The sequence below is a fragment of the Antribacter soli genome (assembly GCF_021568775.1).
Classification (GTDB): domain Bacteria; phylum Actinomycetota; class Actinomycetes; order Actinomycetales; family Cellulomonadaceae; genus Antribacter; species Antribacter soli.
Genome location: NZ_JAKGSG010000064.1, coordinates 1 through 54,361 on the forward strand (window position 1 = coordinate 1; position 54,361 = coordinate 54,361).

Sequence of the window (54,361 nt, forward strand, 5' to 3'; positions counted from 1 at the left end):
TTCCGGTCCGGGCGCGGGCGTCGTTCCTCGGCCCTCCCCCTGCGCGGCACCTCCGGCTCCGGCGGCGTTGTCGGCCGCCTGAGCCTGCGGTTCCGCTACGGGCGAGTGCCTCGTTCCTCGGCCCTCACCCTGCGCTGCACCTCCGGCTCAGGCGGGCACCGGGATCTGCCGCACGCCCACGGCCCGCAGCACGAACGACTCCGCGGCGCGGATCGTGCGCTCGCGCGCGCCCGGCTCGTCGGGGATGAGCCGCCCGGACAGGCAGGCGTTGACGAGGTGCACCGTCGGGTCGATGTCCTGCGGGGGGAACTCGCCGGCCGCGATCCCGGCGACCAGGATGCGGCGCAGGATCGACTCGACGATCTCGGCGTGCTCGCGCAGCCGCTGCTGGGTCGCGCGGGACAGGACCGTGCGCAGGTCCGGCCCGGGCGCGAGGTGGAACACGCGCGTGAGCTGGGCCTGCTGCCAGATGTACGTGCGCAGCTGTTCCACCGGGTCCTCCACGCCGTCCAGAGCCCGCTCGAGCGTGTGCGCGTACTGCTCGGTCTCGTGCGTGATGAAGCCGAGCAGCAGGGCTTCCTTGTCGTGGAAGTGGTTGTAGACGGCCGTGCGGCCCACACCGGCGGCGGCGGCGATGTCGGCGAGCGTGATGGTGTCGAAGCCGCGCTCGGTCATCAGCGTGGACAGGGCGGTGAACAGCTTGTGCCGCGTCATCTGGCGGTGTTCGTGAAGGCTTTTGCCGATGATCTTGGGCATGCTGACATCATAGGGGCCGGTTGTCATGAAGCATGACGCGCCCGGACGGTGGGACGGCCCCGTCCGAATGGCGACGTATTCTCTGGCCATGACCAGCGCGGACGCCGAACCGATCGTTCCCGACACCAAGGACTGGACGTGGGTGCTCGATCGCCCGTGCCCCGAGTGCGGGTTCGACGTGCATGCGGTGGGCCGGGCCGGGATCGGCGACGCGGTGCGCGGCACCCTCCCGCGCTGGGAGTCGGCACTCGCCCGCCCGGACACCGGCGTGCGCCCCGACCCCGCGACGTGGTCGGTGCTCGAGTACGGCGCGCACGTGCGTGACGTGTTCCGCATCTTCGACGGACGCCTCGCGTCGATGCTCGACGAGGACGACCCGCTGTTCGCCAACTGGGACCAGGACGCGACGGCGATCGAGGACGACTACGCGCACCAGGACCCCGCTGTCGTGGCCCGGCAGCTCGCCGAGGCGGGCGCTGCGATCGCTGCTCGCTTCGACGGTGTGGGGGCAGGCCAGTGGGAGCGGACGGGGCGCCGCTCGAACGGCTCGGTGTTCACGGTCGGCACGCTCGGGCAGTACTTTCTGCACGACGTGGTTCATCACCTTCGTGATGTGAACGCCTAGATTGACCCAGACGGAAACGTTGTCCCAAATATCCGACTAGCGGGCATGTGGGCGCATAGTGAACGGCTTCACGGGACCTTTCGCAAGCCGAAGCGCCGTCGGACACGCATTTGTTTCCTCTCTGTAACACGGCGGCGATACGCGCGTTCCAGGCCAGGCGTAATCTGCGTGGCCATGACCTACCTGACAGGGGCGATTCCCGCGGAGCACGCTTCCGGGCACATCCTCGTGCTGCCCCTGACGCGATCCGGTGAACCGGTATCGGTCGTCGAGCTGGCGTCCGCCTGGTTCTCCGACGTCGCGTGGCTGCGCGAGGCGTCCCGGGTGACGGGCGCGCGGCCCATGACCGGAGCGCGCTTCCGGGGCATGACGCAGACCGAGACGGTGGTGCCCGGTCTCATGCGCCTGGGGGAGTCGCACCTCGCGCACGGGCCGTTCCCCATCGGGGCGGCGCACCTGCAGGAGCTGGGGGTCGCCGCGGAGAAGGCAGATGCGTACTCCCTGGCGCGCACCGACGGCCTGCGTGACGTCCGCGGCCCGGCGCCCGCCTCGTACGACGACCGCGACGGCATCGCCCGCACGTTCCCGCAGGCCCTGCCGCAGGGCGAGGAGCTGCGCATGATCCAGTGGGCCGTGGCGGCGGCCCGCAAGACCGCCGGCGCCGTCGTCGCCGACGGCCGCTCGCCGCTCGTCCCGGACCAGGCGGCCTCGGTCAACCTGAGCCTCTACAGCGCCCACGCGCTGACCATCGTCGACGTGCTGCCGATGCTGCGCGCGCTGATCGCAACCGCCGACGTCACCGTGGACCAGCCCACCGCCGACGGCTCGCCGCACTACCAGCTCGTCGGCAGCACCGCCTACGACGGCTCGATCGTCGTCGAGGTGGAACGCGTGGACCGCGTGCCGCGCGCCCTCGGCTCGCTGGACTGGCGCGCGTACGGGCCGTTCGCGTACCGGATGAACTGGGTCCCGGCCGACCCGTACGAGCTCGAGATGGAGCAGCCGTCCGGCCTGCACGCGATCGCACGGGCCCGCATGCGGGCCTCGATCGCGCGGCTCGCGGTGGCTCTGCAGAGCCGTATCGCGGGCGTTCTCGTCGACGACGGAGGCTTCCTCGCCGCGCCCGACGAGATGGAGGCACGCACCGACCCGTCCGGTGCCGGCGGCTCGCGCGCCTGGGTCTGAGGTCGACACGGGTCGCGCGACGCGCCGGAGAAGCGTTTTCCGCGTGTCGTCCACAGATTTCTTCCACAGGGCTGTGGGTGACGTGGCGGTTCCGCGGGTGCCCCTGTGGACAGATCTGTGGCTTTCGCGGGGGCCCAAATTACAACCGTGGAGCGTTTGCCGGGTGAAGGACACGCGGATAGAAACATGGCTAACGGTCTGACGGTGCAAGGCCAACCAGGGCGCCCTGGCTGGCCCGGCACCGGCAAGACAGTCAGGTCGACCGGAGAACGACAGGACGTCCCGTTCGCGGGCTGCGGGTGACGACGCAGGTGCCTGAACGGGGCCGGAAGACCACCCGCGTCCGACGTGTCCGTGGAGAACAGGCCTGGCAATCCGGGCCTGACGGGCTCGCACCGGGGCCGTGACGTCGACACGCCGCCCTTGATCCCCGGGAATCGTCGATCATGGGTACGCGGTTTTGCCAGAGCCCCCCGGCCTGCCCCGGGGGGCCCTGGCGCGTCCGGGCCTAGGCTCGGGCACATGAGCAACCTGGAGACGCGACCCGCCGAGCAGGTGTGCACCGCCGGCGAGCGACGCGAGGGTGTGGAGCTCCTGGAGCCGCGGGACGTCCCGCTGGGCGGCCCGCGTGCGATGGGCGTGCGGCGCACCATCCCGCAGCGGGCCCGGTCCCTCGTGGGCGCCTGGTGCTTCGCCGACCACTACGGGCCCGAGGACGTGTCCGCGTCCGACGGCATGCAGGTGCCGCCGCACCCCCACACGGGCCTGCAGACGGTGAGCTGGCTGTTCGAGGGCGAGATCCTGCACAGGGACTCCGTGGGCTCGCTCCAGACGGTGCGACCGGCCGAGCTCAACCTGATGACGGCGGGCTTGGGGATCTCGCACTCCGAGGAGTCGCCGGCGACCGGCCGCCCGCCGCTGCTGCACGGCGTGCAGCTGTGGACGGCGCTGCCCTCGTCGGCCCTGGGGATCGCCCCGCACTTCGAGCACCATGCGGACCTGCCGGCCGGGGTCGTCGACGGCGCCCGGGTCCAGGTCTTCCTCGGCTCGCTGCGCGTGGCAGGCCAGGAGCTCGCGTCGTCGGCCACGACCTACACGCCCCTCGTCGGTGCGCAGCTCGACCTCGAGGCGGGCGCGGAGGTGTGGCTCGACGTCGATCCGTCGCACGAGCACGCCCTCCTCGTCGACGCGGGCGAGGTGACGTTCGAGGGCGCGGCCGTGCCCGTCGCGACGCTCGGCTACGTCTCGCCCGGGCGGCCGCGTCTGGTGGTGCGCGCCGGGACGGGAGCGCCCGCGCGGGCCGTGCTGATCGGCGGCGCGCCGTTCGAGGAGGACGTCATCATGTGGTGGAACTTCATGGGTCGCACCCACGACGACGTCGTGCGCGCCCGCGCAGACTGGATGGCGCAGATCGCCGACGGCGGCGGCGACGCCACCGCGTACGCACCTGGCGCCGCCGGCCGGCGGTTCGGCGAGGTGGCGGGGTACGCGAGCGGGCCGCTGCGCGCGCCCGCGCTGCCGGACGTCCGACTCAAGCCACGGACGCGCCCCGAGTCACGCTGACCTCTCCGCAGGGCGAAGGATCGGCGGGTGGAGCACCGCCGCCGTCGGGCTCACGCCCGGGACCAGGCGGTACAGCTCCGCGGGGCGGCCGGGGCCGTCGGTGGTGACGTGGCCCGTCGGCTCCAGGAAGCCCGGCGTGCCCGTCGCCTTGCGGTGGAAGTTGCGCGCGTCCAGGTGTGTGCCCCACACCGCCTCGTAGACGTGGCGCAGCTCCGCGACGGTGAACTCTTCGTGGCAGAACGCCGTGGCGAGGGGCGAGTACTCGAGCTTCGCGCGTGCCCGCTCGACGCCGTCGGCCAGGATCCGGTCGTGGTCGAACGCGAGGTCTCTCGCCGGCACCGGGAACCACCCCGCCGCCGCGGCATCCCCACCCGCCTCGGGCAGGCCGAAGGCCGGTGCGAGCAGCAGGTACGCGACCGAGAGGACAGGCCCCCTGGGGTCCCGGTCCTGCGGACCGTAGGTGCGCAGCTGCTCCAGGTGCCACTCCGGCTGCCCGACGGCGGTCGCGCGCCCCGAGCGCGTCGCCTCGCCTGTCGCGGCGCTCGCCGGGGCGGTGACCCCTGTCTCCTCCGCGAGCTCCCGCGTGGCGGCCTGCTCCAGCGACTCGCCGGGCAGCACGAAGCCGCCGGGGAGCGCCCGGGCGCCGCGGAACGGGTCGAGGAGCCGCTCGACGAGCAGGACGTGCAGGGCCCCGTCGCGGACGGTGAGCGCGACGACGTCCACGGTGACGGGGAACGCTCCGGCCGTGCGGGGGATCATGGCCCGACACTATGTTCTCGTCACCTTGACGACAACCTGGAGGAGTGGATATCGTCATTCTGACGACAACGAACGAAGGAGAGCGGCGATGGCGACCGTCAAGCGGTACCCCCTGATCCACCGGTTCCTCGGCTCGGCGAGCGAGTACGTGGTGCACCTGAACCGTGGCGAGGTGCGCCACCAGGGTGTGGGCCAGGCGTTCTGGTTCCGGCCTGACACGTCCGTGCTCAGCGAGGTGCCCGCCACCGACCAGGAGCTGCCCGTCCTGTTCCACGCGGTCACCCGCGACCAGCAGGACGTCACCGTCCAGGCCAACGTCACCTACCGCTTCGCCGACCCGGTGCTCGCCTCCCAGCGCCTCGACTTCGGGATCTTCCCGCTGCGCGGCGGTCGGGGCGAGGCGGCGAGCGGGCGCCAGCAGGTGGGGGCGATCGTCGGGCAGCTCGCACAGAGCGTGACCGTCGACCTCGTCGCGACGCTCGACCTCGCAGAGGCCCTCGAGGCCGGCGTGGGGCGCGTGCGTGCAGCGCTCGGTGCCACGCTCGCCGAGGATGCTCGTCTCGCCGCGACCGGCATCGAGGTGCTCGGCGTCCGCGTGCTCGCCGTGCGGCCGGAGGCCGACGTCGAGAAGGCGCTGCGCACCCCCGTGCGCGAGCGGCTCCAGGCCGAGGCGGACCGCGCGACGTACGAGCGCCGTGCGCTCGCCGTCGAGCGGGAGCGCACCATCTCGGAGAACGAGCTCGCCAGCCAGATCGAGCTCGCCACCCGGCGCGAGCAGCTCGTCGCGCAGGAGGGCGCCAACAAGCGGCGCGAGGCCGAGGAGGCTGCCGCGGCGGCGCTCGTCGCGACGCGGTCGAACGCCGAGCGGCGGGAGATCGACTCGGCGGCCCGGGCTGCCGAGCTGGAGCGGATCGGCGCGGCCGAGGCCACGAAGGAGGCCGCGCTCATGGCGGTGTACGCGAACGTCGGGCGGGACGTGCTGCTCGCGCTCGCGATGCGCGACGCCGCGACCAACCTCCCTTCGGTCGGGTCGGTCACGCTCACGCCAGACCTGGTGACCGGGCTGCTCGGGTCGCTGACGGGGCGGGCCGCGGGCACCACCACGGGAGCCGCCGGCGGTGGGGCGGCGGGCGCGTGAGCCTGCGCAGGCGGGCGGTGCTGGTGCACCGCCGCACCGAGCTCGACGAGCTGCTGGACCGGCACGCGACCCGCGGGCAGGCCGAGTTCTTCCTGCGCACCCGCGGACGCACCCTCGAGGAGGTGCAGGGGCGGCACGACGCCGTCGTCGAGGCGCGGCGGGCCGTCGCCGGCGCCGTGCCGTCCGAGTGGGCTCTGGCCGAGGTGGAGCGCGGCGACCTCGACCGGTTCCTGTTCGCGCCCGAGGATGTCGTGCTCGTCGTGGGGCAGGACGGGCTCGTCGCGAACGTCGCCAAGTACCTCGACGGACAGCTCGTCGTGGGTGTCGACCCCGAGCCCGGGGCCAACGCGGGGGTGCTCGTGCGGCACGCGGTCCCCGGCGCCGTCCGGGTGCTGGGGTCGCTCGCCCAGGGCGGGGCGGCGGCGACCGTGCCCAGCGACGACCTCACCATGGTGCACGCCCGGCTCGACGACGGGCAGGAGCTGTACGCGCTCAACGAGCTGTTCGTCGGGCACCCGAGCCACCAGTCGGCGCGCTACGTGCTCGGGATCGGCGGGCGGACCGAGCGGCAGTCGTCGTCGGGCCTGATCGTCGGCACCGGGACCGGTGCTACAGGGTGGTGCGCATCGATCGCGCACGACCGTGGCGGGCGCTCGCTGCCGGGGCCTGCCGACCGGGCGCTGGCCTGGTTCGTGCGTGAGGCCTGGCCCTCGCCCGTCTCGGGCGTCTCCCTCATCGAGGGCGTGCTCGGTGCGCGGGACGAGGCGCTCGTCACCGTGCAGTCGGACCGGCTCGTCGTCTTCGGCGACGGGATCGAGGCGGACCGGCTCGACGTCGGCTGGGGCCAGGACGTGCGGGTCGGCGTGGCCGACCGGACTCTTCGCCTGGCCTCGTGAGCGGGACGACGCCGGAGCTCAGGCCTCGAAGTCGTAGCGGACGACGAACTCGCCCGCGTCGAGCGTGATCTCACTGACCTCGACGGCGGTGCCCGCGGCGTCGAAGGCGGTGCGGGTGACTGCCAGGACGGGCGTGCCGGGCTCGATGTACATCGCCCGGACCTCCTCGATCGTCGGCATCCGGCCGACGACCTCCTCGCGGAACCGCACGGGCGCGTGCCCGATCTCGGCGAGCCGCGCGTGCGTTCCTCCGATCCCGGCGTCCTCCTCGGCGATCGGCGTGCCGGCGGCGATCGACGTCGGCACATAGGACGTCGCGAGGAGCAGCGGTTTGCGACCCCGCAGGTGGCGGCGCTCGCGCACGGTCACCGTCTCGCCGTCGGCCAGCCGGAGCGCCGCGCGCACTGCGTCGTCGGGGGCCACGTCGGACGCCACCGTCATGGTCTGGACGGTGAGCCCGGCGCCCGGCGTCTCCGCGGCGGGGACGCCGTCGGGCGCGGTGTGGGCGCCGCTGTCGCGCACCATGGGCTCGAACGCACGGACGAAGACGCCGGACCCGTGGCGGGTCACGGTCAGCCCTTCGTCCTTGAGCATCGCGAGCCCGTGGCGGGCGGTCATGCGCGCGACCCCGTAGGTCGACATCAGGGCCGCCTCGCTGGGAAGGCGGTCGCCCGGGTGGTACGTCCCGGAGCGGATTGCGGCTCGAAGGTCGGCGGCGATGCTGGCGGCGGTCACTCTGCCCTCTCTAGACACGAATCCCACCTAACTAGGGACTGTGGCATATACGCAACTTTTGGCGTTGTCGGTTGCGAACTCTAGATGTCGCCCGCACGATGTCTATGCGGCTAGAGGAAGGTCCTCGGCGACAAGGGGGAGACATGGGATGGCAGGCGGGGACGCCGTGACCAGCACGCTCGCGGACTCGGCGGGGGCGGCGTCGGCACTCCTGGAGGAGCTCGGCGACGAGCGCGTGAAGTGCGTGGAGGTGTACCGGGATCGCCTGCTCGTGCACCCGCTCCGGCTGCCGGACGGCGCGGCGCTCGCCGAGTCGCTGGGCCTGCCGCACTACCTCGACGTGCCGGGCACCACGCCTGGCTACTCGATGTGGCGTGGCGTCTGGAACGGCTGGGACGTCCACGTGTTCGGCGCCCTCCGCGGCGCTCCGGGCGCGGGGGTGGTGCGGCTCTGGCCGGTCTAGTCGTGGCGGGTGAGAAGCCGGGTGATTCCGCCTGACACGGACATCGGCGACACGCCTTGGAGGCACGCTGGTAGCAAGGAGTCCTTGGAGCCGGGCTCCGACGGCGAACGCCCCGGGTTCAGAGACCTGGCCTGGGCCTGGGGCGTTCGTGCTGGAGCGGGTCGTGGGAAGTCGAACCCGCACTGTCACGCTGCGGAAGGTCGGATCATGAGCAAAGAACCCGGCCCGACATGGGCCGACGCGTGCGCATTCGTCGCATTCGCTGACGTGTTCGTCCTCATTGCCCTTGCGGAGGGGCTGCAGTACGCCCTGTGGACAACCTTGCTCGCCCCTCTACCCATCGCGCTCGTCGTGCACGACTACGTTGCGATGCGTCAGGGCACGAATCAGCATTCACGCAAGTAGCCGGCACCCCGGGTTCCGCCTGACCCCGCTGACTCAGGTCAGCCCGTGCCGGACCGCGTACATCGCGGCCGAGGTGCGTGAGCGGACATCGAGCTTGATCAGGATGTTGCTGACGTGCCGGTGAACGGTCCGCTCGCTCAGGAAGAGCTGAGCGGCGATCTCGGCGTTCGTCTCGCCCGTGGTGATCAACCGCAGCACCTCGATCTCCCGAGGGCTCAGCACGGCAAGGTGCGCGTTCTGAGCCGACATCAGCCCGCGGACCCGGGACGCGTCGGGCCGGGCGCCGAGCCGCTCGAACGTCGCCAGGGCCGCGCGGAACTCCATCAGCGCGCCTTCCTCGTCACCGAGTACCCGGCACCCCTCCCCGATCCCCACGCCGATCTCGGCGGTCTCGTACGGGGCGGCGAGCTCACGCCATCGATCCGACGCCTCCCGCAGCAGGCGCAGCGCGTCGGCGGGTCGGTTCTCGCTCAGCCCGACAGCGCCACGAGCGGCATCCAGGACGGCCCGCATGGCGGTTGTCGGGTAGGTCTGAGCGATCTTTTCCAGCTCGGTGATGAAATCCTTGGCCTCGTCGATCCGACCAGCGGCGAGGCTGATCTCGACCGCCGCCGGGAGGAGCACGAGCCGGTCGCCCGCCAGCTGCCGCTCGGCCAGGACCCGCCGCAGGCCCGCGGCGGCGGCCTGGGCATTTCCCTGGCTGAGCCGGTAGAGCGCGAGTCCCGGCTGGGCCACGTGCCCGAAGGACGTCGCCCGCTCGAAGGCCTCCTCGACACCCGGCCGCCCTTGCAGCCGACGCAGCTCGCCGAGCTCGTACCAGGCATGGCCGGCAACGAGCTGTCCGTCCACGGCCAGGTCACGGCAGGTCTGCTCGAGCTCGGCCTCGGCCCGGGACCAGTCCCCGCGCAGGCGCATCAGGATCGCACGATAGATCCGACAGTTGCCGAAGTAGGCGCCACCCAGCTGCGGCAGCGTGCCGAGCCATTGGTCGAGGGCGACCGACCACTCCGTTGCGCGCGCGATCTCCTGTACCTCGTAGCACGAGCCGATGGCGGCGCAGTACATGACGCTCGTCGTACACGGCGAGGTAGCCCGGGTCAGGATGCGGACCATCGCCTGATCGAGGAGCGCCAGCCCGTTCTCGAGCGATCCAAGCTTCAGAGTGGCACGGCCACGCATCGTGGTGGCGATCGTGATCAGGTCGATGTCGCCGCGGCCGAGCCCCAGCTCCGTCGCCCGGTGCAGCAGACCCTCGGCGGTCGGGTAGTCACCCCTGCCGATGTACCCGTAGGCCCGCGGGATCAGGAGCCAGCCGTACTCGCCCGACCCCCGCTCTTCCGCCAGCGTCCGGGCCCGCTCGACCCAGCCGGCCGCGGTGGCGAACTCGCCTCGCGCAAAGATGTGAGCACTCCAGAGCCAGTACGTCGCACGGGTCGCCGCGTGGATCTCGCCGGCCTCAGCCCGGAGCTCGAAGCATCGGGTCAGTACGGCGATCGCTTCGTCGATCCGCCCGACGACCTGGGCGGACTCGGCCCAGGACTCAAGGTCCTCGACAGCCAAGGGCGTGGCCCGGTCCGCGGACGCGTACTCCTCGCAGGCCCGGACCCACCGCGACGCGTGGTGATGCTCGCGAGCGGCACCAAGGTGGCGGACGTCGTCGTTCATCGCACTCTCCCGCTGCCGATTCTCCCAGCCCGTGGCAGTGGGTAGGAATACCCAGCGCGGCCGCCCGAGGATGGCCCGCTGTGCGGAAGCGACGCCACCGGGACGGCGCGGATCGTCGACCTCAAGCCCCGAACCCAGCGGGGCACCGAACCCGGGAGGACGCCATGACCGCTCCGTTCATCTTCATCGGCACCCACAAGATCAAGCCTGGCAAGCGGGAGGAGTTCAAGAAGTACTTCGAGCGGTTCAGCTCGGACGTCGTAGAGCCCCAGGAGCCGCGACTGCACTCCTTCTATGGTTACGCGGCGCCGGACTCCGACTACGTCACGGTCGTGCAGGTGCACCCCGACGCCGACTCGATGGCGACACACATGAAGGTGGGGATGGAGCACTTCGCCTCCGCCTACGCCGAGTACCTCGAACCGGAAAGCGCCCTGCAGATCTACGGAAACCTCACCGAGGACCTGATCCGAACGATTTCTGCCGCCGCACAGACCGATGGTGGCGGCTCGAGCGTGACGATCCGGGAACCGTTCACGGGATTTGACCGGCTGCCCCGCTCGTGAGTACCGGGCACACGGTCGCCGCTCGGTCGGTGGGAGGCAGGTGCGGGGCACGAGATCCCGTGCCCTGCTTCCTACCGGTCGCGCCCCTGACCCGATCGGTGTGAAGGTCGAGGGGTCACGCCGAACTGGCCAAGGGGGATATCCGATGAGGGGACTGCGTGTGTGGTTGCTGAACCGGTGTGGGAATGCTGCGGTTCAGTGTGCTGGGCTGTTCGCTCTTTCGGGTGTGCTTGCGCTGACGGCCATTCCGACCAGCCCTGAACGGGCAGCTTTGCTCATGGTGGTCGCCGTGGCAGATCTGGTCACGGCGGGCCTGACTCTCGCGTGTCCGTGGGCATCATGGCCGGCCGGCCGGACGGCGGTCCTGGCGTGGCCGGCATTCACGTTGATCGGTCTGTCCACGTGGGCGTTCGGCGGGTTCGCGGCGGGCACAGGGCCGTTCTTCGTGCTGTTCTTCGCCTGGCTGGGCCTGCATCACGAGCCGAAGGTGATCCTGCGGTGCGCACCCCTGGCGGCCGTGGCCTACGCGGTCCCCCTGGCGGTCTCAGGCGCGGATGCGCGCCTTGTCGGCACCACGGTGATCCTGATGCCGATCGCGGTCGGTGTCGGGCTGATCATCTCGGCCCGGGTGCGCGCCCTGGCCCAGGCCCAGGAGCTGCTGGCCTTCCAAGCGACCCACGACCCGTTGACCGACCTGCCGAACCGGGCCCTGGCGATGCGAACACTTCACGCGGCCCTGAGCCGTGCACAGCGCACCGGCGACCTGATCGCCGTGATGTTCATCGACCTCGACGGGTTCAAGACCGTCAACGACACCCACGGCCACCAGGCCGGGGACGCGGTCCTGCGCACGGTGGCGGACCGGCTCCGAGCCAACAGCCGTGCCGGAGACGCCGCCGCCCGGCTCGGCGGCGACGAGTTCGTCGTCGTTCTCGAACCCGTGGACCGCGAGGCCTCGGCCGTAGCCGCTGCCCAACGGATCATCCGCGCGGTCTCCCGACCAATTCCTGTCGGGGACAGCAACGAGGTCCGCGTCGGCGCCAGCGTGGGGCTCACCTTCAACCTGGACGCGGCCACCGATGCCGACGCCGTCCTGAACGAGGCCGACCAGGCCGCCTACCGCGCCAAGAACAGCGGCCGCGGCCGCGTCGTCGTATTCAGCAGCACAGAAGGGGACCTCGCCGAACCGGTGCGGGTCCCTGCCTCTACCAGAGAGAGGAATGCCACGGAGAGGGGAGGGGGCAACGACGACCGAGCGACGCGACGCCCCGCATCGACGCGGGTGGAGCCTGCCGACCTGTTCGACGTGGGCATGCAGGCCCCGCCAGTCGGCACGGTGGAGGTCTACCTGCCCGCGCCGCTGAGCCTGTCCTTCGCCAACGAAGCGATGGCGAGCTCCTCGAACCCTCGCGGCGGGGCCCATCTCGAGCAGCTGACCAACCTCTACGTCGACGCCGTCGACGCCGCGGTCAGGTGGCTGCAGCGCGAGGCCGGCCACGTGGAGGTGGCGGACGGGGTCACCCACCCGGCGCAGCTGTCGATCACGCGGGTTGCGCACACACGGATCCCCGGGCGCAACTTCTCCCAGCTGCACGCGCACCTGTACGTCGGTCCGGTCGGGACCTCACTCGAGGACGGGCAGACGTATCCCGTGAACCGCTCCCGCCTCGATGGAGCCCTGGAGTCGCTGTACGCGGAGCACCGCAGCACCCTGGAGCGCACCACGGCCGCCCTGGGCTTCAGGTGGGGCCCGGTACCGAACCACCACCCGACGCACCACGAGATCATCGTCCCGCCGTTCGCGGAGCATCTGAGTGACGACCTGCGGGCCGACTGTCCGCCGGTCTACACCGGCGTGAAGCGGCTCTACGCAGACGCCCAGGCTCGCCGGCTCGACGTGGAGTGACCCCACGGGGCGGGCTGACCTCCCGCACGCCGCGGGCCGGCCACGGAGCTGGATGAGACGCGTTTGTCGGCGCCTTAGCTGTGCTCCATGCTGTGCGCGCCGGCGGGAGCGGTTCCGGCTGAGCACCAAGGAGAGAAACGTGTCCACCCTCAAGAGAGCTCTGGCAGCCGTCGCAACGGTCGCACTCACCGGGTCCCTGACCGTCGCCGCGGCGACGCCCGCTGCGGCCGTGTGGTACGAGGACGGAGTCTTCGCACTCCGCTACACCGACGAGCTGTGGCAGGTCGACATCGCTACGGACAGCGCCTACCCGCTGACCTACACCGACTGGGAGGCGCTGGGCTTCCCTGCCCCGAAGCCGGCCCGCACCGACTACGTCAAGTACCCGTGGTCGCCAACGGTGTACGCGGTGACAATCTTCGGTGACGAGCGAGAGGAGTGGCACTGGGAGAGCATCACGTACGAGCAGTGGGCGCGGGCAGGCTTCCCGGCTCCGCGTAACGCAGGTTGGATCGAGGGCTCGTACTACTACCAGTGGGCCACGTCCGACGAACTCTTCGTGGTTGCCCCCGACGAGACCATCCACAAGCTGACCTTCGCTGAGTGGGCAGCCAGCGGGTTCGAGCAGCCGGAGCGGTACGAGAACGAGGGCTTCATCAACTTCCCCCTCGAGCCGCGGCACATCCTCTACTCCTCGAACCTCGACGCTAGGTCGATCGATTACCTCACGTACTCGGAGTGGGAGGCATTCGGTTTCCCGACGCCGCGTCTCGCCACCGACTGGTGACATCCACATGACCTCGCCCGGTGAGCTCGGGACAGGGCGCGGTCACGATCGACTCCGGATAGGCCCGTCGCGACCGGGCAGGTGATCTACGGCATCTTGTGGCAGCCACGGACGGACGCCCCCGGGAAACGACTCCGCCCCAGTTCAGGAAGTAGCCTCTGACCTGGGGCGGAGCCCTGTGGAACGGGTGACGGCAACGAGCGTCGGCGTCCTTCTAGAAGACCCACCTGAACACTGTCACCGCGCCGACAATCACCAGGAAGAGAAGGACGAGGCCGGCGAGCAGGCACCCGACGGCAAAGGCGTCGTCCCACCAGGGTCCTCCGACATCACGTCCGCGAGCCGACCAGTCGAGCTTCCTGCCAGCGGCGGCTTCCGCCCGTGCACGGACGTCGAGCAGCCGCTGTCGCGCCAGCTCGGTCGTCGCATCCTCCTCGGAGCCACTCCAGCGCAGTCCCCGCATGATCCGGACCGGGTCGCGGCCGCAGGCGCGTTCAAATGCGGCCGCCTCACCAGGGTCGCGCTGCTCGCTGAGATATGACCAGCGCCCCGCCTCCACGCGATCACCCTCGAGACGGCAGACGTCCGCCAGTCGCTCACGCGCGTCGAGTCGGTGCGGCAGGCTCTGGACGAGGCTCTGCAAACGGGTGCGCGCCATCGTGATGTCACCCTTGTGGAGGTCATCTTCGACTCTTGCCAAAGTTCTCTCCACGGTCACGGGCGTCACTCTAGTGTCTGCCAATGGCTGGAGTCAGCCCGCCTCCGAGCGGCCGAGCGCTTCGTCCTGCCCGGCGGCCGGAGGTATGAGCAGAAGTGGGATGGCTTTCTTCACTGAACTCGTCAAGTCATCCATTGGGGCCGGCCTGTCCGGCGCGAGTTAGGTGGTCGTGCGCTTTACGATCGCAAGCATGATGTTGCGAAGAGCCGCCTTTGTGACCGCTGTAGCCGCAGGCTGCGGCCTGGGACTGTCGGCGTGCACCGCACCCTCGTCGCACGGAACCCTGGGGATTCTCCGGGCGGACGACGGCGGCCTGCACGCCATCGTGCAGATGTGCTCCTTCCACATCAATGGCGTCACCGTGCGTGACGTCGACGGTCCAGACGAGTACTTCAACCGAGTCACGCTCGACAACGCCGTCACGGATCTCGACCGCGTGCCGCTGCCCCTCGACCTCGAAGAAACCAGTGCGGCCAGCCAGGCCAGCTATGAAGTTTTCGCCTGGTCGGAGGACAGCTCGGCGAATGTCGAGGGGCTGCAGTTCACCGCCGCCGACCTCGAGACGCTCGAGGTGGGTGAGGTTCTCACCGGGGTCTTCCGCGACGAAGCCTGGATCCTCGACAGGCAGCCCGAGGACGAGTTCGTCGATCTCGTCAAGGAGTCCTGCGCCGAGTAGGTAAGAGTTCGAGGAGATCCAGCGGCGCGGCGGAGGTCCCGTCCGGTCGTTCCACCCACGGCAGGTGCCCTGCGCCCGGCCATCGCCGCTGCCGCGCTCCGGGAACGAACACCTGGGAACGTGATCCAGGTTGCGTCCGAGCCGTCCGAGGGCTGACATCCGCTCCCGATTGGGGCCGCTTTGGGGCCGGGCACTCACAGAGGGGCCCTGGATAAAACTCCGCCCCAGGTCAGGAAACATCCTCTGACCTGGGGCGGAGCCCTGTGGAGCGGGTGACGGGAATCGAACCCGCGCTATCAGCTTGGGAAGCTGAAGTTCTGCCATTGAACTACACCCGCATCGTCCGGTTCGTGCCGCTGTGGGCGGGCTGTCCGGTACCGTCCGCTTCCCGATAGGGTTTGCGCTCGGCGCCGGTCGAACCTGGCGTCCCCGATCATAGCCGACGCCGCCCGAGATGCCAGAACCGGCGGCGAAGCCCTCGTCCACCGCCCGGAGAGTGACGTGAGCCAGCACCCCAACGAGCACCCGACGCAGCCGTACATCGACCCGGACGAGGACGGCGGCGCACAGCCGCACCCGAACGAGCAGGCCACGGCCCCGTACGACACGGCCGCGCACCCGAACGAGCAGGCCACAACCCCGTACGACACGGCCGCGCACCCGAACGAGCAGGCCACAACCCCGTACGGCTCCACCGCGCACCCGAACGTGCAGGTCACGGTCAACTACGGCGGCGGGCAGCCCGACGAGCAGGCGACCGAGCGGCTCACGAACCCCGCAGAGAACAACCTGACCCGGCCCCTGCCCGCCGGGATGCGGACGCCCGGGCCGACCGGTCCGGCGTCGGCCATCGTGACGGCCAAGCCGTACGGGCCGCCTCCCACGCCCCCGGCCCTGCCGGGCTCGAAGTCGCGCCTGGTGGCGGGTCTGCTCGGGATCTTCGTCGGCGGCCTGGGCCTCCACCGCTTCTACCTGGGCTATCACGGGATCGGCCTGGCGCTGTTGATCGGGACGGTGTTCCTCAGCATCCTGAGCCTCGGCGCGCTGATCTGGCTCGGCCCCCTCTGGGGCCTCATCGAGGGGATCCTGTACCTGGCGTCGAAGAAGGGCTACTGGTCGGTGGACGCCCGCCGGGTCCCGCTGAGCGACTGACGACGCGAGCCTCGGCGCCGACGTCGTACCGTGAGGCCGTGCTCCTCTCCGACCGCGACATCAGCGCCGAGCTCGACGCAGGCCGGGTCGTCCTCGACCCGTACGAGCCGTCGATGCTCCAGCCGTCCAGCATCGACGTGCGCCTGGACAAGTTCTTCCGGCTGTTCGACAACCACAAGTACCCCTTCATCGACCCCGCGCAGGAGCAGCCGGAGCTGACCCGCCTGGTCGAGGTGGACCAGGGCGAGCCGCTCGTGCTGCACCCGGGGGAGTTCGTGCTGGGCTCCACCTTCGAGGCGGTCACCCTGCCCGACGACGTCGCGGCCCGCCTCGAGGGCAAGTCCTCGCTCGGTCGCCTGGGCCTGCTCACCCACAGCACGGCGGGCTTCATCGACCCAGGCTTCAGCGGGCACGTCACCCTCGAGCTGAGCAACGTCGCCACGCTGCCGATCACGTTGTGGCCGGGGATGAAGATCGGTCAGATGTGCTTCTTCCGGCTGTCGTCGGCCGCCGAGCACCCGTACGGCTCGGACCGGTACGGCTCGCGCTACCAGGGGCAGCGCGGTCCGACGGCGTCGCGGTCCTGGCAGAGCTTCCACCGCACCGACGTCTGAGGCGCGACTACTTCGGCGGGAAGGCTCGGGGCTACGCTGCCCCACATGGCCCAGCCGACCACCCCGCCACCGCTGCCCCGGGTCGCAGCACAGCCCCACCAGGCACGACACCTGCTCGCCGTGCCGGCGGACGTGCTTGTCGACGAGATCGAGGTCCTGGCTCTGTCCCGCTTCGCAGCGACGCGGTGGGACGTCACGCCGCAGGGCCTCGAGCCGGGCGAGGGCGGCGCGCCGCAGGGCCGGCCCGCGGCGTCGGGGGAGCCGGGCGTGCTGCGTCTGTCCCGCCACGCGACGCTCGCCGGCCCGTACGCGACGACGGGCGACGGATTCGACCTCGGTCTCCCGCCGGGCACCGCGATGGTGTTCGACGTCGTCTGCCACCGGGAGCGCGGCGAGGCGCCGTACCCGGGCGGCGGAGACCGCGACGGCCTCGCGCGCGCGTTCCCGGCGGGCATGCCGGAACGCGACGAGGAGCGGGTCGTCGCCTGGCTCATTGCGTCGGCGCGGCGGCTCGGCGGCTCCCTGCGGACCGACGTCGGAAACCTGTGGGGTGCCGCGCCGGGCGGGGAGGGCGGCCCGGTCGGAGCGGGCGTGGTCCTGACGCCCGACCCGGGCGTCGCGATCGACATGTCCGTGTACTCGGACGTGTGGCTCGACCCCCAGGCTGCGTTCTCGATCCTGCAGCCGGTGCACTCGCGCACCGTCCTCGCGACACAGGGGCGTGACTGGCAGGGCCCGCCGAAGGGCATCGCCGACCGGCCCCTCTACCCCGGCGAGAAGATGGACCCGGAGCTGCGCAAGCGGATCCACGCCGGGGCCGACGACTTCGACATCGCTGCCCTGCAGGCGCCGAAGGTCCTCGACGGCTACGGCCTGCTCATCGACCTGGGGCTCGACGGCATCGTCGCCGTCGAGGTGGCGGGCGAGGAGATGCTCCCGCTGCTGCTGCGCGACCTGCCCTGGACCGTGGACGGCGCCGTCTGCTACCGGGTGCGGTGGGAGCCGCCGGACCTCGTCGACTGGCAGAGCGAGTTCCCGTCGATGGAGCACAAGATCGCCCGCAAGCGTGCCTCGGAGCTGGTGGCGCAGGTCGCCTCGGCGATCCACCGGGCGGTGGGCGGGGAGATCGCGGACGAGGACGGCTTCCTGGTGGACCCGGCCGACCTGTAGCCCGGTGCGCCGCTAGGGTAAGGGCGATCGCCCACCCGCCCACAGGACGGAGCGGACGTGCTGCTCGTCCTCGTTGCTCACATCGTCGCGGCGACAAGCGCGCCCGTGCTTGTCTCGTGGCTGGGCCGCCGCGCCTTCTGGGTGCTGGCCGCGGCTCCGGCGTCGGCGGTGGTGTACGCGCTGGCCCACACCGGAGACGTGCTGGGCGGCGCGACCCCCGTCCAGGTCGTTGAGTGGGTGCCCGCGCTGGGCCTGCAGCTCGCGTTCCGCCTCGACGCGCTGGCGTGGCTCATGCTGCTGGCGGTGGGCGGCATCGGCACGCTCGTGCTGCTCTACTGCTCCGCCTACTTCGCCCGCAGCGCCCACGGCCTACGCCGGTTCGCGGCGGTGCTGACGGCGTTCGCGGGTGCGATGGTCGGTCTGGTCACGGCCGACGACCTGCTCCTGCTCTTCGTCTTCTGGGAGCTGACCACCGTCTTCTCCTACCTCCTGATCGGTCACTACACCGACCGCAAGCCGAGCCGGCGGGCGGCGATGCAGGCCATCGTGGTCACGACGGCGGGCGGCCTGGCGATGCTGGTCGGCCTGGTGATCCTCGGCGTCGACGGGACGTGGCGCCTCTCGGACCTGGTGGCCGACCCGCCCCACGGGCCCGCGGTGACCGTGGCCGTGGCGTGCCTGCTCGCCGGGGCGGCCAGCAAGTCGGCGCTGGTCCCGTTCCACTTCTGGCTCCCCGCCGCGATGGCGGCGCCGACGCCGGTCAGCGCCTACCTGCACGCGGCGGCGATGGTGAAGGCGGGCGTCTACCTCGTGGCCCGCTTCGCCCCGGCCTACTCGGACGTGCCGGTGTGGCAGGTGACGGTGCTGGTGCTCGGCGCGGGGACGATGATCCTGGGCGGCTACCGCGCGCTGCGGCAGCACGACCTGAAGCTGCTGCTCGCGTTCGGCACTGTGAGCCAGCTCGGCCTGCTGGTGCTCCTGCTCGGGTTCGGCACGCAGGCGGCGGCGCTCGCGGGCCTCGCGCTGCTCGGCGCGCACGCGATGTGCAAGGCGGCGCTGTTCCTGGTCGTGGGCGTCGTCGACGCGGCCACGGGCACGCGCGACCTGCGCAGCCTCAGCGGCCTCGCCCGCGCTATGCCAGGGACAGCGGTCGCGGCCGTGCTCGCCACGGCGTCGATGATCGGCCTGCCGCCCACGGCGGGCTTCGTCGCGAAGGAGGCGGCCCTGGCGGCCCTTCTGCCCGACGCCGGCCACGCGCCTCCGGCAGGCCTCCTCGCCGCGGGCGGTGGTGCGGCGGCGTGGGTGCTGCTCGCCGCGGTGGTGCTGGGTTCCGCGCTGACGGTGGCGTACGGGCTCCGGTTCGTGTGGGGCGCGTTCGGCACCCGCCGGGCGACGCTGCCGGTCGCGGGCATGTCCGCCGTCGGGCGCCAGCCGCTGCTGCTGACCGGGCCGCCCCTCGTCCTGGCGGTGCTCGGCGTGGTCGCGGCGGTGGCGGCGCCGGCGGGGGAGGCGGTGCTCGGGCAGCACGCGGGGACCTACGCCGGGGCACCCGGCCACCTCGCCCTGTGGGACGGGGGCACCCCGGCGCTGGGGCTCACGCTGGCCGCACTGGCCCTGGGCGTGGCGCTCTTCCGGTGGCGGGGCGCCGTGGAGCGGGCTCAGGACCGGCTGCGGGTCCCCGCGGCGGACGGCGCGTACCGGCGGACCATGCGCCGGCTCGACGAGCTCGCCGCCGATGTCACGGGCTTCACCCAGCGCGGCTCGCTGCCGGTCTACCTCGGCGTGATCCTGGTGGTGCTCGCCGTCGGGCCGGGCCTGGCGGTCGCGTGGGGCCTGGTGACGGGTCCGCTGCCGGTGGACCTCGTCCCGTGGGACCGGCCCGCGCAGGCGGCGGTGGTCGCCGTCGTCGGGGTGGCGGCCGTGCTGGCCGCGCGCTCGCGCCGACGGTTGAAGGCGGTGATCCTGGTCGGCGTCGCCGGCTACGGCAACGCGGTCCTGTTCCTGCTGCACGGCGCCCCGGACCTGGCGCTCACACAGGTCCTGTGCGAGACGGTGACACTCGTGGTCATGGTGCTGGTGCTGCGCCGCCTGCCCCCGTACTTCTCGGGCCGGCCCCTGGCGGCGGACCGCTGGGTGCGGCTGGCGGTCGGCGTGCTCACCGGCGTCGTGATGATGGTCTTTGCCGTCGTGGCGCCCGCCGCCCGGATCCACATACCGGTCGCGGCGGACTTCCCCGAGGAGGCGGTGTCGTACGGCGGTGGGCACGACATCGTGAACGTGACGCTCGTCGACATCCGGGCGTGGGACACGGTGGGTGAGATCTCGGTGCTGCTCGTCGCCGCGACGGGGGTGGCGTCGATCGTGTTCCTCCGGGTCCGCAGCGGCGAGGTGCTGCGCATGCCGCGGGCCCGGGACGGGGTTCCGGACGGCGCCCGCGTGCCGGGACCGCTGGCGGCGGGACGCACCCTGGCGCCGCGGCGCCGCTCGGTCCTGCTCGAGGTGGCCACGAGGATCGTCTTCCACGCGATGATCGTCTTCGCGGTCTTCCTGCTGCTCGTCGGCCACGACCGACCGGGCGGCGGCTTCCCGGCCGGTCTCGTGGTCGGCATCGCGCTCACCGTGCGGTACCTCGCCGGCGGGCGGTACGAGCTGGGCGAGGCCGCGCCCGTGCACCCGGGCCTCCTGCTCGGCACGGGGCTCTTCCTGTCGGCCGGCGTGGGCCTCGCGGCGCTGCTCTTCGGCGGTGAGGTGCTGCAGAGCTGGATCCTCGACCGGGAGGTGCCGGTCCTGGGGCACGTGCACGTGGTGACGTCCCTGTTCTTCGACGTCGGCGTCATGCTGGTGGTCGTCGGGCTGGCGCTCGACATCCTGCGGACGCTCGGCGCGGAGCTCGACCGCCAGGCCGAGGAGGACGGGGACACGATGACGCCCGGGCGGACGGTCGGCATGGCGGGCGCGACCGGCGAGACGCGGCTCGGGGTCATCGGGGTGACGGAGGCCCTGGACGGAGCCCCGGCACAGGTCCCCGCCGGGCGGGAGGGACGCCCATGAACCCGGAGATGGTGCCGAGCGGTGTCCTCGTCGTCGCGATCGGCGTGCTGTTCGCGGCCGGGGTGTACCTGCTGCTGGAGCGGTCCCTGACGCGGGTGCTGCTCGGGTTCATCCTGGTCGGCAACGGCGCGAACCTCCTGATGCTGGTGGCGGGCGGCCGCGCCGGCGGCGCCCCGATCGCGGGAATCACGCCTGTCGACGAGATGAGCGACCCCCTCGCGCAGGCGATGGTGCTCACGTCGATCGTCATCACGCTCGCCCTGACGGCGTTCGTGCTGGCGATGGCCTACCGGTCGTGGCAGCTCAACGGGCACGACGAGGTGGCGGACGACGTCGAGGACCGGCGCATCGCCCGGCTCGCGGCGCGCAACGCGCCGGTCTACCGGGACGTCGACCAGGGCGAGGCGGGCACGCTCGACGAGGACGCGGCGGCGGCGCGGGACGAGACCGAACGGGACGAGGCCGGGGACAAGACCGGGGAGGCGACGTGACCCACGACCTCACCACCCTGGTGCCCCTGCCGGTGCTGATCCCGCTGTGCGCCGCGGGCCTGGCCCTCGCGCTGCACCGCCACCCACGGGCGCAGCGCACGATCAGCGTCGTCGCCCTGTCCCTCATGCTCGCGGCGTCGCTCGGGCTGCTCGTCGCGGCGGACGGCGGGCCGCTCGTCGTCGACGTCGGCGGGTGGGCCGCGCCGGTCGGCATCAACCTGGTGGCGGACCGGCTCGCCGCGCTCATGCTGAGCGTCTCGGGCGTCGTGCTGCTCTGCGTGCTCCTGTACTCCCTGAGCGAGGGCATGACGGAGAGCGCGGACGGGTTGCCGACGCCCGGGGGCGAGGACCCCATCCCCGTCGCGATCTACCACCCGACGTACCTCGTGCTCGCCGCGGGCGTCGCCAACGCGTTCCTGTCGGGCGACCTGTTCAACCTGTACGTCGGCTTCGAGATCCTGCTCGCGGCGTCGTACGTGCTGCTCACGCTCGGTGGGACGGGAGCGCGGATCCGCGCGGGCGCGGTGTACGTCGTCGTCTCCCTGCTGAGCTCGATCCTGTTCTTCGTGGCGATCGCGCTCGCGTACGCGGCGACGGGCACGGTGAACCTGGCGCAGCTCGCGCAGCGCATCCCGGAGATCGACCCCGGCGTCGCGCTCCTCCTGGAGCTGCTGCTCCTGCTCGCCTTCGGGATCAAGGCGGCGATCTTCCCGCTGTCCGCCTGGCTGCCCGACTCCTACCCGACCGCCCCCGCCCCCGTCACCGCCGTGTTCGCCGGCCTCCTGACGAAGGTCGGCGTCTACGCGATCATCCGGACGCAGACCCTCCTGTTCCCGGACTCGCCCGGCGTGGACCGGGTGCTGATGGTGCTCGCCCTGCTCACGATGGTGGTCGGCATCCTCGGCGCGGTCGCCCAGGACGACCTCAAGCGTCTGCTCTCCTTCACGCTCGTGAGCCACATCGGCTACATGATCTTCGGCGTCGGGCTCGCGTCCGAGGCTGGCATGGCCGCGGCCGTCTTCTACGTGGCGCACCACATCACCGTGCAGACCGCCCTGTTCCTCGTCACGGGCCTCGTCGAGCGCCGCGCGGGCACCACGTCGCTGGACCACCTCGGCGGTCTCGCCCGCGTGGCGCCCGGACTCGCGGTCCTCTTCTTCATCCCCGCGATGAACCTCGCCGGGATCCCGCCGCTGTCCGGCTTCCTCGGCAAGGTCGGCCTCCTCGAGTCCGGCGTGCGCGACGGCGGCACCCTCGCCTGGGTGCTCGTCGCCGGCTCGGTCGTGACCTCGCTCCTGACGCTGTACGCAGTGGTCAAGGCGTGGAACAAGGCCTTCTGGCAGGAGGTGCCCGCGGGCGTGACGCGCGACGTCCGCCTGCCGCGGGGCATGGTCGGCCCGACGACGGCCCTGGTCGCCTTCGGGGTCCTGCTCACCGTCGTCGCCGGGCCCCTCTACGGGTACGCGGACCGTGCGGCCCGCACCTCGATGGACGGGCACACCTACGTGGACGCGGTCTTCCCCGGCGGCTCCGAGCGCGGTCGCGGCGAGTCGCCCGAGGCCGGTGGGGGTGACCCGTGAGCCCGTCGACCCGCCGCGCGCCGTGGCGCCAGTGGCCCGCGGTCCTCGTGCTCGCCGCGATCTGGGTGCTGCTGTGGGGTTCCCTCTCGTGGGGCACCGCGCTCCTCGGGCTCGCGGTAGCGGTGGCCGTCGTCTGGTTCCTCCCGCTCCCGCGCGTCGCGACGAGCTGGACCATCCGGCCCTGGGGACTGTGCGTCCTCGTCGGCCGGTTCGGCGCCGACCTCGTCGTCGCCTCCTTCCAGGTCGCGTGGCTCGCCCTCCGGCCCGGGCCCGGCCCGCGCGGCGGCGTGGTCGGCGTCCGGCTGACCCACCCGGGGACCACGCACCAGGTGGTCACGGCCGAGCTGGCCTCTCTCGTCCCCGGGTCCGTCGTGGTCGAGCTCCGGCCGCACGACCGCACCGTGTACCTCCACGTCCTCGACCTGGCGCTGGCCGGCGGCACCGACGGCGTGCGGCGCGACATCCGCGCGCTCGAGGCCCGCGTGCTGCGCGCGTTCCCGCCGAAGAAGGAGTCGTGATGGGCGTCGTCGCCATCGTGGCCGCCGCGCTGCTCGCCGTCGGGGCGGCGCTCGCGGTGGTGCGCGTGGAGCGGGGGCCGTCGATGCTCGACCGCACCATCGCCTTCGACGTCCTCACCACCATCCTCGTCGGGGCGATCGCGCTCGAGGCGGCGTGGTCCCGGCGGACCGAGAGCATCCCGATCCTCGTCGTGCTGTCGCTGGTCGGGTTCGTCGGCTCGGTCGTGATCGCGCGGTTCGCCGCGGTCGAGCCCGAGGGAGCCGACGCGCCCGGCGCGGACGGGATCCCCCCTGTCTCCCCGGGCGAGGAGCGCGCCGCTCTCGGTGCGGAGCGTGTCGGTGAGGAGAGAGGGGGAGGCGAGTGACCGGCGTCGGACAGGACGTGTGGAACCTGGTCGCGGACGTGCTGGCCGGCGCCTGCCTGCTGCTGGGCGCCTTCCTGGCGTTCTCGGCAGGCGTGGGCGTGCTGCGGTTCGGGCATCTGCTCGCGCGGATGCACGCTGTCACGAAGCCGCAGGTCCTCGGGCTGATCCTGCTGCTCCTCGGGGTCGCGCTGCGGGTGCGGAGCTGGTCCGCGGTGGCGATGCTCGCGCTCGTCGTGGCGTTCCAGCTCCTCACGTCGCCGGTGGCGGCGCACATGGTGGGACGCGCGGGCTTCCGGACGGGCAAGGTGCGCCCCGAGGACCTGGAGGTCGACGACCTGACGGACGAGCGCGCGGGTTAGGCTCCCCGCGTGCTCGGCAGCGTGCTCGACCGGATCCCCGCCCCCGCCCTGTTCGTCTTCTCGGGGCTGACCCAGTACGCGGGGGCGGCGGTCGCTGTCGGGCTGTTCGCCCGCCTCGGTGCGCCCGACGTCGGCTGGTGGCGCATCGCGCTCGCCGCCCTCGTGCTCGTGGTGTGGCGGCGCCCGTGGCGGCGCACCTGGACGCGCCGGGACCTCGCGTGGTCGGCCGTGTTCGGGATCGTGCTGGCCGCGATGAACATCGCGTTCTACGTGGCGATCGACCACCTGCCGCTCGGGACCGCCGTCGCGATCGAGTTCTGCGGCCCCGTCGCGGTGGCCGCCGTGACCGGCCGGGCGTGGCGCGAGCGGGTCGCGATCGTGGTGGCCGGTGCCGGCGTCGTGCTGCTCGCGGGGGTCACGCTGGAGTCGGGCCTGCCGCGCGACGACGTCGTGATCGGCCTTGTCGCCATCCTCGCCGCGGCGGCGTGCTGGGCGGGATACATCGTGCTGGGGCGCCGGGTCGCGCGGGCCGGTTCCGGGGTGGACGGGCTCGCCGTCGGGATGGCCGCGGGGTCGCTCCTCTTCGCGCCGTTCTTCGTCGGCTCCGGCGGGGCTGTGGTCTCAGACCCTGCGCTGCTCGTGCTGCTGCTCGTCGTCGCCGTCTGCTCGTCCGTGGTGCCGTACGGGCTCGAGCAGGTGGTGCTGCGGCACCTGAGCGCGGCGACGTTCGCGGTGCTGCTCGCGCTGCTGCCGGCGACGGCCGCGGTCATCGGGGCCGTGATGCTGCGACAGGTGCCGACGTGGCCCGAGCTCGCGGGGCTGGTCCTGGTGTCGGGGGCGATCGCCATGACTGCGCGGGCTGCGCCGAGGGTCGGCCCGCCGAAGTAGAACCTGCCGACGTCGGGCGGCGGTTCTGCTCCGGCGGCGGCGTGACGGCCTGACGTCCCGGCATTGGGGCTAGAGGTACTGGCCCGGGGACGTGTGGGGCTGCTGGTCCTGGTCCTCCGGGTGCGGGGCCGGTCCTGCCGGGCCGAAGGCGATCGATCCCGGCGGGAGGGCGCGACGCATCTGCGAGAGCTGGGCCTGCGCCGCCATCTGCTGCGCGACCAGGGCCGTCTGGATCCCGTGGAACAGGCCCTCCAGCCACCCCACGAGCTGCGCCTGGGCCACGCGCAGCTCCGCCTCCGACGGCACCGCCTCGTCCGAGAACGGCAGCGTGATCCGGTGCAGCTCCTCCATGAGCTCCGGCGAGAGGCCGTCCTCGAGCTCCGCGAGAGAGCGCTCGTGGATCTCCGCGAGACGCGTGCGCGCGGCCTCGTCGAGCGGCGCTTCCCGCACCTCGTCGAGGAGGCGCTTGATCATGCTGCCGATGCGCATGACCTTCGCGGGTTCCTCTATCTGGGAGACGACGCCCTCGGCGCCTTCGCCCTTCGCCTTGTCATCCTCGCCCACGGGGATCTCGCGCCCGTCCGGGGTCACCACGAGCGGGTGGATCGCGGGGCGGGGCGCGTCGCCGGACGGCTCGTCCGGGTCGACGGCGACCGCGTCCGTGGGATCTTCGGACAAGTCCACGGGCATGGGGTCGACAGGGGCGACATGCGCCTCGGCGGTCTTCGCAGGTCCGGTCTCGTCGGTCATACGCACAGTCTTGCGTGAACGGCCCGCGCAGGACACTGCGCGGGCCGTCCACTTTCCTTCGTCCGAGGTCAGCTGCACCTCCGGCTCAGACGACGATGTTGTCGGTCGCCTGAGCCTGCGGTTCCGCGCAGGGCGAGTGCCTCGTTCCTCGGCCCTCACCCTGCGCTGCACCTCCGGCTCAGACGACAGGCGTGCCGTGCGTGTGGAACGAGTCGATCGTCTTCAGTCCCCACGCCTGGCCCCTGGCGCGCTCGGCCACGGTCCAGTTGATCGTCTTCCAGTCCGGGGCCAGGATCAGGCGCGCGCCGGCGTTGCAGAGCTCGATGCGGTTGCCGCCCGGCTCCCAGACGTACAGGAAGAACGTCTGCTGGATGGCGTGCTTGTGCGGGCCGGTCTCGATGTGGATCCCGGCCTCGAGGAACACGTCGGCCGCCCGGAGGATGTCCTCGCGCGTGTCCGTCGCGAACGCGACGTGGTGCAGCCGCCCGTGCGAGCCGGTCCGGTCCGAGGTGTAGACCAGGTCGTACGACGTGTTCCCGAGGGAGAACCAGATCGCGGCGGGGGCGCCCTCGTCCGTGACGATGCGCTCGGTGCAGCGCGCGCCGAGGACGTCGCCCAGGAAGTCCGAGACAGGCGGCACGTCACCGGTCAGGTAGTTGACGTGGTCGAGCCGGCGCACGTTCGCACCACGGCCAGGGAAGGCCGCTGCCTGGTTCTTCAGAGCCGGGACGTCCTCGTCGGCCTCGTACCAGTCGACGTCCCAGTACAGGCCCATCGGGTGGCCGTCGGGGTCGTCGAAGAGCAGCACCTCGCCGAGACCCCGCACGGACGCGTCGGTTCCCCGCCAGTACGGGGTCTGGTGGAGCGAGGCGCGGAAGCGCTCGAACGCCGCCGGGCTCGCCGCGCGCAGGTAGGTGCGGCCGACGCCGGCCTGGTCCCGCTGGACGAGGCGCAGGGTGTACGACTGGTAGTCGTCCCACGCGTGCACATGGACCGCGCCGTCCTCGCGGTGCACCTCGCGCATCGCCATGAGGTTCACGAAGAAGTCGCGCGTCTCCTCGAGAACCGGCGTGTAGAGCTCGATCGGGCCGACGTGCGCGATGTCGCGACGGCGCTCCGGGTCGTGGGTCAGCAGGGGGTCGCCGAGGGCGGTCATGTCGTGGTCCTTCGCTGAGTGGGGGTTGCGGCGGCCGGGCGGGGCCAGGTGACGCCGTCGAAGAGCTTGCGCGCGGTGCGGACCACCGTGCTGCGGCGCACGGTCGTGGCGGGGCCGGAGCCGGCGAGCTCGATGCCGACGTCGAACGAGCCGGTCGGGTGCTCGATGCGGTGGGTCGCGCCCTCGACGATGCCGTGCGCCACGGTGCCCTCGGCGAGGACGCCCGCGGCGACCGACACCGCGCCGAGCACGCCGATCGCGTCGTGGACGCGGTGCGGGACGAACGTGCGGGTGGTGACGAGGCCCCCGTGCCGGGCGGGGGAGACGATGGTCAGCTTGGGCACCGTGGTGCCCGAGACGTCGCCGAGACCCATGGCGGGTCCCGCCTCCGCGCGCACGGCCTCGAGCCGCGTGCGCAGGGCTGTGTCCGCCTCGAGCGCGGCGGGGGACTCGGTGCCCTCGAGGCCGAGGTCGGCGGCTCGCAGCAGGACCACGGGCATGCCCGCGTCCACGCAGGTCACGTCCACTCCGGCGAGGGTGTCGACGAGCCGGCCAGTCGGGAAGACCGGGCGGTCGCCGCCTGGGAACGAGATCGTGATCGTGGCCGCCGGAAAGGGGGTTCCGGCCATGACCTCGTCGCCGTCGTACCGAACCGCGCCGCCCGTGGTGGGGACGTCCGCGACGGCGACCTGCACCACCGGGTTGAGCATCCGGATCCGCACCGTGGTGACGTCGCCCGCGACCGGGACGAGTCCCCGCTCGACGGCGAACGGGCCCACGCCCGCCAGGATGTTGCCGCAGGGCTGCCGGTCGGTGACGACCGGCTGGTCCGGCACGACCTGCAGGAAGAGGTGGTCCACGTCCGCGTCCGGGGACGACGACGGCGACACCACCGCGACCTTGCTCGTCAGGGGGTGCCCGCCGCCGAGCCCGTCCACCTGGCGCGGGTCGGGGGAGCCCATGATCCGCAGCAGGAGGTCGTCGCGCTCCGCCGGGTCCGCGGGGAGGTCGGCCGCGAGGAAGTAGGCGCCCTTGGAGGTGCCGCCGCGCATGAGGAGGCAGCGGACGCCGTCGTCGGCGGAGGTCATCGCGCGTCCTCGAGCCGGTCCACGTAGACGACGCCGAGCCGCTCCAGGAGCGGGCGCAGGTCGTACATGTCGAGGCCGAGCGTCCCGGACGCCAGCGTCGCGCGCTTGGCCTCCTCGTTCGCGGTGCGGGCCTCGGCGGCCGCCGCGACCTCGGCGGCGCGGGCCGCGGGGACGACCACGACGCCGTCGTCGTCGGCCACGACGACGTCGCCCGGGCGGACGAGCTGACCGGCGACGACCACGGGGACGTTCACCGAGCCGGGCGTGGCCTTGACGCAGCCCTGCGCGTGCACGGCGCGCGACCAGACCGGGAAGGGCATCTCGCGCAGGGTGGCGACGTCGCGCACCCCCGCGTCGATGACGAGGCCGAGCACGCCGTGGGCCTGCAGCGACGTGGCGAGCAGGTCGCCGAAGCAGCCGTCGGTCGAGTCGGAGGTCGTGGCGACGACGAGGACGTCGCCGGCGCGGCAGGTCTCGACGGCCGCGTGGAGCATGAGGTTGTCGCCTGGCGGGCTCAGCACGGTGACGGCGGACCCGGCCACGGCGGCGCCGGGTACCCGGGCCTGGACGCGCGGCCCGACGAGGCCGGTGCGCCCGGCCGCCTCGTGCACGGTCGCCACGCCGGCGGTCCCGAGGCGGGCGACGACGTCGGCCCGCGCCCGGTCGACCTCACGGACGACGACGTGCTGCGCCATCAGGACAGCTCCGACGTGACCTGCGGGTACACCCGATGGTAGGCCTCGGCAAAGGTGTTCACCGGGAGGCCGAGGTTGGGGCCGCTGTTGCGCTTGGCCTGGACGCCGCGCCGCTTGCCGAGGTCCGTGTAGTACTCGACGAGGTGACCCTGTGCACCCATGGCCTGCATCGCCGCGACCTTGCGCTCCCACACCTCGGTGATGTCGAGCAGCACGTCCGGGACGAACCCGGAGACCTCCGGCTGGTGCGGCTCGAAGCAGAAGACCGGCGGGGCGCCGATGACGTCGCCGGTACCGACCACCCCAGGGGCCTGGGCGAGCACGCGGGCGTGCCGGGCGATACGGCCGGCCTCCGGGTGGTCCATGTTGTACGGGTCCTCGGGGGCGTGGGTCAGCACGACGCCGGGCTGCACCTCGCGGTAGAGCTCGACGAGGCTCGTCAGCAGCTCCGGGGTCTCGCGCAGGGGATAGTCGCCGGCGTCGAAGAAGTGCACCTCGCCGCCGAGGATCTCCGCGGCCGTCTCTGCCTCTGCCCGGCGGACGTCCTTGATCTCCTCCAGGGTCTTGCCGGCGCGCCAGGCGGCGGCCGACTCCCCGCGCTCACCGAACGACAGGCAGGCGATGACCGCCCGCTGACCGCGGCACGCCGCCTGGGCGAGGGCGCCGCCGGCCCGCCAGACGAAGTCGCCTGGGTGCGCGGTGACGACGAGGAGCGGAGACTGCTCCGCCATGGGTCCTCCTGTATGAGCGACGTCAGGGCGACCACCCGAGACGATCTGTCATGATGTGCCGTGATGATGGTCGACAAGATTGTCGACAATCTTGTCGACGAGACCGAACCTAGCAGACGGAGAACCTTGACAGTGGGCGGTACCGACGGCGTGCGCACGGCGCTGCGCGACGCGATACTGCGCGGCCGCTACGGGCCCAGGCAGCGGCTCATCGAGGCGGAGCTCGCCGCCGACCTGGGTGCCGGCCGCTCGGCCGTGCGCAGCGCGCTGCTGCAGCTCGCGTCCGACGGGCTCGTGGAGATCCAGCCGAACCGGGGTGCGCGCGTCCGGGAGATCCCCATCGCCGAGGCGATCGAGATCACGGAGATCCGCCAGGCCGTCGAGAGCCTGGTCGCGGCCCGGGCCGCCGAGCGGATCGACGACGCGCAGGCGGCCGAGCTGCGCGACCTAGGCGAGCGGATGGCCGCGGCGGTGCGGGCCGGCGAGCTCATGACCTACTCCGACCTCAACGCGTCCCTGCACGTGCGGCTCCGGGAGATCGCGCAGCACGCGACGGCGACCCGGATCGTGGACCAGCTCAACGGGCAGCTCGTCCGGCACCAGTTCCGGCTGTCGCTGATGCCCGGCCGGCCGGGGGTCTCGCTCGGGGAGCACCTGGCGATCGTCGACGCGGTCCTCGCCCGGGACCCGGAGCGGGCGCGGGCGGCGATGGCGGCGCACATCGGGAGCGTGATCGCCACGCTCGCGGCACTGCGCGACGAGGCGTGATTTTTCAGATTGGCGAAGGAATTGGTCGATATATGTCAGGGAATGAGCAGCACTTTGCCGAATGCTTCACCGGATTCGACCAGCAAATGCGCAATCTCCGCTTCTTCGAACGGCAATCGCGCGTGAACGACAGGTTTCACCCGGCCCTGCTCGACGAGCGGCCACACGTGCTCAAGGACGTCGGCCACGACGCGCGCCTTCTCCTCGGCGGGGCGTGAGCGGAGCGTCGTCCCGGCGACCGTGCCGCGCTGGGCGAGGAGCGCGCCGAGGTCCAGCTCCCCGCGGCGCCCCTGCTGCAGGCCGATCACGACGAGGCGGCCTCCCCGCGCCAGCGCCCGCACGTTGTCGGCGAGCCCGCCGCCGCCCAGCACGTCGAGCACCACGTCGGCCCCGTGGCCGCCCGACGCGGCGCGGACCGCCGCCACGACGTCCGCCGAACGGTGGTCGATCGCCACCTCCGCGCCGAGGTCGCGGCACCGGGCGGCCCGTTCGGGGCCGCCGGCCGTGGTCAGGACGCGCGCCCCCAGCGCGGCGGCGAGCTGCACGGCGATGGTGCCGATGCCGCCCGAACCGCCCTGCACGAGCACCCACTCGCCCGCCTGGAGCCGGCCCACGGTCACGAGATTGTCCCAGGCGGTGCACACCGCCTCCGGCAGGGCTGCCGCGTCCACGAGGTCGATGCCCCGCGGGACCGGGAGCACCTGGGTCTCGCGCACGCAGACCTGCTCCGCGTATCCGCCGCCCTCCAGGAGCGCGACGACCTCATCACCAGGACGCCACCGCGACACGCCGCGTCCGACACGCACGACGCTTCCTGATATTTCCAGGCCGGGCCAGTCAGGGGCGCCTGCCGGAGCAGGGTAGTATCCGGCCCGTTGTAGCAGGTCAGCACGGTTCACTCCGGCTGCGGCAACCTCGATGATGATCTCGTTCGGACCCGGATTCGGGTCGTTCAGGGACGAAACGGAGAGTTTCCCTGAGGGGCCGGATCCGGATATCGTGACGGCTCGCACATCGATGGAGCCTACTCATGCGTGCCCTCAGGGTGTCGTTCGTGAGTCCCTGTCGCCTGTAACTTGTACGCATTGCCGAGGAATGCGGTCGCTGTCAGGCCGACCTCGTCCACGGATCAGTGATGGAGAGAGGTACCCATGCTCCGCAGGTTGGGTGTCCGCGGGAAAATCCTTGCGACGCTTGCCACGCCTGTCCTCGTCCTGGTCGTCCTGGCCGTCTACATCGTCGGTCAGTCGGTGCTGGACGCGCGTACCGCGTCCCAGACCGCCACCATCATGGACGCGCTCGAGTACCAGGACACGGCGGGCTCGGCCTATGCACAGGAACGTGCGCTGGCGGTTCTCGCGCGGGCCGGCAACCAGGAAGCGCTCGCCATGCTCACGCAGGCGATGCCGGACCTGGACGAGGAAGGCAAGCCCATCACCGACGCGAGCGGCGCCCCGCAGATGGGCCCGTCCGCTCAGGAACGGACGAACCTCGCCCTCGACGAGCGCGACGACTTCTTCCGGGGACTGGACATCGCGGCGCTCGACCCGCAGGTCCAGGATGCGGTCGACAAGACCATGGGGGACCGTGAGGGCGTCCTGGAGCTCCAGGGGCAGACCGCCGGCCTCCTGCTGACCCCGGGCGCCACGGCCGACGAGTACACCTCGTACATCGACGGGGCGCTCGACGTCGCCCGGCAGCTCGCGGACACCTCCGGCGACCGTGAGCTCGCGCTCCGCCTCGAGGCGTACATCTCGATGGACGACGCGATGCTGACCAACACGCTGGAGCGGCCGTTCGCCCAGATCTACATGGGCAAGCTGCAGGCCTCGATGACGCCCAGCGCTGCCGAGACCACCAACCTTGCGACGCTCGCCAACACCCTGAACATCCAGGTCGACACCGCGCAGCGGTACATGGACCGCCTCGGCTTCAACTTCGAGGTCGCGCCGCTGACCGGCGACTACCTGACCGGTCACGAGACGTTCGCGCAGTCCGTGGCCACGCAGAACTCGGTCTGGTTCGCCGGGTTCGCCGACGCCTCGAACAAGTGGGTCGTCGACAACCGCCTGGTGCGCGACGAGCTCCGCGCGGACGCCACCGCCTGGGCGCAGGCCGAGTCCGAGCTCGCGTCGCAGCGCGCCATGGCAACCGCCGTCGGCGCGCTCGTGATCGTCGTGATCTCGATCATCACCGCGCTCGTGATCGCCCGTCGCCTGGTGAGCCCGCTGCGCCGCCTCACCGACGCCGCCGGTGACGTCCGTGACCGCCTGCCCACCCTGGTGGAGCAGGTGTCGGTGCCCGGCCAGGGCCCGAGCCTCGAGCTCGAGCCGATCCCGGTCGAGTCGCTCGACGAGATCGGTCAGCTCGCCGCCGCGTTCAACGACGTGAACCGGACCACGATCGAGGTCGCCCGCGAGCAGGCCGCCCTCCGTGGCTCCATCGCTGAGATGTTCGTCAACGTCGCCCGTCGTGACCAGGTGCTGCTGAACCGCCAGCTCGCGTTCCTGGACGACCTCGAGCGTTCCGAGGAAGACCCGTCGACCCTGTCGAACCTCTTCCGCCTCGACCACCTCGCGACCCGTATGCGCCGCAACGCCGAGTCGCTGCTCGTCCTCGCCGGGATCGACTCGGGCCGCCGGGTGCGCCAGCCCATGCCGGTCTCCGACGTGATCCGTACCGCGTCCTCCGAGATCGAGCTGTACGACCGCGTGCGCCTCAACCTCGTCGTGGACCCGCTGATGCTGGGCCACAACGCGCTGAACGCCGCGCACCTCCTGGCCGAGCTCCTGGAGAACGCGACCATGTTCTCCGAGCCGCACACGCCGGTGGACGTCACGACGTCGCGCGACTCGTTCGGCGTCACCGTCATCGTGCGCGACCACGGCCTCGGCATGACCGCGGACGAGCTCACGGAGGCCAACCGCAAGGTCACGAGCCGCGCGGCCTCGGACGCCGTCGGCGCCCAGCGCCTGGGCCTCTTCGTGGTCGGCCGCCTGGCGGACCGCCTCGGTGCGTCGGTCGACTTCGCGAGCGGCCAGGACGGCACCGGCACGCAGGTGACGGTCCGCTTCCCCGCGGTCCTGTTCCTCCCGGACGACGCGGTGCCGCTGCCCCAGCCCACCGACCCCCTGGAGGCGGCGACCCAGGCCGCGGCCGCGCAGTACCAGGGCATGCCGGGCGGTCAGCCGGGCAGCACGGCGTACCAGAACCCTGCGCCGGCCTTCGCGTCCGGTCCGTCGACCACGTCGATGGCCACGCAGCAGAACCCGGCCCCGGCGTTCGGCGGCAACTTCGGGGGCAACGCGGCGCAGCCGCTGCCGAGTGCGACGAGCTCCCTCGTCGCCCAGCCGGAGGCGCCCGTCGCCGTCCCTGTCGACCTCGACGCGCTCACCGACGGCACGACGGCCCTGGGCCTGGCCCGCCGGCGCACCTCGCGCCCTGGCGAGGGCTCGCCGAGCGAGCGCTTCCCCATGCAGACGGCGACCGGCTCGATCGTCCTGCCGCCGCTGGTCACGCCTGAGCTGCCGACGGACATGCAGCCGTCGGCCGGCGACGACCAGTGGAGCCCGCCGTCGATGACGGACGTCAAGCCGTCGCCGAGCGCGCTGCCGAGCCGGAGCCGTAACGCCGCTCCGGCGCAGCCCCCGGCGCCGCTCTTCGAGGACGTGCCGGTGACACCGGTGCTGGACGTCGACCAGCGCAGCGCGCTGTTCTCGAGCTTCCGGTCGCTGAACACGATGGGCGTGCAGGACGCCTCGCCGCAGGCGCTCCAGCTCGACCCGATCACGCAGGACCCGGCCGCGCTGCCGGGCTCTGCGGAGGACACGAGCGTCATGCGCTTCCCGGCGAGCGGGCAGCCCTCGGTGGCTCCGCCGCCGCCGCCGGCGCCCGTGGCGGTGCCGCAGTACCCGGCGCCCGACCGGTCCTTCGGTCAGTCGTTCGGTCAGTCCTACGGCCAGCCGGGTCAGGCCTCCGGCGGGCAGAGCACGAGCCTCGGCTCCGTGGCCGCGCCCGACGAGGACGAGATCCCCGGGGACCTGCGCTACGAGGCGCTGCCCGCGTTCGAGGAGCTCATGGAGAACCTGCCGACGCGCCGGTCCATCCGTGAGGGCGGCAAGCCGGCGAACAAGCAGCGGGGCATCTTCGGGCGTCGCCCGAACGGTCAGCCCGCCACGGGCGAGCTGCGGACCTACCAGCCGGCCGAGCCGACGCCGGTGTCGCAGCCGCTCCCCGCGGTCGAGCTGCCGACGGTCTCGTACTCGCAGCCGTCGCCGTCGACCGGCTTCGGGCCCACGACGGGATACCAGCCCGCGGTGAACCCGGCTCAGGCCCCGGCCGACCCGGTGTACCAGAAGGGCTTCCAGGAGGGTTACGAGAAGGCGCTGCGCGAGTCGCAGCCTCCCGCGGCCCCGATGCCCTTCACCGGGCCGTCCCCGGCCGTCCCGGGCTCTGCGGTCCCGGCTGCGCAGCCCAAGATGAGCCCGGTGCCGGCCGCGTCGCAGGCGACGGTCCCCGTCGAGGGCTACGCGCCGGTGGAGAACTTCGGTCCGGTGGAGTCCTTCGCACCGGTCGAGAGCTTCGGTCCGGTGGAGTCCTTCGCACCGGTCGAGAGCTTCGGTCCGGTGGAGTCCTTCGCGCCGGTCGAGAGCTTCGCCTCGGCACCGGTGGCCTCACCGGTCACGGAGATCGTGCCGATCGCACCGAGGCCGACGGCGCCGCTGCCGGCCGAGGCAGCACCGGCCCGGGTGACGAACCAGTACTCCGAGCCCAACCGGGCCGGAGCCGGCTACGAGTCGCTGTCCTACGCCGAGCCGGCTCAGCCGGCCGCGGCACCGGCCCCCGCCCCGGCCCCGGCCGCCGGCGTGGCCGACACGCTGGACCCGCTGGACCCGGGATACGTCCGCGACTCCGTCGAGGCGCGGTCCGAGTGGATGGCGTCCGCCGTCCTCTACGAGGAGATGACGAGCCTCCTGCGCAGGGGGGCTTACCAGGAAGACGACGTGGTACCCGAGAACGACGCTTACCGTCCTGCTGCCCACACCCCGGAGCCGGCGGCTCCCAGCGGCCTGACCCGTCGCGAGCGAGGCGCCTCCGGAACCGGCGTGGGCGACACGGTCGACCGGCTCTCGGCCCGCATCGAACGTGATCCCGAGCAGCTCCGCTCCCGGCTGTCCGCATTCCAGTCGGCTACTGCGCGTGGTCGTTCGGAGGCCGACGCCGGGCGTGGGACGGAGAACGATCCCGGAAATCAGGAGGGGGCCTCGACGTGGGCACCCTCGACGATGAATCATGTCCCTGACTCAGCGCCGCAGTCGCGGTGACCAGCGCGTCTGTGGATTCTGACTAGGAGGAACAGAGAGTGACCCTCAGCACCGAAGCAACGAATTTCGGGTGGCTGCTCGACAACTTCGTGCGCACTGTCCCGGGGAGCCGCCACACGCTCGTGGTGTCCGCGGACGGCCTGCTCATGGCGATGTCGGACCAGTTGGACCGCACGAGCGCGGACCAGCTCGCAGCCATCGTCTCCGGCATGTCGAGCCTCACCCGTGGTGCCGCTCGCCAGCTCAACGGCGGGAACGTCCGGCAGTCCATCGTCGAGATGGACAACGGCTTCCTCTTCCTGATGAACGTCTCGAACGGGTCGGTGCTGGGCGTGGTTGCCGAGACCACGTGCGACATCGGCCTCATCGGCTACGAGATGGCCCTGCTCGTCTCCCGCACGGAGGCCACGCTCACCCCGCAGCTGATCGCGGAGATGCGTGGCAGCCTCCCGGTTGACGGGCAGTCCCGAGCCAACGTGGGATGAGGTCTCGACGATGACGTACGCACCTTTCGGTTCCCAGGGCGGTTATGGCGACGTCCACGAGACGTCGACGGTCCGTCCCTACGCGGTCACCGGAGGCCGGGTTCGGTCGGCCACGTCCGACCTGCCGCTCGAGGCCCTCGTGGAGGTCCTGCCCGGGGCGGTCAGCAGCTACGGTCTGCCCCCGGAGAAGCGCGCGATCCTCCAGCACGCCGCGCACACGTACGTGTCCATCGCCGAGCTCTCGGCCCTGCTTCGCCTACCCCTGGGTGTCGTGCGGATCCTCGTGGCGGACATGCAGGAGGAGGGGCACGTCACCGTGCACACCTCGACCCCGGTCAATGTCCACACAGGCCACGACAGCTCGAACTCTGGCCTGTCGCTGAGCGTCTTGGAGAGTGTTCTCAATGGCATTTCCGCCCTCTGACCGTTCGGGCCCGAGCTGGGCCCCGGTCTCCGGTCCGTCTGTCGGCGCGGCGGCGCCGGCACGGCAGAGCGTGCTCGGCGGGGGTGCGGCGCCTACGGCCGCCGCCGCCCCGACGCCGCCGCCCGCCAGGGCCGTCCAGGCGCAGCCGGCCCCGCCCGTGGTCCAGCAGCCCCCGGCCGCGCCCGCGGCCGCCAAGGCCCCGGCTGTCGCCCGCACCGCGCCGACCGTCGTGAAGATCGTCGTCGCCGGTGGCTTCGCCGTCGGCAAGACGACGTTCATCGGCTCGATCTCGGACGTGGAGCCACTGAACACCGAGGCCGCGATGACGGAGCACTCCGTCGGCGTGGACGACGCCGGCGGTGTGACGGACCGCAAGACCACCACCACGGTGGCCATGGACTTCGGTCGTGTCGAGCTCCCGGGTAACCTGTGGCTGTACCTGTTCGGCACGCCCGGCCAGGACCGCTTCCTGTTCATGTGGGACGACCTGGTCCGCGGTGCGATCGGCGCCGTGGTCCTCGTGGACACCGACCGCCTGGAGCAGTGCTTCCCGGCGATCGACTACTTCGAGTCGCGCAACATCCCGTTCGTCGTGGGCGTCAACTGCTTCGACGGCGTGGCCAAGCACCGGCTCGAGGACGTCCGCGAGGCGCTCCAGATCCCCGCGCACGTGCCGATGCTCTACACGGACGCCCGTTCGCGTGCCGCGACCAAGCAGACGCTCATCTCGCTGGTCCAGCTCGCCATGCGCGCGCTGCGGGCCGGCAAGGCAGCTCAGAGCTGACGCCCGCCGGTTCGCCGAGGTGGTCGCCCGACGGACGACCACCTCGGCGGACCTGTCGGCTCGGCTCGCTAGACTGGGCCGCCGCGGGGCCGCGCGTCGGTCGACCGCGAGGAGGGCTGACAGAGCGGCCTAATGTGACGGTCTTGAAAACCGTTGTGCGGCAACGCACCGGGGGTTCGAATCCCTCGCCCTCCGCCCCACCACCTCGGCAAGACCGTCAGGGCAGCCGGCTCAGGTGATGTCCACGATGCGCAGGCGCAGCGCGCCCGGGGCCGCCTCCGGCACCGCGGGTGACCGCGGCACCACCGGGGCGAGCCGCTGGTAGGGCGCCCCGAGCACCGGGCGCGGATCCTCCTCGTCCCGGTTGGGCCACAGCGCGCACGCGCGTTCCGCCTGGGCGGTGATCGTGAGCGACGGGTTGACGCCGAGGTTCGCCGTGACGGCGGAGCCGTCCATGACGTGCAGCCCCGGGTGCCCGAACGTGCGCAGGTACGGGTCGACGACGCCGTCCTCGGGCGTGGCGCCGATGGCGCACCCGCCCAGGATGTGAGCGGTCATGGGGATGTCGAAGGGGTCGCCGACCGTGCCGCCCGCCATCCCGCCCATGCGCCGCGCCATGTGGCGCACCGCTTCGTGCCCCTGCGGGATCCACGAGGGGTTGGGGGCGCCGGTGCCCTGGCGCGACGTGAGGGCACGGCCGAGGAGGCCCGGGCGCGTGTACGTCGTCAGCGAGTTGTCGCGGCTCTGCATGACGAGGGCGATGACGGTGCGCTCGGACCAGCGGCGCCAGTCGACGAGCATCGGCAGCTTGTCGAGGTTGCGAGCCAGCACGCCCAGCCAGCGCAGGAACCGCGAGCCGGGTCCCCCGTCCACGAGGACGTGCTGCAGGGCCGCCATCACGTTGGACCCGTGGCCGTAGCGGACGGGCTCCACGTGCGTGTTCTCGTCCGGGTAGAAGGACGAGGTGATCGCGACGCCTCGCGAGTGGTCGACGTCGGACACCCTGCGGGTCATCGAGCCGAGCAGGGCCTCCGAGTTGGTGCGCGTGAGGTGCCCGAGACGGGGCGACAGCCGGGGGAGGGCACCCGTGTCCTTCATGCGGTGCAGCAGCTTCTGCGTGCCGAGCGTCCCGGCGGCGAGGACGACCTGCCCGGCGGTGAACCTGCGCCGTCCGAGCCCGCGCGGCCGCCCCGTGCGGTGGCTGAGGACCTCGTAGCCGCCGTCGGGGAGGGGGCGGACGACGTCGGCTGTCGTGAGGGGGTGCACCTGCGCCCCGGCGTGCTCCGCGAGGAAGAGGTAGTTCTTCACGAGCGTGTTCTTGGCGCCGTGCCGGCAGCCGGTCATGCACTCGCCGCACTCGATGCAGCCGTGACGCTCGGGGCCGGCGCCGCCGAAGTACGGGTCGGCCGCGGTCTCCCCGGGCCGGGGCGCCGCGGCGCCCTCCGGCCCGAACCAGACGCCGACGCGCGCGGGACGAAAGGTCTCGGGCACGCCCATGTCGGCCGCCACCTGGCGCATCAGGTCGTCGGCGGGGGACCTGGCGTGGTACTCGACGACGCCGAGCATCCGCTCGGCCTGGTCGTAGTACGGCGCGAGCTCCGCCTTCCAGTCCGTGATCCCGTTCCACGCAGGGTCGGCGTAGAAGGGATCGAGGGGCCGGTAGAGCGTGTTGGCATAGACGAGGGACCCGCCGCCGACCCCCGCGCCGGCCAGGCACAGGACGTTGCGCAGCAGGTACAGGCGCTGGATGCCGTAGCAGCCGAGGGCGGGCGCCCAGAGGAACTGCCGCAGGTGCCACGAGGTCTTCGCGAACTCGTCGTCGGCGAAGCGACGACCCGACTCGAGCACGCCGACCCGGTAGCCCTTCTCCGTGAGGCGCAGGGAGGCGACGCTGCCCCCGAAGCCCGAGCCGATCACCAGGACGTCGTAGTCGTGGTCCATGTGGGAAACGTACCCGTTACTGAGGGGACCTTGAAGAAGCGCCCCGCTTTTGCTCCTTGGCCCCGGCGACCGGTACCCTGGGCCGCGCGGTGCCTGCACCGCGAGGAGACGTCGCATAGTCAGGTCTAGTGCGCCACCCTGCTAAGGTGGTAACGGAGCAATCCGTTCGAGGGTTCAAATCCCTCCGTCTCCGCCAGGAAGGCTCCGGCTGCGCATGACGCCCGGGGCCTTTTCTGATGCGACGCTCCTCGCGCGCCCGGTCGCGTGGCCTGTGTCACGAACCAGGAATCCGGTTTGGACACCCGGCCGGGAGGCGGTAGTGTTCTGGTCGGCCGGTCACCACGGTGGCCGTCGCACAATGCGCCCGTAGCTCAACGGATAGAGCATCTGACTACGGATCAGAAGGTTGGGGGTTCGAATCCCTTCGGGCGCACATTCCGAGAAGCCAGGCCCGACCAGCATCCATGCTGGTCGGGCCTGGCTCGTCTCTGGGCCCTCACGCTGACCTCACGCTGACCTCAGGCGCCTCCAGGGGCCCACGGTCGCCCGCGGGCGCACGCGGGCTGCCCGGGTGAAGCCCCGGCGCAGCCCGAGGCGCCGGCGCAGCAGCATCGCCGCGGCCTGGGAGAACGCGGGCCGCGTTGACCCGGGGGGCGAGTTCTCGCTACCTTCTCCCGGGCGCACCGTCCACCGGACGCCTGCCCTCGGCGGCAGGCGTGCGCGAGAACATGGCGCTCCGCACGGAGCGAGTCGCGAACCGCGTCGCCGGCAAACCACTGCCAGAAGGAGTCCCTCTCGTGCGTCGCCGAATGTCGATGACCGTGGCCGCCGCGATGGCGGCGATGACCTTCGTGCTGGCCGGCTGTGCCAGCTCCTACCAGGCGCCGACCGCTCCGCTCGCCCCCGGCGAGACCGCCGCGGCCGCCGAGGCCGACGAGGGCCGGGAGAACCTCACCCCGATCACGGTCGGCGTGCTTCCCATCGTCGACGTCGCCCCGCTCTACCTCGGCGTGGAGAAGGGGATCTTCGAGGATCACGGGATCGACCTCACGATCGACGTGGCGGCCAACGGCGGCGACATCATCAACAACGTGCTCTCGCGGCGGTGGCAGTTCGGCTTCTCCAACGTGCTGTCGATCGTCAGCGCCGGGACCTCGACCGGGAACATCAAGGTGGTTGCCGCCGGGAACTATTCGAGCGGCGACCCGGCCAAGGACTTCGGCGCGATCGTCGTCCCCGCGACCTCCAGCATCCAGGACGTCGGTGACCTCGCGGGCAAGAAGGTCGCCGTCAACGCGAAGCAGGGCCTCCTCGAGGCTACGGTCCGCCGCGTCGTGGACGCCGGCGGCGGCAATTCCGGGACGCTCAGCTTCGAGCCCATGGGCTTCGGCGCCATGCCCGACGCCCTCACGGCCGGTACCGTCGACGCGGCCTTCATCGTCGAGCCGCTGCTGTCGGTCGCCAAGGCGCAGGGCGCCCGGGAGCTGCCGAACAGCTCGTTCGGCACCGTCGACCCGAACCTCATGATCGCGGCCTACTTCGCGTCCAACGACCTGACGGTGACCGACCCCGAGATCGTCGAGCAGTTCGCCGACGCCATGAACGAGTCGCTGGGGATGGCCTCGCGGGACCCGGAGGCGGCCCGCGCGGTGCTCGACAGCTACACGAAGATCGACGCGGAGGTGAAGGCGGCCATGACGCTGCCGAAGTGGTCGCCGGTGATCTCCAAGGACTCTGCCGTGCTCCTGAGCGGGCTCGCCGGTACCTACTTCCAGATGAAGATCAATCCGGACCTCAGCTTCCCTTCTTGATCCACCCCTGATCCACGCCGCGGCGGCGTCGCCCGGGTTCTCGGCCGGTGGCCGGAGACCGGTGCGACGCCGTCGTCGTCTCCGGGACATGTTTCGGTGCTAGCGATATGCGCACTTTCACCCGGCCTATACCTTGATTCGGGCAAAAGTCGCGAAACGGTTACGGATCGTGCCCGACGTCACACGTGACGTTGACCCGAGGGTTCTCCAGTCGCTACGTTCTCTCTCGGCACATCCGTTCGCAGAGCGAATGGCCTTCGGTGGCCGATCCGGGTAAGACCGCGGTCCGTCTCGAAGGCGCTGCGGACCCGGCCGAATTCGGCAGATCACCTCCAGAAGGAGTCCTTTCGTGCGACACGCGAAGTCGTTCACGCTGGCTACGGCCGCCGTGGCCCTGACGTTCACCCTTGCCGCGTGCGGCAGCGAGGCACCCGTTCTCGAAGACCCGTCCGCGTCGCCGTCGGACGAGGCCACGGAGCTGGACGGCCTCACCCAGATCACGGTCGGCGTGCTGCCGATCGTCGACGTCGCCCCCCTCTACCTCGGTGTCGAGGAGGGCATCTTCGAGGAGCACGGCCTCGAGGTCGAGATCGTCAAGGCCGAGTCCGGCCCCGCGCTCGTCCCCGGCGTCACCTCCGGCGAGTTCGACTTCGGTTTCTCGAACGCCACCTCCCTCCTGCTCGCGCAGGCCGGCGGCAACGAGCTCCAGATCGTCGCGCCGGGCAACTTCGCCAACGCCGACGCGGCGAGCGACTTCAGCAGCCTCGTCGTGCCCGCGGGCTCGGCGATCGCCTCGGTCACGGACCTGGCCGGCAAGAAGGTGGCCGTCAACGCGCCGAAGAGCCTCCTCCAGGCGACGATCTCCAGCCAGGCCGAGGCCGCAGGCGTCGACCCGGCGACGATCGAGTTCGTGCCGATGGGCTTCGGCGAGATGCCGGCCGCCCTGGCGGGCGGCGCCGTCGACGCGGCGTTCGTCGTCGAGCCGTTCCTCACCATCACGAAGCAGGCCGGCGCCACGCCGCTCGACGTCGCGTTCGCGTCGCTCGACCCGGAGCTCATGGTCGCCGGCTACTTCACGACCGACGCCTACGCGACGGAGAGCCCCGAGGTCGTCGAGGCGTTCGTCGCGGCGATGACCGAGTCGCTCGAGCTCGCCCAGGGCGACTCCGACACGGTGCGCGAGGCCCTCGACCTCTACACGGAGATCGACCCCGCGGTGAAGTCCGAGATGACGCTGCCGACGTGGCTGCCCGAGGTCTCGGAGGACTCCCTCGAGCTGCAGGCGGAGCTCGCCCAGAAGTACGGCTTCAGCGAGGGTGCCGAGCTCGACCCCAGCGGTCTGCTCCCGTGACCACTCGCACCACCTTCCGCGTCCCCGGCTGGGCCCTTGGCCTGGCCGGGGTCGCGGTGCTCCTGCTCGTCCTGCAGGTCCTGCCTGTCGCGGGCGTCGTCGACCGGCGCTTCCTGCCGCCGGCGACGGAGATGTTCCAGGCGCTGTCCTCGTGGTTCGTGTCGCCGCAGTTCTGGACCGCCCTCGGGCAGACGCTCACGACCTGGATCACCGGTCTCGCGATCGCCTTCGTCGCGGGTACTGTCCTCGGGATCCTCATCGGCGAGATCCCGGGCCTGCGCGCTCTGACGGCCTCGACCATCGAGTTCCTGCGCCCCGTGCCCTCGGTGGCCCTGGTCCCGCTCGTCGTCATCCTGTACGGCCCGACGATGCAGTCGACGCTCATCCTGGTCGTCTACGCCAGCATCTGGCAGGTGCTCCTGCAGGTCCTGGCCGGGGTCGGCAGCGTCGACCCCGTCGCCGACGACACGGCGCGCTCCTACCGGTTCGGGCTGCTGACCCGGATCCGCACGGTCACGCTGCCGTCGTCCCTGCCGTACGTCATCACGGGCCTCCGCCTGGCCGCGACCGTCGCGCTCATCCTGACCCTCACGGGCGAGCTGCTGATCGGCACGCCCGGCCTCGGGAGCCTGCTCCTCATCGCCCGCGCCTCCGGCCAGTACGCGCTGATCTACGGGCTGGTGCTCGTGGCCGGCGCGCTCGGGCTCGCCGTGAACCTGGTGTTCCGCCAGATCGAGCGGTGGACCCTGTTCTGGCACCCGTCGATCCGCGGGGAGGTCGCCGCATGAGCGCCTCCACGCCTGCCGCCCGCGTGCTCCGCGCAGCGGGCCTCGGTCTCTGGAAGGCCGTCCTGTTCGTCCTGCTCCCGGCGGTCCTGGTCACCATCTGGTGGTTCGCCAGCGCCGGCAGCACGGACCCGCAGGTCCCGGCCCTCTCCGTCGTCCTCGAGAAGTTCTCCACCGTCTGGTTCACGGAACCGTTCTCGCAGAGCCTGTTCGTCAAGGCGGTCGTCCCCAGCGTGACCCGCCTCCTGATCGGGTTCGGGATCGCTCTCGTCCTCGGCGTCGTCCTCGGCGTCCTCATCGGCACCTTCCGCCCGCTGCGTGACTTCCTCGAGCCGGCGCTCGAGTTCTTCCGCGCCATCCCACCGCCCATCCTGGCGCCGATCCTCATGCTGTTCCTCGGGATCGACCACGCCCTGAAGATCGCGATCATCGCCGTCGGCGCGGTCTGGCCGATCCTGCTCAACACGATCGAGGGCGTCCGTGGCATCGACCCGGTGCTCAAGGACACGGCGCAGGCCTACCGGCTCGGACCGGCACGGCGCCTGTTCGCGCTGACCCTGCCCGGTGCAGGCCCGCAGATCTTCACGGGTGCCCGGCAGGCGCTCTCGATCGCCATGATCCTCATGGTGATCGGCGAGATGTTCGCCGCGTTCGACGGGATCGGCAGCGCGATCGCCACCTTCCAGGCGACGTTCGCGACCGCCTCCATGTGGAGCGCCGTCCTGATCCTCGGCAGCATCGGAGTGGTGCTCGCCCTGCTCTTCGGCGCGGTCGAGCGCGTCGTCCTCAAGTGGTACCGCGGGTACCTGCGAACCCAGCGTGGAGGTGCCTGATGGCCGGCAAGACTCACGGAGCGGATCTCTCGGTACGCAACGTCCGCAAGGTCTACACGGGACGTGGAGCGGCCGTGGAGGCCATCCAGGACCTGAGCTTTGACGTGAAGGCGGGCGAGCTCGTCTGCGTCGTCGGGCCCTCGGGCGCCGGCAAGACGACGCTCCTGCGGATCCTGGCCGGCCTGCTGGGCTCGACCAGCGGTGAGGTGGCGCTCGGTGGCGACCTCGTCAAGGGTCCGCCGCCCGGCATGGCTGTGGTGCTCCAGGAGTACGGCCGGTCGCTGTTCCCCTGGATGACGGTGGCGAAGAACATCGAGCTGCCGCTCAAGGAGAAGGGTGTGCCGAAGGCGGAGCGCAAGCGCCTCGTCCAGGAGGCGCTCGACGCGGTCAGCCTGGCCGACGCCGGCAGGTCCTACCCGTGGCAGCTCTCCGGCGGCATGCAGCAGCGCGTGGCGATCGCCCGTGCGGTCGCGTACGAGCCGCAGGTGCTCCTCATGGACGAGCCGTTCGCGGCGGTCGACGCCCAGACGCGGCTCGAGCTCGAGGACCTGGTGCGTGCGCTGTGGCAGCGGCTCGGCGTCACGGTCGTGTTCGTGACGCACGACATCGACGAGGCGGTGTACCTCGGTGAGCATGTCTTCGTGCTCTCCAACCGTCCGACGATCCTCCTGGAGAAGGTCACCATCGACCTCGGTGCGAACCGCGACCAGGTCGCGACGCGCACCCACCCCGAGTTCGGGCGCCTGCGCAACCACGTGTACGAGCTGGTGCAGCATGCCAAGAAGGGGGCGCGTTCTCTCGACGAGGCGGGGCTCGCCCCGGCGTGGCTGCCTGCGAACGGGGAGACGACGGTCCGGCAGCGGGAGCTGATCACGGCGCAGGCGCTGGCCGCCCCCGTCGTGGACGCGACCGCGGACGTCGACGACGCACCGGTCGACGATGCGGAGCAGGCGGGTTCGGCCGAGGCGTGACGTCGCGGCGGCGCCCGCGGGCCGCCGCCGCTCGTGGAGGCCGACGGGCCGGGGTGAGCATCTCGCCCCGGCCCGCGCTGCACCGGGCCAGGGGACGCGTCACGATCGGGAGGGCTTCCACGCGCGGGACGCTGACCATTCCGACATAGTTCGGGCAGAGAGCGAAAGGGGCATGCGTGCGAGCAACGGTCCGATCCGACCAGCCAGACGTCGACGGAGACCTGGTCCGAGGCGGTGAGTTCGTCCAGTCGCTGGAGCGCGGGCTGTCCGTGATCCGGGCGTTCGGGGCCGAGCGTCCGGCCCTCACGCTGAGCGAGGTGGCCCGCGTCACGGGCCTGAGCCGGGCGGCGGCCCGGCGGTTCCTGCACACCCTCGTGGAGCTGGGCTACATGGGCACCGACGGCCGCCAGTTCCACCTGCGGCCGCGCGTGCTCGAGCTCGGCTACGCGTACCTGTCGAGCCTTGGCCTGTCAGAGGTGGCGCAGCCGCACCTGGAGGCACTCTCCCTGGAGGTGGGCGAGTCGTCGTCGGTGGCGGTTCTGGACCAGGCCGACATCGTTTATGTGGCGCGCTTCGCCACCCACCGGATCATGACGACCACGATCCGCGTGGGGACGCGGTTCCCGGCGCACGTCACGTCCCTGGGGCGCGCGATGCTGGCGTTCATGGACGCCGCGGAGGCTGACGCGATCCTGGCGGACGTGGAGTGGACGCCGCTGACCCCGCACACGATCACCGACCCGGACGAGCTGCGGGCCGAGCTCGCGACGGTGCGAGCCCAGGGCTGGGCGTTCGTGGACCAGGAGCTGGAGGAGGGCTTGCGGTCCCTCGCGATGCCGCTGCGCGACGGGTCCGGCGAGGTTGTCGCCGCCGTCAACGTCTCCGTGCCGGTCCGCCGGGGACCGATCGACGAGGTGGTGGGGCAGCTGCTGCCGGCGCTGAAGCGGGCGGCGAGGGAGATCGAGGCCGATCTGGCCCGGATCGGCGGCTTCCCGCGGTGATATCGTGTTGTGCGCATCACGGACCCATGTTCGAGATGCGAACAACCGACGGCAGCACTGACGGGATGAATGCGATGACGCAGCTGAGGCAGGCGTTCGTCTACGACGCGGTCCGGACGCCTTTCGGGCGCTACGGCGGGGCCCTCGCGGGCGTGCGTCCGGACGATCTCGCGGCGTTCGTGGTCGGGGAGCAGGTGCGCCGGGTGCCGGGGCTCGACCCCGCCGTGATCGACGACGTGATCCTCGGCAACGCGAACGGCGCGGGCGAGGAGAACCGGGACGTGGCCCGCATGGCGGTGCTGCTCGCTGGCCTGCCGGTCAGCGTCCCCGGCGTCACCGTGAACCGCCTGTGCGGGTCCTCGCTCGAGGCCGCGGTGCACGCGGCGCGGGCCGTCCAGTCCGGCGACGCGGACGTGATCCTCGCGGGCGGGGTGGAGTCCATGAGCCGCGCCCCGTACGTCATGCTCAAGCCGGAGAAGGCGTTCCCGGCCGGCAACGCCGAGCTGGTGTCCACCACCCTCGGCTGGCGTCTGGTCAACGAGCGCATGGAGCCGGACTGGACGGTCTCGCTCGGCGAGGCCACCGAGCGCCTGCGTGAGAAGTACGGCGTCTCGCGCGAGCGGCAGGACGAGTTCGCGCTGAGGAGCCACCGCCTGGCGGCCCGCGCCTGGGACGAGGGCCGCTACGACGACCTGGTCACGCCGTACCCGGGCGCCGAGCTCGCGCGCGACGAGTCCGTCCGCGCCGACACCACCGCGGAGCGGCTCGCCGCGCTGAAGACGTCCTTCCGCAAGGACGGCACCATCACCGCGGGCAACGCCTCGCCGCTCAACGACGGCGCCTCCGCCGCGCTGATCGGCTCGGAGGCGGCGGCCGCCCAGATCGGCATGGACCCGCTCGCCCGCATCGCGGGGCGGGCCGCCGTCGCGAACGAGCCGCAGTACTTCGGCTACGCCCCGGTCGAGGCCGTGGACCGCGCCCTGGAGCGCAGCGGCATCACGTGGGACGACGTCGCCGCCGTCGAGCTCAACGAGGCGTTCGCCGCCCAGTCGCTCGCGTGCGTGGACGCGTGGGGCGTCGACCTGGACATCGTCAACGCGTGGGGCGGGGCCACGGCGCTCGGGCACCCGTTGGGCGCCTCCGGCACCCGCGTCCTCGGCACGCTCGCCCGCCGCCTCCAGGCGACGGGCGACCGGTGGGGCGTGGCCGCGATCTGCATCGGTGTCGGCCAGGGCCTCGCCGTCGTGCTGGAGAACGCAGGAGCGACCCGGTGACCCGGATCAGCGAGACCGCGCTCGAGGCCCTGGGCGAGATCCCGGACGGTTCCACGGTCATGATCGGCGGCTTCGGCTCGGCAGGGCAGCCGGTGGAGCTGATCGACGCCCTCGTAGAGGCGGGCCCGACGGGTCTCACGGTGGTGAGCAACAACGCGGGCAACGGCGACCTCGGCCTCGCGCACCTCGTCGAGCTGGGCCGCATCCGCAAGATCGTCTGCTCGTTCCCGCGCCAGGCCGACTCGTGGCACTTCGACGCGAAGTACCGCGCGGGCGAGATCGAGCTCGAGCTGGTGCCGCAGGGCAACCTTGCCGAGCGGATCCGCGCCGCGGGCGCGGGCATCGGCGCGTTCTACACGCCCACCGGCTACGGCACGCCGCTGGCGGAGGGCAAGGAGACCCGGGAGATCGACGGGAAGAACTACGTGCTCGAGTACCCGATCCACGCGGACGTCGCCCTGGTCAAGGCGCACCGTGCCGACACCGCCGGCAACCTCGTCTACCGCAAGACGGCCCGCAACTTCGGCCCGATCATGGCCGCCGCCGCGCGCCGCACCGTGGTGCAGGTGAGCGAGGTCGTCCCGGCGGGCTCGATCGACCCGGAGGCCGTCGTCACGCCCGGCATCTACGTGGACACCGTCGTCGCCGTCGGCGGGTCCACCGCGCTGCGGCAGGGCACGGGAGAGGCGACCTGGCAGGAGGTGGCGGGATGACCGCCGTCGGGCAGCACCTGAGCAAGGACCAGCTGGCCGCGCGCGTCGCGCGCGACATCCCCGCGGGTGCGTACGTGAACCTGGGCATCGGCCTGCCGACGCTCGTCTCCGACCACCTGCCCGCGGGGCGCGGCATCACCCTCCACACGGAGAACGGGATGCTCGGCATGGGTCCGGCGGCGACCGGCGCCGACGTCGACCCCGACCTCGTCAACGCCGGGAAGGTCCCCGTGACCGAGCTGTCGGGCGCCTCCTACTTCCACCAGGCGGATTCCTTCGCCATGATGCGTGGCGGGCACATCGACGTGTGCGTCCTCGGCGCCTTCGAGGTGTCGGTCTCGGGCGACCTGGCGAACTGGTCCACGGGCGCTCCCGACGCCATCCCCGCCGTCGGCGGGGCCATGGACCTCGCGGTGGGCGCACGGGACACCTGGGTGATGATGAACCTCCTCACCAAGGGCGGCGCGCCCAAGCTCGTGGAGCGCTGTGCACTCCCGCTCACGGGGGTCGCGTGCGTGTCGCGGGTCTACAGCGACCTGGCGGTCGTCGACGTGGGGCCCGACGCCGGGCCGGGACAGCACCTCGCCAGGGTGGTGGAGACGTTCGGCGTGACGCACGCCGAGCTGGAGGACCTGCTCGGGCTGGAGCTCGGTCGGGCTGACGGATGACGGGAGAACTGATGGACGCGGAGCGCACCCGGGTCGTCGTGGTGGGCGGCGGGCCGGCCGGCCTGCTGCTGTCGCACCTGCTCGCCGCGGACGGCGTGGACCACGTGGTCCTGGAGGCCCGGACCCGCACGGAGATCGAGAACACCCACCGTGCGGGCATCCTCGAGGCTGCCTCCGTGCAGACCCTCGTCGACGCGGGTCTCGACCGGGTCCTGCGCGAGGGCGACCGGCACGGCGGCATCGACCTGCGGTTCGACGGGGAGATGCACCACATCGACCTCGACGCGCTGACGGGGAGGTCGGTCTGGCTCTACCCACAGACGCAGGTCTTCAAGGACCTCGCCGACAAGCGGGCGGCCGACGGCGGCGACGTCCGCTACGGCGCTCGCGTCACCGAGGTGCTCGACCTCGACACCGCGGAGCCGAGCGTCGTCTACGAGCTCGACGGCGTGGTCCGCAGGCTGCGTGCCGACATCGTGGTCGGTGCCGACGGGTCGCGCTCGGTCTGCCGGCACCTCCTGCCCGAGTCGGTCCGCCGCTCCTATTCGACCGAGTACCCGTACGCCTGGTTCGGCGTCATCGTCGAGGCGCCCCGATCCGCGCCCGAGCTGGTCTACACCGCGTCCGAGCACGGCTTCGCGCTGGTGTCCCAGCGCACGCCCACCCATCAGCGGCTCTACTTCCAGTGCTCGCCCGACGAGGACCCGGCGGGCTGGAGCGACGAGCAGATCTGGGCCGAGCTGCAGCGCCGCGTCGCGGGGCCGGACGGCTTCGCCCTCAAGGAGGGGCCGGTCGAGGAGCGTGCCGTGCTGCGCTTCCGGTCGTCCGTCGTCGAGCCGGTCCGGCACGGGCGGATGCTGCTCGTCGGCGACGCCGCGCACACCGTCCCGCCGACCGGCGCGAAGGGGCTGAACCTGGCCCTGGCCGACGTCGTGCTGCTGCACGACGTGCTGTCGACCTGGTTCGCCCGCGGCGACGCCGCGCACGAGGAGCTGCTCGACGAGTACGGCGTGCGCGCCGCGCACCGCGTGTGGCGGGCGCAGCACTTCTCCGCGTGGATGAGCCGGATGCTGCACTCGCACCCGGGCGAGTCCGGCTTCGAGGCGCGACGCCGCGTCGCGGAGCTGCGGACGCTCGTGGAGTCGGAGGCGGGCCGCCGGTTCCTCGCGGAGGGCTACACGGGCTGGGGCCCGATCATCACGGAGGGAGCGAAGTGAGCACCACGGAAGCGGCACACGCTGCGCTGCACCAGGGCCCGGGCGAGGTGGCGGACGAGACCGCCGCCGAGCCGGAGGCGCCCGACACGCGGCTCGACCTCGCGGCGGAGCCGCAGGAGAAGCTCACGGCGGAGATCCGGCGGATCCACGCCGAGTACCGAGCCGCACGCGCAGCGGGCGCGCCCGAGGAGACGAGCGCGCGCCTCGACTTCCCGCCGTACCGCAGCTCGCTGCTGCGGCACCCGACGAAGTCGCTGGAGCTCGCGGACCCCGAGACGATCGAGCTGTACGCGCCGGTGTTCGGCGAGCGGGACATCAGCCCGCTCGAGGCAGACCTGACGATCCAGCACAACGGCGAGCCGATCGGCGAGCGCATCACGGTGCGCGGCCGCGTGGTCGACGGCGAGGGCCGTCCCGTGCGCCGTCAGCTCGTCGAGCTCTGGCAGGCGAACGCCGCGGGGCGCTACATGCACAAGCGCGACCAGCACCCGGCACCGCTCGACCCGAACTTCACGGGTGTGGGCCGCATGCTCACCGACGACGACGGCTGGTACCAGTTCCAGACCATCAAGCCGGGCCCGTACCCCTGGAAGAACCACTTCAAGGCGTGGCGGCCCGCGCACATCCACTTCTCCCTGTTCGGGACGGACTTCACGCAGCGCCTCGTCACCCAGATGTACTTCCCGGGCGACCCGCTGTTCCCCCTCGACCCGATCTTCCAGACCATCCCGGACGAGGCGGCGCGCGAGCGGCTGATCGCCACGTACGACCACGACCTGACGACGCACGAGTGGGCCACCGGGTACCGGTGGGACATCGTGCTCTCGGGCTCGCAGCGCACGGTGTTCGAGCAGGACCGGCCCGAGGAGGGCGACGATGAGTGACGTTCTCCGGCCGACCCCCGGCCAGACCGTCGGCCCGTTCTTCGGCTATGCGCTGCCGTACGAGCGCGGGAACGAGATCGTCGAGCCCGGCACGCCGGGCGCGGTCCGCGTGCACGGCACCGTGTCCGACGGCGCGGGCGCACCGATCCCCGACGCCCTCGTCGAGATCTGGGGCGCCGCGCCCGACGGCTCGGTGGTGCAGCGCAGCGGCTCTCTCCTGCGGGACGGCCTGTTCACCGGCTGGGGCCGTGCGGCGACCGACCGCGAGGGCGGCTACTGGTTCCGCACGCTCGAGCCAGGTCCGGTCGAGCCCGGCACGGCGCCGTTCTACGCGGTGGTGGTGTTCTCCCGCGGTCTGACGGACCGCCTGTTCACCCGGGCCTACGTGCCCTCGGAGGCGCGGGAGACCGACGCGTTCCTGGGCAGGCTGGGCGACCGGCGTCGTACGTTGGAGGCGGTGCGCGAGCCCGACGGCTCCCTCCGCTTCGACATCCGGCTCCAGGGAGAGGACGAGACGGTGTTCCTGGACTACACGCCGGCGCCGGGCGACGCTGCCCGTGCCTGACCTGGGCCTGCTCACCCCGGGCGCGGACCTGGCGCCGGGCTCGGCCGCCGTCGTCACCGACGACGTGGCGGTCCTGCGCGCGATGCTCGCGGCCGAGGTCGCGTGGGTCGAGGCGCAGGCCGCCTGTGGCCTGGTCGGTCCCGGCACGGCTGCGGCGGTGCGAGCCGCCGCGGCCGCCCTGCTGCCCGACGACGCACGCGCGGGGGCCGAGGAGCTCGTCGCAGCCGTCGCACGCGAGGCCGCCGCGACGGGGAACCCCGTCGTCCCGCTGCTGGCGCGGCTGCGGCCGGCCGTGGGGAAGCTCGACCCCGCGGCGACCGCTGCGCTCCACAGAGGACTGACCAGCCAGGACGTGGTCGACACGGCCTTGGTCCTCGTCGTGCGCGGCGCGGCCGCCGCCGTGGCGGCCGACCTCGGCAGGGTGCGAGCCGCCCTGACCCGGCTGGCCCGCGAGCACCGCTCGACGCCGGCCCTGGCCCGCACGCTCGCGCAGGCGGCCGTGCCCACCACGTTCGGCGCCCGGGTTGCGGGCTGGCTGCAGGCGGTCGCCGAGGCGGACGACCGCCTCGCCGCCGAGGCTGCCGCCCTGCCCGTCTCGTACGGGGGCGCGGCGGGCACGCTGGACGCCGTGCCCGCGGACCGGTTCGCCCTCGTGGACGCCTGGGGCGCGGCGCTCGGGCTGCCCGTCACCGCGGGCCCCTGGCACGTCACGCGGTTCCCCGTGGAACGCGCCGCCGCGGCGCTCGCCGGGGTATGCGCGGCGCTCGGCACCGTCGCCTCCGACGTGCTGCAGGGCGCGCGCCCCGAGTCGGGAGAGCTCCGGGAGCCGTCCGCCCCGGGCCGGGGTGCCTCCTCGACCATGGCCCACAAGCGCAACCCGGTCCTGTCGGTGCTGCTGCGCCGCTCGGCGCTCGCTGCCCCACCGCTCGTCGCGCAGGTCTTCACCGCCGCCGGCCTGGCCGTGGACGAGCGGCCCGACGGTGCCTGGCACGCCGAGTGGCCCGCCCTGCGAGACCTGGCCCGGCACGCGGTCGCCTCGGCGCACCTCGCGGCCGAGCTGCTCGAGGGCCTGACGTTCGACCGGGCGGCCGCCGCCCGCAACCTGGATCTGTACCTCGGCGAGGTTGCCGGGGGAGGCGAGCGACCGGCGTCGGGCAGCGAGGCCGGGCCCGGGCGAGACACGGGCGCCGCCGAGGCCGTGGTGGACCGCGTGCTGGCGCGCTACGCCGGCCCGCCGCCCGCGTGACAGCACCACCGTCCACGAAAGGAACCCTCATGTCTCATCCCGCCCTCGGCGCCGTCAGATTCGCCGTGCGGGACGCCTCGCGCCCGCTCGTGGTGGTCGGGCCGTCGCTCGGCACGTCGGTCGAGGCGCTGTGGCAGGACGCGGCGGCGCTGCTGACCGACGACATGGACGTCCTCGGCTGGGACCTGCCGGGGCACGGCACGTCGCCGGCCCTGGACGACCCGGCGTCGTACGAGGGGATGACCTTCGAGGCGATCGTGAAGGGCGTGCTCGAGGTCGTGGCGCGGGCCCAGGCCGAGCGGGGGGACGTGGGGGCGCCGTTCTGGTTCGCGGGCGTGTCCGCCTCGGGAGCCGTGGGCCTGCGGCTGCTGCTCGACGCGCCGGAGCGCGTCGCCGGGGCGGCCCTGATCTGCACCGGCGCGCGCATCGGCACTCCGGAGGGGTGGCACGAGCGGGCCGACCTCGTGGCCGCCGCCGGCACGCCCACCCAGGTGAGCGGCTCCGCGGAGCGCTGGTTCGCGCCGGGCTTCGTCGCGGCACAGCCGCAGGTAGCGACGCGCCTCCTGGCGTCCCTGCAGGTCGCGGACCGCTTCGCCTACGCCGCGGTGTGCCGCGCGCTCGCCTCGTTCGACGTGCGGGACCGGCTCGGCGAGATCACCGCGCCGGTCGTCGCGGTCGCGGGTGGCCACGACAGGCCGACGCCCGTGGCGTCGCTCGAGGAGATCGCGGCGGGTGTGCCCGGGGCCACCCTGACCGTCCTCGGCGACGTGGCGCACCTGGCGCCCGCGGAGGCTCCGGCAGAGGTTGCGGAGGCGGTTCGCCGCCTGGTCGGCCTGGTCCCACCGCTGCCCGACGACGTCGCGGTCGCCTCGGGCGCGCCCGTCACCGTCGCCCCAGGAGGCCGGACAGCTGCGGAGGCGCACGCGGAGGGCATGGCGGTGCGCCGCGCGGTCCTGTCCGATGCGCACGTCGACCGTGCCTCCGCCCGCACGACGGCTTTCACGGCCGACTTCCAGGACCTCATCACGCGGTACGCGTGGGGCGAGATCTGGACGCGGCCCGGGCTCGACCGCCGCATGCGCTCCGCCGTGACGCTGACGGCCCTGGTGGCCGGCGGGCACTGGGACGAGCTCGCCATGCACGTGCGTGCCGCCCGGCGCAACGGGCTGAGCGTGGAGGAGATCGGCGAGGTGCTGCTGCAGACCGCGATCTACTGCTCGGTGCCGACGGCGAACCACGCGTTCGCGGTGGCGCAGGCCGTCCTGGCCGAGGACGGGGAGATCTGAACGAAAAATTACCTGTCCGTGGTGGGCTTGCCGGTTTCTTGACGAGTTCGGCGCTCTGCGGGGATGGTCACGATGTGCGACTGGCGTCCGCGTGGTCCCTCGGGGCGCGAAAGTGGTCGCCTCTTGGGGGAAATGGCCTCTGCCAGGGCCGATGTGGTGGGCGCCACTGCCCGGCGGCTTTGACCCGGGCTGCAGGCTCGCGTACTGTTCTCGATGTCAGCCCGACAGGCCGACGGACAACCGAGAGATCGGGTGGCCGCGCCGGGGCTGGAAATCCCCTCCGAAACATCGGGTAGCATTGCGCCCCGAGCTTCGGAAAGGGAGCCGGATTTACGCCGGCGGTTCTTCTCCGAAAGATTCTGAGAATCGGACGGATTTGACCGGCCGAGAGAATCTGGTAAGCTTGAGAGGTTGCCCCGGACGGGGGCCGGAACGCAAGAGTGTCCGGTTCTTGACGGTGTGCGTCGGTTGTTTGAGAACTCAACAGTGTGCTTGATAGTCAATGCCAAATTTTTGTCCTCGTTTGGCTGGTGCGGCTGGGGGCTGGCTTTGTGGCTGGTTTCTGGTTGTGCTGGTTGA

General features: G+C 72.1%; 52 protein-coding genes and 4 tRNA genes. 43 read left to right on the forward strand and 13 right to left on the reverse strand.

Translation table 11 applies throughout. From position 1 onward, the window contains the following. Positions 1-147: 147 nt before the first annotated feature. On the reverse strand, positions 148-756 hold the full coding sequence (locus L1785_RS21590) for a TetR/AcrR family transcriptional regulator (protein ID WP_236091318.1): 609 nt from the start codon (positions 754-756) through the stop codon (positions 148-150). Positions 757-844: 88 nt separating this feature from the next. Between L1785_RS21590 and L1785_RS21595 the strand changes: the two genes are divergently transcribed. The 3 genes from L1785_RS21595 to L1785_RS21605 all read left to right on the forward strand — a co-directional run bounded on the left by L1785_RS21595 (position 845) and on the right by L1785_RS21605 (position 4,129). Then, positions 845-1,381, forward strand: coding sequence for a DinB family protein (locus L1785_RS21595; protein ID WP_236091319.1), 537 nt, complete (start codon positions 845-847; stop codon positions 1,379-1,381). Between the two features lie 174 nt (positions 1,382-1,555). Beyond that, entirely contained in the window at positions 1,556-2,566 is a 1,011-nt protein-coding gene (locus L1785_RS21600) for a hypothetical protein (RefSeq protein WP_236091320.1), read from the forward strand. 522 nt (positions 2,567-3,088) lie between these two features. Then, on the forward strand, positions 3,089-4,129 hold the full coding sequence (locus L1785_RS21605) for a pirin family protein (protein WP_236091321.1): 1,041 nt from the start codon (positions 3,089-3,091) through the stop codon (positions 4,127-4,129). On the opposite strand, the gene L1785_RS21610 is transcribed toward L1785_RS21605, so the two are convergent. Continuing rightward, complete coding sequence (locus tag L1785_RS21610) at positions 4,121-4,888, reverse strand: NrtR DNA-binding winged helix domain-containing protein (RefSeq protein ID WP_236091322.1); 768 nt, start codon at positions 4,886-4,888, stop codon at positions 4,121-4,123. The two genes, L1785_RS21605 and L1785_RS21610, sit on opposite strands and share 9 nt — an antisense overlap. 88 nt (positions 4,889-4,976) lie before the next feature. Between L1785_RS21610 and L1785_RS21615 the strand changes: the two genes are divergently transcribed. Both L1785_RS21615 and L1785_RS21620 read left to right on the forward strand, forming a co-directional pair. Next, positions 4,977-6,026: an SPFH domain-containing protein gene (locus L1785_RS21615; protein ID WP_236091323.1), complete on the forward strand. Its 1,050-nt coding sequence runs from the start codon at positions 4,977-4,979 to the stop codon at positions 6,024-6,026. Then, positions 6,023-6,922 (forward strand): diacylglycerol kinase catalytic domain-containing protein, encoded by a 900-nt coding sequence (locus L1785_RS21620; protein WP_236091324.1) that lies wholly within the window; start codon positions 6,023-6,025, stop codon positions 6,920-6,922. The genes L1785_RS21615 and L1785_RS21620 overlap by 4 nt, the downstream gene beginning before the upstream one ends. 18 nt (positions 6,923-6,940) lie before the next feature. Here the strand turns inward: L1785_RS21620 and L1785_RS23325 are convergent, their stop codons facing one another. After that, positions 6,941-7,657 (reverse strand): GntR family transcriptional regulator, encoded by a 717-nt coding sequence (locus tag L1785_RS23325; RefSeq protein WP_236091325.1) that lies wholly within the window; start codon positions 7,655-7,657, stop codon positions 6,941-6,943. 148 nt (positions 7,658-7,805) lie between these two features. Between L1785_RS23325 and L1785_RS21630 the strand changes: the two genes are divergently transcribed. Together L1785_RS21630 and L1785_RS21635 are read left to right on the forward strand one after the other, a co-directional pair. Then, positions 7,806-8,120, forward strand: a complete 315-nt coding sequence (locus tag L1785_RS21630) for a hypothetical protein (protein WP_236091326.1) — start codon at positions 7,806-7,808, stop codon at positions 8,118-8,120. A 207-nt stretch (positions 8,121-8,327) separates the two neighbouring features. Continuing rightward, the gene (locus tag L1785_RS21635) at positions 8,328-8,525 is read left to right on the forward strand and encodes a hypothetical protein (protein ID WP_236091327.1); all 198 of its coding nucleotides are present in this window, start codon (positions 8,328-8,330) and stop codon (positions 8,523-8,525) included. Positions 8,526-8,558: 33 nt separating this feature from the next. Here the strand turns inward: L1785_RS21635 and L1785_RS21640 are convergent, their stop codons facing one another. After that, complete coding sequence (locus L1785_RS21640; RefSeq protein ID WP_236091328.1) at positions 8,559-10,190, reverse strand: helix-turn-helix transcriptional regulator; 1,632 nt, start codon at positions 10,188-10,190, stop codon at positions 8,559-8,561. Positions 10,191-10,354: 164 nt separating this feature from the next. On the opposite strand from L1785_RS21640, the gene L1785_RS21645 reads away from it, so the two are divergent. From L1785_RS21645 to L1785_RS21655, 3 genes are all read left to right on the forward strand, one after another. After that, entirely contained in the window at positions 10,355-10,756 is a 402-nt protein-coding gene (locus tag L1785_RS21645; protein ID WP_236091329.1) for a putative quinol monooxygenase, read from the forward strand. Between the two features lie 289 nt (positions 10,757-11,045). Further along, a complete protein-coding gene (locus L1785_RS21650; protein WP_236091330.1) occupies positions 11,046-12,662 on the forward strand; it encodes a GGDEF domain-containing protein in 1,617 nt (538 codons plus the stop codon). Between the two features lie 139 nt (positions 12,663-12,801). Next, on the forward strand, positions 12,802-13,449 hold the full coding sequence (locus tag L1785_RS21655) for a hypothetical protein (protein WP_236091331.1): 648 nt from the start codon (positions 12,802-12,804) through the stop codon (positions 13,447-13,449). Between the two features lie 214 nt (positions 13,450-13,663). Here the strand turns inward: L1785_RS21655 and L1785_RS21660 are convergent, their stop codons facing one another. Continuing rightward, a complete protein-coding gene (locus L1785_RS21660; RefSeq protein ID WP_236091332.1) occupies positions 13,664-14,167 on the reverse strand; it encodes a DUF6584 family protein in 504 nt (167 codons plus the stop codon). Between the two features lie 169 nt (positions 14,168-14,336). Between L1785_RS21660 and L1785_RS21665 the strand changes: the two genes are divergently transcribed. Further along, on the forward strand, positions 14,337-14,843 hold the full coding sequence (locus tag L1785_RS21665) for a hypothetical protein (protein WP_236091333.1): 507 nt from the start codon (positions 14,337-14,339) through the stop codon (positions 14,841-14,843). 264 nt (positions 14,844-15,107) lie between these two features. Here L1785_RS21665 and L1785_RS21670 read toward each other — a convergent pair. After that, positions 15,108-15,181, reverse strand: a tRNA-Gly gene (locus L1785_RS21670). Positions 15,182-15,344: 163 nt separating this feature from the next. Here L1785_RS21670 and L1785_RS23330 point away from each other — a divergent pair. Genes L1785_RS23330 through L1785_RS21720 form a run of 10 tightly spaced genes read left to right on the forward strand, consistent with a single transcriptional unit; the run spans position 15,345 to position 25,031 of the window. Further along, entirely contained in the window at positions 15,345-15,995 is a 651-nt protein-coding gene (locus L1785_RS23330) for a TM2 domain-containing protein (protein ID WP_236091334.1), read from the forward strand. A 38-nt stretch (positions 15,996-16,033) separates the two neighbouring features. Further along, positions 16,034-16,609, forward strand: coding sequence for a dCTP deaminase (gene dcd / locus L1785_RS21680; RefSeq protein ID WP_236091335.1), 576 nt, complete (start codon positions 16,034-16,036; stop codon positions 16,607-16,609). Positions 16,610-16,654: 45 nt separating this feature from the next. Next, a complete protein-coding gene (locus tag L1785_RS21685; protein WP_236091336.1) occupies positions 16,655-17,779 on the forward strand; it encodes a hypothetical protein in 1,125 nt (374 codons plus the stop codon). 57 nt (positions 17,780-17,836) lie between these two features. Beyond that, the gene (locus L1785_RS21690; RefSeq protein WP_236091337.1) at positions 17,837-20,830 is read left to right on the forward strand and encodes a Na+/H+ antiporter subunit A; all 2,994 of its coding nucleotides are present in this window, start codon (positions 17,837-17,839) and stop codon (positions 20,828-20,830) included. Further along, entirely contained in the window at positions 20,827-21,321 is a 495-nt protein-coding gene (locus tag L1785_RS21695) for a Na(+)/H(+) antiporter subunit C (protein ID WP_236091338.1), read from the forward strand. Before L1785_RS21690 ends, L1785_RS21695 begins: the two co-directional genes overlap by 4 nt. Beyond that, the gene (locus L1785_RS21700; protein ID WP_236091339.1) at positions 21,318-22,901 is read left to right on the forward strand and encodes a Na+/H+ antiporter subunit D; all 1,584 of its coding nucleotides are present in this window, start codon (positions 21,318-21,320) and stop codon (positions 22,899-22,901) included. The genes L1785_RS21695 and L1785_RS21700 overlap by 4 nt, the downstream gene beginning before the upstream one ends. Continuing rightward, positions 22,898-23,419 (forward strand): Na+/H+ antiporter subunit E, encoded by a 522-nt coding sequence (locus tag L1785_RS21705; RefSeq protein WP_236091340.1) that lies wholly within the window; start codon positions 22,898-22,900, stop codon positions 23,417-23,419. Before L1785_RS21700 ends, L1785_RS21705 begins: the two co-directional genes overlap by 4 nt. Next, positions 23,419-23,784: an MrpF/PhaF family protein gene (locus L1785_RS21710; RefSeq protein WP_236091341.1), complete on the forward strand. Its 366-nt coding sequence runs from the start codon at positions 23,419-23,421 to the stop codon at positions 23,782-23,784. The genes L1785_RS21705 and L1785_RS21710 overlap by 1 nt, the downstream gene beginning before the upstream one ends. Further along, complete coding sequence (gene mnhG, locus L1785_RS21715) at positions 23,781-24,143, forward strand: monovalent cation/H(+) antiporter subunit G (protein ID WP_236091342.1); 363 nt, start codon at positions 23,781-23,783, stop codon at positions 24,141-24,143. Before L1785_RS21710 ends, mnhG begins: the two co-directional genes overlap by 4 nt. Positions 24,144-24,176: 33 nt before the next feature. Continuing rightward, positions 24,177-25,031 (forward strand): EamA family transporter, encoded by an 855-nt coding sequence (locus L1785_RS21720; RefSeq protein WP_236091364.1) that lies wholly within the window; start codon positions 24,177-24,179, stop codon positions 25,029-25,031. A gap of 69 nt (positions 25,032-25,100) precedes the next feature. Here the strand turns inward: L1785_RS21720 and L1785_RS21725 are convergent, their stop codons facing one another. The 5 genes from L1785_RS21725 to L1785_RS21745 all read right to left on the reverse strand — a co-directional run bounded on the left by L1785_RS21725 (position 25,101) and on the right by L1785_RS21745 (position 29,451). After that, positions 25,101-25,721, reverse strand: a complete 621-nt coding sequence (locus L1785_RS21725; RefSeq protein ID WP_372461901.1) for a bacterial proteasome activator family protein — start codon at positions 25,719-25,721, stop codon at positions 25,101-25,103. Between the two features lie 238 nt (positions 25,722-25,959). Continuing rightward, complete coding sequence (locus L1785_RS21730; RefSeq protein ID WP_236091344.1) at positions 25,960-26,937, reverse strand: VOC family protein; 978 nt, start codon at positions 26,935-26,937, stop codon at positions 25,960-25,962. Continuing rightward, complete coding sequence (locus L1785_RS21735; RefSeq protein ID WP_236091345.1) at positions 26,934-28,025, reverse strand: 4-oxalomesaconate tautomerase; 1,092 nt, start codon at positions 28,023-28,025, stop codon at positions 26,934-26,936. The genes L1785_RS21730 and L1785_RS21735 overlap by 4 nt, the downstream gene beginning before the upstream one ends. Next, the gene (locus L1785_RS21740) at positions 28,022-28,720 is read right to left on the reverse strand and encodes a 4-carboxy-4-hydroxy-2-oxoadipate aldolase/oxaloacetate decarboxylase (protein ID WP_236091346.1); all 699 of its coding nucleotides are present in this window, start codon (positions 28,718-28,720) and stop codon (positions 28,022-28,024) included. The genes L1785_RS21735 and L1785_RS21740 overlap by 4 nt, the downstream gene beginning before the upstream one ends. Beyond that, a complete protein-coding gene (locus L1785_RS21745; protein ID WP_236091347.1) occupies positions 28,720-29,451 on the reverse strand; it encodes a PIG-L deacetylase family protein in 732 nt (243 codons plus the stop codon). Before L1785_RS21745 ends, L1785_RS21740 begins: the two co-directional genes overlap by 1 nt. A 132-nt stretch (positions 29,452-29,583) precedes the next feature. Here L1785_RS21745 and L1785_RS21750 point away from each other — a divergent pair, with 132 nt between their 5' ends. Then, positions 29,584-30,219: a GntR family transcriptional regulator gene (locus tag L1785_RS21750; RefSeq protein WP_236091348.1), complete on the forward strand. Its 636-nt coding sequence runs from the start codon at positions 29,584-29,586 to the stop codon at positions 30,217-30,219. A gap of 35 nt (positions 30,220-30,254) precedes the next feature. Here the strand turns inward: L1785_RS21750 and L1785_RS21755 are convergent, their stop codons facing one another. Further along, on the reverse strand, positions 30,255-31,232 hold the full coding sequence (locus tag L1785_RS21755) for an NAD(P)H-quinone oxidoreductase (protein WP_236091349.1): 978 nt from the start codon (positions 31,230-31,232) through the stop codon (positions 30,255-30,257). A 138-nt stretch (positions 31,233-31,370) separates the two neighbouring features. Between L1785_RS21755 and L1785_RS21760 the strand changes: the two genes are divergently transcribed. From L1785_RS21760 to L1785_RS21780, 5 genes are all read left to right on the forward strand, one after another. Further along, the gene (locus L1785_RS21760) at positions 31,371-35,543 is read left to right on the forward strand and encodes an ATP-binding protein (RefSeq protein WP_236091350.1); all 4,173 of its coding nucleotides are present in this window, start codon (positions 31,371-31,373) and stop codon (positions 35,541-35,543) included. A gap of 38 nt (positions 35,544-35,581) precedes the next feature. Continuing rightward, positions 35,582-36,028, forward strand: a complete 447-nt coding sequence (locus L1785_RS21765; protein ID WP_236091351.1) for a roadblock/LC7 domain-containing protein — start codon at positions 35,582-35,584, stop codon at positions 36,026-36,028. Positions 36,029-36,038: 10 nt separating this feature from the next. Then, entirely contained in the window at positions 36,039-36,452 is a 414-nt protein-coding gene (locus L1785_RS21770; protein WP_236091352.1) for a DUF742 domain-containing protein, read from the forward strand. Between the two features lie 157 nt (positions 36,453-36,609). Beyond that, entirely contained in the window at positions 36,610-37,236 is a 627-nt protein-coding gene (locus L1785_RS21775; RefSeq protein ID WP_236091365.1) for a GTP-binding protein, read from the forward strand. Positions 37,237-37,346: 110 nt separating this feature from the next. Further along, positions 37,347-37,431, forward strand: a tRNA-Ser gene (locus tag L1785_RS21780). Between the two features lie 36 nt (positions 37,432-37,467). Here the strand turns inward: L1785_RS21780 and L1785_RS21785 are convergent. Continuing rightward, positions 37,468-39,177: a GMC oxidoreductase gene (locus tag L1785_RS21785; protein WP_236091353.1), complete on the reverse strand. Its 1,710-nt coding sequence runs from the start codon at positions 39,175-39,177 to the stop codon at positions 37,468-37,470. Between the two features lie 104 nt (positions 39,178-39,281). On the opposite strand from L1785_RS21785, the gene L1785_RS21790 reads away from it, so the two are divergent. The 16 genes from L1785_RS21790 (at position 39,282) to pcaDC (ending at position 53,782) form a co-directional block, all read left to right on the forward strand. After that, a tRNA-Ser gene (locus L1785_RS21790) sits at positions 39,282-39,373 on the forward strand. Positions 39,374-39,537: 164 nt separating this feature from the next. Then, a tRNA-Arg gene (locus L1785_RS21795) sits at positions 39,538-39,610 on the forward strand. Between the two features lie 364 nt (positions 39,611-39,974). After that, positions 39,975-40,988 (forward strand): ABC transporter substrate-binding protein, encoded by a 1,014-nt coding sequence (locus L1785_RS21800; RefSeq protein ID WP_236091354.1) that lies wholly within the window; start codon positions 39,975-39,977, stop codon positions 40,986-40,988. Between the two features lie 349 nt (positions 40,989-41,337). Beyond that, entirely contained in the window at positions 41,338-42,339 is a 1,002-nt protein-coding gene (locus L1785_RS21805; protein ID WP_236091355.1) for an ABC transporter substrate-binding protein, read from the forward strand. Next, positions 42,336-43,127 (forward strand): ABC transporter permease, encoded by a 792-nt coding sequence (locus tag L1785_RS21810; RefSeq protein ID WP_236091356.1) that lies wholly within the window; start codon positions 42,336-42,338, stop codon positions 43,125-43,127. The genes L1785_RS21805 and L1785_RS21810 overlap by 4 nt, the downstream gene beginning before the upstream one ends. Beyond that, on the forward strand, positions 43,124-43,957 hold the full coding sequence (locus L1785_RS21815; RefSeq protein ID WP_236091357.1) for an ABC transporter permease: 834 nt from the start codon (positions 43,124-43,126) through the stop codon (positions 43,955-43,957). The genes L1785_RS21810 and L1785_RS21815 overlap by 4 nt, the downstream gene beginning before the upstream one ends. Next, the gene (locus tag L1785_RS21820; protein WP_308113398.1) at positions 43,957-44,928 is read left to right on the forward strand and encodes an ABC transporter ATP-binding protein; all 972 of its coding nucleotides are present in this window, start codon (positions 43,957-43,959) and stop codon (positions 44,926-44,928) included. The genes L1785_RS21815 and L1785_RS21820 overlap by 1 nt, the downstream gene beginning before the upstream one ends. Positions 44,929-45,104: 176 nt before the next feature. Next, positions 45,105-45,929: an IclR family transcriptional regulator domain-containing protein gene (locus tag L1785_RS21825; RefSeq protein WP_236091358.1), complete on the forward strand. Its 825-nt coding sequence runs from the start codon at positions 45,105-45,107 to the stop codon at positions 45,927-45,929. An 83-nt stretch (positions 45,930-46,012) separates the two neighbouring features. Next, complete coding sequence (locus L1785_RS21830; RefSeq protein WP_236091366.1) at positions 46,013-47,203, forward strand: thiolase family protein; 1,191 nt, start codon at positions 46,013-46,015, stop codon at positions 47,201-47,203. Then, on the forward strand, positions 47,200-47,916 hold the full coding sequence (locus L1785_RS21835; RefSeq protein WP_236091359.1) for a 3-oxoacid CoA-transferase subunit A: 717 nt from the start codon (positions 47,200-47,202) through the stop codon (positions 47,914-47,916). The genes L1785_RS21830 and L1785_RS21835 overlap by 4 nt, the downstream gene beginning before the upstream one ends. After that, positions 47,913-48,584 (forward strand): 3-oxoacid CoA-transferase subunit B, encoded by a 672-nt coding sequence (locus L1785_RS21840; RefSeq protein WP_236091360.1) that lies wholly within the window; start codon positions 47,913-47,915, stop codon positions 48,582-48,584. The genes L1785_RS21835 and L1785_RS21840 overlap by 4 nt, the downstream gene beginning before the upstream one ends. Further along, positions 48,581-49,801 (forward strand): 4-hydroxybenzoate 3-monooxygenase, encoded by a 1,221-nt coding sequence (locus L1785_RS21845; RefSeq protein WP_236091361.1) that lies wholly within the window; start codon positions 48,581-48,583, stop codon positions 49,799-49,801. Before L1785_RS21840 ends, L1785_RS21845 begins: the two co-directional genes overlap by 4 nt. Before the next feature lie 47 nt (positions 49,802-49,848). Further along, the gene (gene pcaH, locus L1785_RS21850) at positions 49,849-50,685 is read left to right on the forward strand and encodes a protocatechuate 3,4-dioxygenase subunit beta (RefSeq protein ID WP_236091367.1); all 837 of its coding nucleotides are present in this window, start codon (positions 49,849-49,851) and stop codon (positions 50,683-50,685) included. Next, complete coding sequence (pcaG, locus tag L1785_RS21855) at positions 50,678-51,250, forward strand: protocatechuate 3,4-dioxygenase subunit alpha (RefSeq protein ID WP_236091362.1); 573 nt, start codon at positions 50,678-50,680, stop codon at positions 51,248-51,250. Before pcaH ends, pcaG begins: the two co-directional genes overlap by 8 nt. After that, the gene (locus L1785_RS21860; RefSeq protein ID WP_236091363.1) at positions 51,243-52,496 is read left to right on the forward strand and encodes a lyase family protein; all 1,254 of its coding nucleotides are present in this window, start codon (positions 51,243-51,245) and stop codon (positions 52,494-52,496) included. Before pcaG ends, L1785_RS21860 begins: the two co-directional genes overlap by 8 nt. Before the next feature lie 29 nt (positions 52,497-52,525). Beyond that, positions 52,526-53,782, forward strand: coding sequence for a bifunctional 3-oxoadipate enol-lactonase/4-carboxymuconolactone decarboxylase PcaDC (pcaDC, locus tag L1785_RS23520; RefSeq protein WP_443627197.1), 1,257 nt, complete (start codon positions 52,526-52,528; stop codon positions 53,780-53,782). Positions 53,783-54,361 lie beyond the last annotated feature (579 nt).

Excerpts from the sequence above, each read along its gene's own strand:
- L1785_RS21590 (WP_236091318.1), bottom strand. The coding sequence starts at position 756 with ATGCCCAAGATCATCGGCAAAAGCCTTCACGAACACCGCCAGATGACG.
- L1785_RS21595 (WP_236091319.1), top strand. The coding sequence starts at position 845 with ATGACCAGCGCGGACGCCGAACCGATCGTTCCCGACACCAAGGACTGG.
- L1785_RS21600 (WP_236091320.1), top strand. The coding sequence starts at position 1,556 with ATGACCTACCTGACAGGGGCGATTCCCGCGGAGCACGCTTCCGGGCAC.
- L1785_RS21605 (WP_236091321.1), top strand. The coding sequence starts at position 3,089 with ATGAGCAACCTGGAGACGCGACCCGCCGAGCAGGTGTGCACCGCCGGC.
- L1785_RS21610 (WP_236091322.1), bottom strand. The coding sequence starts at position 4,888 with ATGATCCCCCGCACGGCCGGAGCGTTCCCCGTCACCGTGGACGTCGTC.
- L1785_RS21615 (WP_236091323.1), top strand. The coding sequence starts at position 4,977 with ATGGCGACCGTCAAGCGGTACCCCCTGATCCACCGGTTCCTCGGCTCG.
- L1785_RS21630 (WP_236091326.1), top strand. The coding sequence starts at position 7,806 with ATGGCAGGCGGGGACGCCGTGACCAGCACGCTCGCGGACTCGGCGGGG.
- L1785_RS21635 (WP_236091327.1), top strand. The coding sequence starts at position 8,328 with ATGAGCAAAGAACCCGGCCCGACATGGGCCGACGCGTGCGCATTCGTC.
- L1785_RS21640 (WP_236091328.1), bottom strand. The coding sequence starts at position 10,190 with ATGAACGACGACGTCCGCCACCTTGGTGCCGCTCGCGAGCATCACCAC.
- L1785_RS21645 (WP_236091329.1), top strand. The coding sequence starts at position 10,355 with ATGACCGCTCCGTTCATCTTCATCGGCACCCACAAGATCAAGCCTGGC.
- L1785_RS21685 (WP_236091336.1), top strand. The coding sequence starts at position 16,655 with ATGGCCCAGCCGACCACCCCGCCACCGCTGCCCCGGGTCGCAGCACAG.
- L1785_RS21695 (WP_236091338.1), top strand. The coding sequence starts at position 20,827 with ATGAACCCGGAGATGGTGCCGAGCGGTGTCCTCGTCGTCGCGATCGGC.
- L1785_RS21710 (WP_236091341.1), top strand. The coding sequence starts at position 23,419 with ATGGGCGTCGTCGCCATCGTGGCCGCCGCGCTGCTCGCCGTCGGGGCG.
- L1785_RS21725 (WP_372461901.1), bottom strand. The coding sequence starts at position 25,721 with ATGCCCGTGGACTTGTCCGAAGATCCCACGGACGCGGTCGCCGTCGAC.
- L1785_RS21730 (WP_236091344.1), bottom strand. The coding sequence starts at position 26,937 with ATGACCGCCCTCGGCGACCCCCTGCTGACCCACGACCCGGAGCGCCGT.
- L1785_RS21735 (WP_236091345.1), bottom strand. The coding sequence starts at position 28,025 with ATGACCTCCGCCGACGACGGCGTCCGCTGCCTCCTCATGCGCGGCGGC.
- L1785_RS21740 (WP_236091346.1), bottom strand. The coding sequence starts at position 28,720 with ATGGCGCAGCACGTCGTCGTCCGTGAGGTCGACCGGGCGCGGGCCGAC.
- L1785_RS21745 (WP_236091347.1), bottom strand. The coding sequence starts at position 29,451 with ATGGCGGAGCAGTCTCCGCTCCTCGTCGTCACCGCGCACCCAGGCGAC.
- L1785_RS21760 (WP_236091350.1), top strand. The coding sequence starts at position 31,371 with ATGCTCCGCAGGTTGGGTGTCCGCGGGAAAATCCTTGCGACGCTTGCC.
- L1785_RS21770 (WP_236091352.1), top strand. The coding sequence starts at position 36,039 with ATGACGTACGCACCTTTCGGTTCCCAGGGCGGTTATGGCGACGTCCAC.
- L1785_RS21785 (WP_236091353.1), bottom strand. The coding sequence starts at position 39,177 with ATGGACCACGACTACGACGTCCTGGTGATCGGCTCGGGCTTCGGGGGC.
- L1785_RS21815 (WP_236091357.1), top strand. The coding sequence starts at position 43,124 with ATGAGCGCCTCCACGCCTGCCGCCCGCGTGCTCCGCGCAGCGGGCCTC.
- L1785_RS21820 (WP_308113398.1), top strand. The coding sequence starts at position 43,957 with ATGGCCGGCAAGACTCACGGAGCGGATCTCTCGGTACGCAACGTCCGC.
- L1785_RS21840 (WP_236091360.1), top strand. The coding sequence starts at position 47,913 with ATGACCGCCGTCGGGCAGCACCTGAGCAAGGACCAGCTGGCCGCGCGC.
- L1785_RS21845 (WP_236091361.1), top strand. The coding sequence starts at position 48,581 with ATGACGGGAGAACTGATGGACGCGGAGCGCACCCGGGTCGTCGTGGTG.
- pcaG (WP_236091362.1), top strand. The coding sequence starts at position 50,678 with ATGAGTGACGTTCTCCGGCCGACCCCCGGCCAGACCGTCGGCCCGTTC.
- pcaDC (WP_443627197.1), top strand. The coding sequence starts at position 52,526 with ATGTCTCATCCCGCCCTCGGCGCCGTCAGATTCGCCGTGCGGGACGCC.